Raw genomic sequence first — 55,559 nt, 5'->3', positions numbered from 1 at the left:
AGGCCCTCGCGGACGACACGGACAACCGGCGCAATGCGATCGAGACGTACTCGCAGCCGCTCGGGAACATCATCGTGGCCGGTGAGGCGATCACCGGCTCGACCCAGACCCTGAGCAACAGCGATCTCAAGTACAAGCGCACGTACACGAACGGCAAGCTGTACGCGGCGGTGACGGGCTACGCCTCGCAGAGCTATGCCCCGACCCAGCTGGAGGGCATCTACCAGGACCTGCTCAATGGCACCGACAGCCGGCTCAAGACGGTGATGGACACGGTCACCGGCGAGCGCGCCGAGCCGGGCAACGTGATCACGACGATCGACCCCGCGGTGCAGAAGGCCGCGTACAACGCGCTCGGTGACAAGAAGGGCGCGGCGGTCGCGATCGACCCGAAGACCGGCAAGATCCTGGCGGTCGTGTCGACCCCGTCGTACGACCCCTCCTCGCTCACCGACGCCAACACCGCCGGTACGGCCTGGAAGAAGCTGAACGCCGACAGCGACAAGCCGCTCACCAACCGGGCGCTGCGCCAGCCGCTGCCGCCGGGCTCGACGTTCAAGCTGGTGGTCGCGGCGGCCGCCCTGGAGGACGGCCTCTACGCGAACGTCAACGTCAAGACCGACAGCCCCAACCCGTACACCCTGCCCGGCACGACGACCCCGCTGAAGAACGAGAGCACCTCGGCGCCCTGCGAGGACGCCTCGATCCGCACGGCCCTGCGCTACTCCTGCAACAACGTCTTCGGCAAGATGGCCGTCGATCTCGGCCAGGACAAGGTCAGGGCGATGGCCGAGAAGTTCGGCTTCAACGACGGCAAGCAGGACGTGCCGGTGCGCGCCTACCCCAGTGTCTACCCCTCGGACATGGACAAGGCCCAGACCGGCCTCTCCGGCATCGGCCAGTTCGACGTCACGGCGACCCCGCTCCAGATGGCCATGGTGTCGGCCGCCATAGCCAACGGCGGCAAGCTGGTCTCGCCGCACATGGTCTCGCAGATCACCGACAGCGGCGGCGACGTGCTGAAGGACTACGACGACGAGGCGGGCAGCAAGCAGATCGTCAGCTCCTCGACCGCGGAGCAGCTCCAGTCCGCGATGCAGACGGTCGTCGAGGACGGCACGGGCACGAACGCCCGCATCGACGGCGTGACGGTGGGCGGCAAGACGGGCACGGCCCAGCACGGCGAGAACAACAGCAAGACGCCGTACGCCTGGTTCACGTCGTTCGGCAAGTCCGACAGCACCGGCAAGGAGGTCGCGGTGGCGGTCCTGGTCGAGCAGTCGGACGCGGCCCGGTCGGAGGTCAGCGGCAACGGGCTGGCGGCGCCGGTGGCCAAGGCCATGATGGAAGCGGCGTTGAAGAACTAGGGGGTTCTCTGCGCGATCGGCCGCGGGTTTCGTCGTGGCTGGTCGCGCCCGCGCGGCGGTAGCCGCGAATCGACTACCGCCCCGCGCCCCTTACGGGGCGCTCCACCCCCGCGTTACTTCACACCCAGCACCTGCTCCACCGGATCAATCGCGAAGTACACGAGGAACAGCGCCGACACGGCCCACAACAGCCAGTTGACCTCCTTCGCCTTCCCCAGCACCGCCTTGATCACGACGTACGCCAGGAACCCCGCCCCGATGCCGTCGGTGATGGAGTAGGTGAACGGCATCGCGGCGATCGTCAGGAACGCCGGGATGGCGATCTCGTACCTGTCCCAGTCGATGTGCTTGACGTGGGTCATCATCAGGAAGCCCACGGCGATCAGCGCGGGCGCCGCCGCCTGCAGCGGGACGATGGTCAGCAGGGGCGTGAGGAAGAGGGCGAGACCGAACAGTCCGCCGGTGATCAGGTTGGCGAACCCGGTGCGCGCCCCCTCCCCCACCCCCGCCGCCGACTCGATGTACGCCGTGTTGGAGGAGGCCGAGCCGAGGCCGCCGGCCACCGCCGCCGCGCCGTCGATGAACAGCACCCGCCCGATGCCCGGCACCTGTCCCTGCTCGTCGAGCAGCCCGGCCTCCGCGCTGATGCCGACGATCGTGCCCATGGCGTCGAAGAAGTCGGACAGGATCAGGGTGAAGACCAGCAGTACGGCCGTGAGGACACCGGCCTTGCCGAATCCGCCGAACAGGCTGAAGTGACCGATGAGCCCGAAGTCGGGCGTGCCCACGACCTTGTCGGGGATCTTCGGCGTGGTCAGGCCCCAGCTCTTGATGTCGGCCGCGGAGTTGATGACGATCGCCACCACGGTCATCGTGACGATGCTGATCAGGATCGCGCCCTTCACCTTCCGCGCGACCAGCGCGATGGTCAGGAGCACGCCGACACAGAAGACGAGCACGGGCCAGCCGGTGAGCCGTCCGACGGCACCCAGCTGTACCGGCACGGTGGTGTCCGCGGCGTCCGGGATCCGGCTGACGAAGCCTGCGTCGACGAAGCCGATGAACGCGATGAAAAGGCCGATTCCGACGCCGATCGCCTGCTTCAGCTGCTGCGGGATGGCGTTCATGATCGCCTCGCGCAGACCGGTCAGGACGAGCACACAGATCAGCAGGCCTTCCAGGACGACCAGGCCCATCGCGTCGGACCAGCTCATCAGCGGCGCCAGCTGGAAGGCCACGACGGCGTTGAGGCCGAGGCCGGCCGCGATGGCGAGCGGCAGGTTGCCGCCGACGCCCATGATGATCGTCATCACACAGGCCACCAGCGCGGTGGCGGTGACGAGCTGGCCGGTGTCGAGGGTGTGGCCGAACTTGTCCTTGGCGCTGCCGAGGATGATGGGGTTCAGGACAAGGATGTAGGCCATGGTGAAGAACGTGGCGAAGCCGCCGCGTATCTCCCGGCCGAAGGTGGAGCCCCGTTCGGAGATCCTGAAGAACCGGTCGACGCCGTTCCCGGCAGGTGGCGCGGCCCCCTGCGGCCGGGCCGCCTTCTGCGTCTCGGACATGGTCGAACTCCTCGTCCCCTGAGCGTGCGTGTGCGGATGCTGGCTGGATTGTTCCCGCGTCGCACCGGTTTCAGGTTTTTCCCGTGTTACGGAATCACCCTCGGTGTGGTTCGGTGGACCACACCGCGTCCGGCTCCTCGCACGGGGCGCACCGAACCCCCGCACCGCACACACGAAATGATCACTGCTACGCTCCCGATCTCGCCGGAACGTTCCTTCGGACATCCGCGATGTCATCGCATGTCCTCGCATGTCACTTGCATGACACAGAATCCCTGACAGAAGAGGTCACCCGTGGGCACAGTCGTCGACGACGCCGCCTCCGTGGAGTTCCACGCCTTCTTCGAACGCCACTACGCCGAACTCTCGCGTCTCGCCCATCTGCTGACCGGTGAGGCGGACGCCGCCGACGACCTGGCCGCGGACGCCCTGCTGGCGCTGTGGCACCGCTGGGACCGGGTACGGGCCGCCGACCACCCGGTGGCCTATGCCCGGGGTGTCGTCGCCAACCTGGCCCGCACCCGCATCCGCAGCGCCGTGCGCGAGCGGCGCCGGATCGCCCTGTTCCGGTCGCACCGCGAGGAGACCACCGAGCACCCGGACGTCGCCGGAGTGGTCGACGTGCAGGGGGCGCTGGCCCGCCTGCCGTTCCGCAAGCGGGCGTGTGTGGTGCTCCGGCACGCGTTCGACCTGTCGGAGAAGGACACCGCGCTCGCCCTGGGGATCTCGGTGGGTACGGTTAAGAGCCAGACCTCGAAGGGCATGGCGGAGCTGCAGCGGCTGCTCGGGAACTCCCAGGGTGTTCCGCAGCGGGTGCACGCGGCGATGGCGCCGCGGACCGGTGAGAGCGGAGGAAGGAACCGATGAGGCAGCAGGACGTGCACGACGAGCTGCGCGCCCGGCTGCACGAGGCGGCCGAGGCGCACGAACCCGACCGTGCCCGCATCCTGGCCCGGGTCGAGCGGGGCATGGCCGCACAGGGCCGCCCGAGTCATCGGGCCACCCTTCCGCCCGTGTTCGGCTGGGTCCGGGTGGTCAGCGCCACGGCCGCGGTCGCCGCGGTCCTCGGCATCGGCGGCTACGCGGTCGCCTCGGCCGTGAAGGACACGCCCACCGAGAGGACCGTCTCGGTCTCCCCGACGCCCTCCGCGTCCCCGGACGCCACCAGCAGGCCGCCGTCCCGCACGGCAGCCCCGCCGGCCCCGAGGGTGCCTTCGAAGGGCTCGTCCGCCAAGGCGAGTGCGACGCCCACGCCGACCCCGAAGACCTCCGCCACCCCGGCGGCACCCGTCGCCAAGGGCGAGGAGGACGGCCCGCTCTGGTCCGACGGCTTGGTGGACCCGCACAGCAACGACTTCTGGGCGCAGTCCGACGTGACCCTGAAGACCTCCCGGCAGCTGACGGCGCTCACCGTCCGGTTGAAGGTGGCCCAGACCGGCGGGGTGGCCGACACCGGGGCCTGGCGCTCGCTGCCGGAGACCGACTTCACGCAGACGGTGACCGAGCAGGACGGCTTCCTGGTCTACACGTGGACGCTCAAGCCGGGCAGCGAGGTCGCGGTCGGCGAGTGGGTGTTCGCGGGCCAGTACAACCACGAGCAGGGCGGCCGCGACGCGAAGAACGACAGCTACACGATCACCGGCACGGCGGCGGGCAGGCAGTACGCGGTGACGGGCGACTTCACCACCCACACGACAGCCGGCGGCGACTCATAGGAGAACAGTGCCTCCCCGCGCCCACAGGGGCGCGGGGGGACCCCCGGCCGAAGGCTGGGGGAGGAACTGCGCGACCGGCCACGACGAAACCCGCGGGGTCAGTTCATGGTCGCGCCGACGGTGGTGGACCCCGTGGTCAGGAAGGTGGTCGCCGGCAGGGAGCCGTCGGAGCCACGCGCCCCGTACGCGGTCGTCGCGTCGGTCGACCTGAACGCGGGCGTGCTCACGCCGCTGTCCCAGGTGTTCGCGGCGGACACGGCCCGGGACCCCAGCTTGTCCGCCCCGCCCTTGTCGCCCACCGCGAGGTTGCGTGCCAGCCGGGCCTTGCCGGTCTCGCCGTCGATCCTGACCTTCTCGCCGTTGTACGCCTTGAGCGTGATGCGCTGGGAACCGGTGCCGCTGACCGTCGACTTGAGGGTGGCGGTCCGGTAGTAGGTGCCCGCGCGCACCTCGATGACGGTACCGGCGACGGCGTTGGCCACGGCCGACTCCAGCTGGGCGGTGGTGGAGACGGTGACCGAGCTGGTGGCGGCCTGGGCACCGCCGTTCGACAGGCCGAGGTAGACACCCCCCGCCCCCGCGGCGACGGCCACCGCCGCGGCGATCGAGAGGGTACGCGTCCTGCGGTGACGTCCGGTGCTGAAGCGCACTGGCCGTTCCTTTCCGTGACATCCGTGACATCCGTGACGTCCGTGACGTCCGTGACGTCCGTGACGTCCGTGACGTGCTGAACGTGCTGGACGTGATCGACGAGGGAGCGAAACGGGCCGGAGGGGCCGCACCGGCCCGTTTCTGTCCCCCAGTCGCCACCGCGGCCGGAAAGGGTTGCCGCGAACCTCGGCTACGACACGAAGTACGTCGGGTTCGGCAGCTTGTATATGCGGTTCGCGTAGCCGCCGTCCAGGTCCGAGTACTGGTCGCCGAAGTTGGCGACGATGTCGTACCCGAGGTCGTCCTCGATGTGCTTGCGAGTGCCGGACTTGTACTGCACGGTCGTGCAGGTCCAGGTGCCCGGGGTGGCGCAGGCGCTCAGGTAGGACGGCGGGTTGGCCTTGTCCTTGAGGAACATGTGGGCGGCGTCGAGGTTGACGTCGGCGCCGATCTTCTTCAGGTTCTCGACGGCGGCGGTGCGCTGCGCCTCACTGAGCCCCGAGTTGTAGAAGACCTCGACGCCCTTGCTCTGCGCGTACTGGACGAGTTCGGCGCTGCCGAACACGCCCGGACGGTCGGCCTTGTTGACGTAGTCGGCCCATGTGGTCGAGTTGTAGGTGTAGTTGTAGCGCTTCTCGTAGTCGAGGCTGAGCAGCAGCGTGTCGTCGATGTCGAAGACGACCGCGGGCTTCTCGCCCTTGCGGTGCGCCTTGCGCGCGGCCCGGTCGATGTACCGCTGGGCGTCCGCGTCGATGCGCGCCAGGTCCTTGGCGTAGGGGCTGGTCGGCGAGGCCTGGTAGACGCCGTTGGCGTCGGCGGCGGTGCCGTAGTAGGTGTCGATGTCCTTCACCAGGAGCCCGATGTTGTACGGCTCGTGCGTGGAGTTCGCGGTCGACTGGCCGGCCGTGGCGGCACCGGCGCCGTAGAGGGCACCGCCGGCGAGCGCACAGGCCGAGGCGATCGCCGCGAGACGAAGTGACTTATGCATGACAGGAGTTCTACGCGCGTCACCGGGGTGGGCGCGAGACCCGTTGCCCGATCGATATCTCATCGGCGGGCAAAAAACGGGTCAAGCGCCCTGGACGGAGGCCTTCCGGTTGTCCCGGTCCGGCCGGTTGTCCCGGTCCGGCCGTCTGTCCCGGTCCGGTCACGGGTCAGTTCATGGTGGCTCCGATGGTCGTGCTCCCCGTCGTCAGGAAGGTGGTCGCCGGCAGCGACCCGTCCGACTGGCGGGCGTTGTACGTGGTGGTCGCGTCCGTCGACTTGAAGGCGGGGGTGCTGATGCCGCTGTCCCAGTTGTCGCCGGCGGACACCACCGAGGAGCCCTTGCTGACCAGCCCGCTGCCGTTGCCCACCGCGAGGTTCTTGCCGAGCCGGGCCGCGCTGGTGGCGAAGTAGTAGCCCCAGCCGCCGTTGGCGTAGGCGGTGGTGCGGTTGATGGCGATCGCGCCGGTGTTGGAGTTCTCGGTGAACCCGTTGCCTGCGTTGCCCCAGGCGGCCGAGTTGTTGACGACGTGCGCGACGGTGACGCCGTTGCCGCCCAGCTTGTAGCCGTTGCCGTTGCCCTCGAAGGCGGAGTCGCCCCAGCGGTTGACGCCGTTGCCGAAGGACCAGGTGTGCTCGATGGTGACCGGGGACGAGAACGACCAGAGGTCGATGCCGTCGTCCGAGTTGTTGTACAGACGCGCGCCGGTGACGAGGTTGCCGGTGCCGGAGCCGAACTTGATGGCGACGCCGTCGGCGTTCTGGCCGTGCGTGGCGGCGTCGTAGTTGCCGTACGAGTCGAGGTTCCTGACCGTGTTGTTCACGGTTCCGTCCCCGGTCAGGGTGAAACCGGAGTCGCCGCCGTCGATGGTCTTGATGTTGCTCCAGTTGGTGCCGGTGCAGGACTGGCAGACGACCGCGCTGTCCGGGGAGTTCTGGAACGTGATGCCGGAGACGTTCCAGTAGTCCGCGGTCAGCTTGAAGATCCACTGGCCGGAGGGCAGCGAGGAGCCGTCGATCTTGACCGTCTCCGAGCCGTACGCGGTGAGCGTGACCGGCGCGGAGGATGTGCCGTTGGCGGTGGACTGGAGGGTGGCCGTCGGGTAGTACGTGCCGCCGCGGACCTGGATGACCGTGCCGGCGGTGGCGTTCTTGATGGCGTGGGACAGGTCGGTGGAGTTGCTGACCACGACGGTCGCCGCGTGCGCCGGGGTGGCGATCACGGCGAGACCGAGGGACGCCGTGGTGACGGCGAGGGCGGTGAAGGTGCTGATACGACGCATGACGTGCGGGTCCTTTCGTCGATCAGAGCGATTCAGAGTGAGCGGACGGGTTTCCAGTCGCCGAGGTAGCCGGCGGGGGTGTGCGACGCGGCCTCGGCGGCGGTGAGCTGGGGCCGGTTCTCGGGGACGGTGATCACCGCGCCCGGCCCGGAGTTGCGGTACTCGCGGAACCGCATGGACTGCCAGGGGTAGGCGTCCCGCATGTTCGTGTAGGGCGCGACGGGATCGATCCCGGGGCCGATGAGACTGTCCCGCACGACCAGCGAGGGCCAGGCGGTGGTCTCGTACGTCGGCACCCAGGGCCGCGCCAGCTTGTACGCCCCGTCCTCCGCGCCGGAGGAGAACCGGCAGCGGACGGCGAGGAACCCGTGCGGGTCGGCACGGGCTGTCGAGGGGGCGAACACCATGCCCTTGGGGGTGAAGGCCACGTCCCGTTGCAGGGTGCGGAAGTGGCACCCCTCGTAGACGGCCGTGGCCCGCCCGAAGACGAAGTCGACGTCACCCTCGACATGGCAGCGCTCGAAGTACTGCCGGGCGAACACCCCCGGGGCCGTCGAGTCGGCGTACAGGGTGTCCTGGTGGCCGAGGAACCGGCAGTGGTGGAAGGCGCTGCGGTCGCCCTGCACCTTGAGGGCGACGGCCTGGGTGGCGCTGATGTCGGGGTGGTCGGCGCGCAGCCAGTCGTTGGCGAAGGTGATCCAGCGGGCGGTGAAGCCGTCGGCCTGCACGGTGGTGGTGGCGGAGCCGGTGGTGCCGTAGGTCCCGCCGCCGGGCTTGGGGGTGCCGGCCGCGTTGTCGTGAACGATGACGACGGCACGCGGGTTCTCGGCGGCGCCGATCCAGGTGGCCTCGGTGCGGGTGGTGTCGACGGCGACCGTCTCCCGGTAGACGCCCGGGGCGAGGACCAGCGTCCAGCCGCCACCGGTGGCGGCGGTCACGGCGGCCTGGACGGTGGTGAAGTCGCCTCGGCCCTGGGGGTCGACGTACAGGGTTTGCGGGCTGCGGCGGCGCTCCGGGGAGCCGTACCGCCCGAAGGGGCGGGCGGTGGCGTGCGCGGGAAGGGCGGTCAGGGCGAGCGCGGCGCCCGCCCCGGCGCCCGCGGCGAGGAAACCCCGTCTGGACCGGGGAAGGTGGGGCGAGGACATGCGGGTGCTCCTTGGCGAGGGAGAGGGGTGGCGGTACGTCCTTTGCGGGGAGGGTGGGGCGGTCGGGCCCCGGCCCGGTCACGCACGCGCGTCAGCGCAGCCGGCCGGCGCCCGCGCCGCAGTCGACGATGCGCGGCACGGCCTGCGCCGGGTCGATCCTCGTGCGCAGGGTCGGGGTCCAGGTGGCGCCTGCGGTGAGGGTCTCGGCCGGGATCTGCGCGTTGTGGACGGCGATCAGGTCCGTCGGTTCACCGTTGACGTAGTTGTCGTCGGCGGTGAGCGTCGACTCCTTCCACTTCTTCAGGATCGAGCCCGCCTTGACGCTGTCGGGCAGGGTGAACGCGTTGTGTTCGGCCACGAGTTGGGAATCGATCCCGATGCCGTAGCTGTAGCCGTAGCCGTCCTCGGCGACGAAGTGGTTGTTGTACGAGTCGACCTGCCCGAACCGCACCCGGGGCGCCCGCTCCACCAGGTTGCTGAACAGGTTGTGGTGGAAGGTGACCTTGAGGTGTCCCCGGTCGACGGCCGCGGTGGACGCGCTGTCGCTGTTGCCGATGAGGATCGTCTTGTCGTGGTCCGCGAAGACGTTCCAGGAGGCGGTGACGTGGTCGGCGCCCTTGACGATGTCCAGCTCGCCGTCGTGCTGTTCGTAGATCCGCCCGAAGTAATACGGAAGCGTGCTGTCCGGATGATCGCCGTCGGTGAACGTGTTGTGGTCCATCCACACATGGGTCGACCCGTAGACGACCGCGCTGTCGTACTCGGAGTTCCAGTTGCCGTCGGCGGTGTCGGTCGGGTCCCACTGCGGGAAGCAGTCGAGGGGGCTCTCGAAGCTCAGGTTGCGGACGATGACGTTGTCGACGGCCTTGATCTGCAGGCTGGCGCCCTTGAAACCGGCGTCCTGGCCGATGCCGACGATGGTGGTGTCGGCCGGGACGTACGCCTTGATGTAGGCGTCCTGGGCAGCGGCGGAGGCGCGGCGCAGCCCCTCCGGGCTGTCGTCGGGCTCGTTGTCCAGGTTGGTGGAGCGGCCCCAGGCCTCCGGTGAGTACGTGGCGAGGTAGGCGTCGAAGTCGTAGCCGGGCACGGCGAACGAGTCGCAGCTCGGTCCGTCCGCGTCGATCGTCCCCCTGACTCTGATGATCTTCGGCGCGCTGCCGCCGTCGGCGAGGGCGGCCTTGAACTGGTTCCAGGTGGTGACGGTGTAGACGTGGGCGGAGTCGGCGGCGGCCCCGCCGGTGGTGCCGGTGGTGGCCGCTCCCCAGCCGTCGTTCGCGGCCAGCACCTGCCGCTCGAGCGCGACCCCGCGCGGGGCCGCGGCCGAGGCGGTTCCGGTCACGGCCAGCACGAGAGCCGTGCAGCCCACGACCGCCATCATGACGCGTCCATGACATTTCTGTGTATGCACTGTACGGGTCTCCTCAGCTTGTGGGCGGCCAGGTGATCCAGGAGGTGGGGACGGACTGGTGCAGCCGGACGACGTCGTGCCGGGCCAGCACCCGGGTGCGCAGCAGCTCCTGCGCCACGAGCCGGGCCACGGCGATGGCCCCCGGCGGGTTGAAGTGCGTGTTGTCCTGCTCGGTGTCCGTCCAGTTGAAGTACGTCTTGGTCGCCTCGACCCCGAGCGACTGCCAGAGCGCGAGCGACAGCGCCTCGATGTCCAGCAGCGCGACCCGCTCCTGCGCGGCGAGCGCCCGCATGGCCGCCGGGTAGTCGCCGTGGGTCGGCACGGCGTTGCCGTCGGCGTCGAACCGCCGCCGCTCGACGGGCGTGGCGAGCACCGGCCGGGCACCGTGTGCGCGGGCGCCTACGATGTAGAGCCGCAAGTAGTCCTGGTAGGTGGTCCAGGGCTCGGTGTACCGGGTGGGGTCGTCGCTCTTCTCGTCGTTGTGCGCGAACTGGACGAGCAGCAGATCGCGCGGCCGGATACCGGCGAGGATGGCGTCGAGCCGCCTCTCGTCGACGAAGCTCCTGGAACTACGGCCGTTGACGGCGTGGTTGGAGACGCCGATCTCTTTCCGTAGGAAAAAGGGGAGCGCCATTCCCCACCCGGTCTCCGGCGTCGCGTCCGCGTATTTCTGGGCGGCGGTGGAGTCCCCGGCGATGTAGAGCGTGCGATGAATCCTCTCGGGAGAACGACCGACGAGAGGAACGGCGGCAAGCGCCGCGGATGTTGCCTGTCTGCGCGTAAGGGGCACGAGGGCCGCCTTTCAAACAGGGGATGAGATGTCCTGCCTGGGGGCGCGGGACCGTATTCGATGTGCGGCTGCCGTTGCGTGGGCACGACCAGCCACAACGAGCCGGCAGTCCCCCGCGACCGCAACCACCCGAGCTCTCAGTGGTTCTTCTTCCAGTCCGCCTGAGCCTTGTCAATCTGATCGGCCAGCGTGGCCAGGAACTCCTTCGCCGTCATCTTCCCGAGCAGCACCTTCTGGAAGTTCGGCTCGTTGTCGGCCTTGGAGACGGTGTTCCAGTCCGGCAGGTAGTAAGGAAGCTGCACGATCTTGGTCGACGCCCCGTTCAACGCCTCGGCAGCCAGCTTCGTCGGCTCCGACGCCTGGACCCAGGCATCCTGCGCCGCCTCGTTGTTCGCCGGCACCTGCCCCGCCGACTCGTTCCACTTGCTGTTGGCCCCGTGGGACGCGGCGAACTCGATGAACTTCCAGGCGGCGGCCTTGTTCTTGCCGGACTTGAAGAGACCGAGACCGTCGACGGGGTTGGAGACCTGCACCCGGGTCCCGTCGTCCAGCGTCGGATTCGGAATCCCCTTGAACTTCCCGCTCAGCGCTTTCTCGTGGTCGCCATAGGAACCGAGGTTGTGGCTCAGCATCCCGATCGTGCCGGAATCCCACTGCGCGACCATCTTGGTGAAGTCGTTGTTGACGTCCGCGGACGGGGTGTCCTTCTTGTACAGCCCGACGTACTTCTCCAGGGCGGCGACGTTCTCCGGATCGTTGACGGTGGTCTTGTCACCGTTCCAGAAGGTGGTGATCCCGCTCTGCCCGTACATGGCGTCCAGCGCCTGGGCGATGGATCCCTCGCCGCCCCGGATGGTGTACCCGAACCTGTTCTTCGCCTGGTCGGTGAGTTTGTCGGCGGCCTCGTAGAATTTCGCCCAGGTGGTCGGCGGGTCCAGCTCGGCCGCGCTGAACAGGTCGGTCCGGTACCAGAGCGTGCCGTTGTTCGCGGAGGTCGGCACGGAGTACGTCTTTCCGTCGCCGCCCGCCGACTTCACGCTCTCCAGGAACTTCTCGTTGAGCTTGCCGTTCAGCGAGCTCTTCGTGAGCCGGCTGTCCAGCGGTTCCAGCGCGCCCTGCGCGGCGACCTCCGCGAGCATCGCGGTGGTGACCCCGCCGACGTCGGGCAGCCCGCCGCCCTGGATGGCGGTGTCGTACTTGGACTGGACACTGGCGGCGGGCACCCCGACGTACTTGACCTTGATGTCGGGGTTCTGTTTCTCGAAGTCGGCGATGATCTCCTTCCAGACGTCGGTGCGGACACCGCCGTTGTTGTCCCAGAAGGTGATCGTGCCCTTCCCGGAGCCCTCGCCGCCCTTGTCGCCCGCGCTGCCGCTGCCGTCGTCGCCGCAGGCGGTGGCGGTCAGTGCGAGCACGGAGCCCAGGGCGACGGCGACGGCCGCGCGCCTGCTTCTGCGGATGCTGCTCTTCATCGATCGGCTCTCTTCTGTCGGTGTCAGCAGGGAGTGACGCGGAAGTGCGTGAAGGTGGCGGACCCGGCGGCGCCCGGTCCCTCGGGCGCGGCGGCGAAGAGCCCGAGCAGGGCGCCGCCCCAGCGCCAGGGCGTGGCGGCGAACACCGGTCCGGACGGCACGAAGCCCGCCCGACGTCGTACGAGAACCGGCAGCGTGCCCCCGCGCCGATCTCGATCCGCAGCCTGGCCCGGCCCTCGGGCGCCTGGCAGCCCCGGGACGCGTCCCGCTCCCGGTCCGCGGCGGCCTCCGCGAACCGGTGGACGAGCCGCACGCCCCCCGCCCGGCCCGTACTCCAGCCCGATCCAGCCGAAGGCGTCCCCGAGCACCGCGAGCCCCGCCCGCGCGCCCGTCTCCCGGCCGTCCAGCCGCAGTTCGACCTCGACCGCACACGGCGCCCCGGGCAGCCGCTGGGTCAGCACGTGCGGCAGCCGGCGCAGGTACGTCGGTCCGTCATCCGTCATGTGCGCACCTCGTTCGGCGGGGCCCAGGGGGCACCCAGTTCGGAGTAGAGGGAGAGGGTGTCGGCGCAGGCCGCGACCAGTTGGTCGATGCCGGTCACCACCCGGCGCCCGTCCTCGGGCAGGTGGTGCCAGGCGTCGGCGGGCAGCGCGACCGGGTCGTCGGCCAGTCGAATCGCTTCAACGACCTTCATGAACGCGCCGGTCGCGTCCGGCTCCACCAGCAGGGCGGCGCCGGTGGTGAGATGGTCGGCGAGGTTCTCCAGCAGGTCCGTGCTGCCGTACTCGATCTCCTCCGGGCCATGGCCCGCCCGCTGCACCAGCACCCGGTCCTGCTTGTACCAGTGGGTAATCCGGCCGCCGGTGCCGTGCACCAGGACGTACGGGTCCCCCGGCTCCTCGGCGCAGAGCGTGGCGGCGACCGTGACCGGGCCGCGCGGGGTGGTGACGCGGACGCAGGAGGTGTCGTCGGACTCGATGTCGTTGGCGCGCAGCAGCTCGGTCTCGATGCCGGTGACGTCCTCGGCGCGGTCGGTGCCGAGCAGGGCGAGGCCGGTGGCGACGGCGTGCGCGAGGGGGTTGGTGAGGACCCCGTCGACGACGTCGACGCCGTTCAGCCGCCGCCTGCCGGCCCAGGGCGCCCGCCGGTAGTAGGCCTCGGGGCGGGCCCAGGCACCCGCGCCGCCCACGCCCCGCACGTCGCCGATGGCGCCCTCCGCGATCAGCCGCCGGATGGCGGGGACGGCGTGCGAGCCCAGCGACTGGAAGCCGATCTGGCAGGCCACGCCCGCCTTGGCGACCCCGTCGGCCATCCGCCGGAACTCGGCGTACGACGGCGCCGGCGGCTTCTCGAGGAGCAGGTGCACGCCCCGCTCGGCGGCCGTCAGGGCCAGGTCCGTGTGGGTGGGGATGGGCGTGCAGATCACCGCGATCCGGGCGCCGGTCGCGTCGAGCAGGGCGCCGAAGTCGGCGGACTGGGCGGGCTGCCCGAGCCCCTCCGGCAGCTCGTCGGCGCCCAGCGGGGTCAGCTCGCAGATGCCGGCGAGCCGTACGATCCCCTTCTCCTGGAGCCGCCGGATGTTCTCCAGGTGCCAGCGGCCGTGGCCGCGCGCGCCCGCCAGGACGAGGTCGATGGTCATGGGGTCCTCCCTGCGTCGTCGATCTTTGCGTGCAGGGTAAGCGTTTTCCCGGGGCCGCCCGTGAGGTGTCTCATCCCTTCACCGCCCCCGCGCTGAAGCCGGTGATCAGCCACTTCTGGATGAAGGCGAAGACGATCACGACGGGTACGGCGGCGATGATCCCGCCCGCGGCCAGCGCGCCCAGGTCCACGCTGTCGGCGCTCATCAGGGTGTTGAGGCCGACCGGGATGGTCTGCTTGCTCTGGTCGGACAGGAACATCAGGGCGAACAGGAAGTGGTTCCAGGCGTGCACGAAGGCGAAGGAGCCGACCGCGACCAGCCCCGGCCGCAGCAGCGGCAGGACGACGATCCGGAAGGCGGTGAGCCGGTTGCAGCCGTCGACCCAGGCGGCCTCCTCCAGGGAGTACGGCACGTTCCTGATGAAGCCGCTGATCAGGATCATCGACAGCGGGAGCTGGAAGACGGTCTCGGCGATGACCACACTGCCGAGCGAGTTGATCATCTGGAGCCTGGCGAAGATCTGGAAGAGCGGGACCAGGAGCAGCGCGCCCGGCACGAACTGGGAGCAGAGCAGGGCCAGCATGAAGCCGCGCTTGAACCGGAAGTCGAAGCGGGCGAGGGCGTAGCCGCCGGCCAGCGCGACGACCGTGGTCAGCAGCAGGGTCGAGACGCCGACGTAGACGCTGTTGGCGAAGTAGGTGCCGAAGCTGCGCTCGGTCCACACCTTCTGGAAGTGGTCGAAGGTGACCGGCCAGGGCACGAGCGAGGTGGAGCCGGCCGGGCGGAGGGCGAAGAGCAGGATCCAGTAGAAGGGGATCAGGGTGAAGAGGAGGTAGATCCCGAGGGGGAGGTAGATCTGCCGGCGGGGGACCTCGTCCCAGGCGCGGCGCCGCTTGTGCGGCCGGGCGGGCCCGGTCACGGCGGGCCTGGTGGCGGGGGCGATCTCGGTGATCACTTCGCCTCGCCTCCGAACTTGCTCAGCCGCAGGTAGCAGATCGAGCAGAAGAGCAGGATCACGAAGGCCACCGTGGTCAGCGCGGAGGCGTAGCCGAAGTCGTGGGCGTCGACACTGGTGTTGGCGATGTAGAGGGGAAGGGTCGTGGTCTCCCCCGCCGGGCCGCCTCCGGTCAGGGTGTAGAGCAGGTCGACGTTGTTGAACTCCCACACCGCGCGCAGCAGCGTGGACAGGACGATGGCGTCCTTGAGGTGCGGCAGCGTGATGTGCCAGAACTGCTCGAGGCGGCTCGCCCCGTCGACCTCCGCCGCCTCGTACAGGTCCTTGGACACGGACTGGAGGTCGGCGAGGATGAGGATGGCGAAGAACGGCACACCCCGCCACAGGTCGGCGACCACGGCGGCCGGGAAGACGGTCGAGGGGTCGGAGAGCCAGCTGGTGCCGTACGACCCGATGCCCGCGTCGGCGAGGTAACGCGTGATGCCGGTCTGGGAGTTGTAGAGCAGCACCCAGATCGCTGAGGTCAGCACACCGGAGACGGCCCACGGCGAGAAGACCAGCGCGCGCCCCAACGCCCGCCCCACGAACGTCTGGTTGACGATCAGCGCCAGCGCCAGCCCGAACAGCAGCTGCAACCCGACTTCCACCACGACCCACTTGGCGCTGAAGGTCAGCGTGTCCCAGAACTGCGGGTCGTGCGCGAAGGCCTGCGTGAAGTTGCCGAGGCCCGCGAAGCCGTTCCGCCAGGGCTTGGTCGGGTTGTAGTTCTGCAGGCTGTAGTAGAAGACGCTGAGCACCGGGTAGGCGATGAAGCCCAGCATCAGCAGGGCCGCCGGGGCGATCAGCAGGTACGGCAGTCTGCGCGGCGTCGCGGGGGCACGGCGCCGCCGGGGTGGCGCGGGCGGTTTCGCCACGGCTGCGGCTTGGGCCATGACCTGTTCTCCGTTCGCGATGGACAGGGGTCGCCCGAAGGGCGTCCGGGAGGGGTGGTGGCCGGGGGACGGGTGGGCAGTCACGGTGTGTGTAGGAAGCGCTTGCTCGATGCATATGGTTGAAGCGCTTCGACGATCGTCGTGCGGGAGTCAGCCCGCGTACGGATCCGGGACTTCTCCCGGCCGGGCCAGGAACTCGAAGTCGCAGCCGGTGTCGGCCTGGGTGATCTGCTGGTCGTAGAGCGCGCCGTACCCGCGCTCGTACCGCACGGGCGGCGGTGTCCACGCGGCCCGGCGCCGTGCCAGCTCCGCCTCGTCCACGTCGAGTCGCAGGGTGCGCGCCTCGACGTCCAGGGTGATGGAGTCCCCGGTGCGGACCAGGGCGAGCGGCCCGCCGACGTACGACTCGGGTGCGACGTGCAGCACGCAGGCGCCGTAACTGGTGCCGCTCATCCGGGCGTCGGAGATCCGCACCATGTCCCGCACGCCCTGCTTGAGGAGGTGCTCGGGGATGGGCAGCATGCCGTACTCGGGCATGCCGGGACCGCCCTTGGGCCCGGCGTTGCGCAGCACGAGCACGGTCTCGGCGGTGATCCCGAGGGAGGGATCGTCGATGGTGCGCTGCATGGTCCGGTAGTCGTCGAAGACGACGGCGGGACCGGTGTGCCGGAGGAGGTGCGGTTCGGCGGCGATGTGCTTGATGACGGCGCCGTCCGGGCAGAGGTTGCCGCGCAGCACGGCGACCCCGCCTTCGGCGGCCACCGGGTTGTCGCGGGGCCGGATGACGTCGTCGTCGTGCACCCGCGCGCCGGCGAGCTGCTCGCGGTAGGTGTCGTACGACACCGTGGGCCGGTCCAGGTGGAGCAGGTCCGGGATGCGGGAGAGGAAGCCGGGGAGGCCGCCCGCGAAGTGGAAGTCCTCCATGAGGTACGTCCGGCCGCCGGGGCGGACGTTGGCGAGGACGGGCACGGTACGGGCGATGCGGTCGAAGTCGTCGAGGGTGAGCCGCACCCCCGCCCGGCCGGCCATGGCGATGAGGTGGATGACGGCGTTGGTGGAGCCGCCGAGCCCGAGGACGGTGGTGACGGCGTCCTCGAAGGCGTCGCGGGTGAGGAGGTGGGAGAGCCTCCGGTCCCGGTGGACGAGTTCGACGATCCGCATCCCCGCCCGGGCGGCCATCCGGTCGTGCCCGGAGTCGACGGCCGGGATGCTGGACGCGCCCGGGACGGTCACGCCGAGGGCCTCGGCGGCGGCGGTGAGGGTGGAGGCCGTCCCCATGGTCATGCAGTGACCGGGCGAACGGGCCAGCCCGCTCTCCAGCTCCGCCATCTCGCAGTCGCCGACGAGACCGGCGCGCCTGTCGTCCCAGTACTTCCACATGTCGGTGCCGGAGCCGAGGACCTCACCCCGCCAGTGGCCCGGGAGCATGGGTCCGGCCGGCACGAAGACGGTCGGCAGGTCCACCGAGGCCGCGCCCATGAGGAGGGCCGGGGTCGACTTGTCGCAGCCGCCCATCAGCACGGCCCCGTCGACCGGGTACGACCGCAGCAGTTCCTCGGTCTCCATGGCGAGGAGGTTGCGGTAGAGCATCGGGGTCGGCTTCTGGAAGGTCTCCGAGAGGGTGGCGACCGGGAACTCCAGCGGGAATCCGCCCGCCTGCCACACGCCCCGCTTGACCGCCTGCGCCCGGTCACGGAGGTGCACATGACAGGGGTTGATGTCCGACCAGGTGTTGAGGACGGCGATGACCGGCTTGCCGAGATGCTCCTCGGGGAGGTAGCCGAGCTGGCGGGTCCGGGCCCGGTGGCTGAAGGAGCGGAGCCCTTCGGTGCCGTACCACTGGTGGCTGCGGAGTTCCTCGGGCGGCTTGCGCGGGGTGTTCTCGCCGGGGCTCACAGGGACCATCCGGCGGCTATGGCGGCGACCTCGGCGCGCCCTTCCTCGGGCAGCTGCCTGCTCGGCGGGCGGACGTCGCGGCGGCACAGGCCGAGGGCGGCGAGGGCCTCCTTGACGACGGTGACGTTGTCGGCGGAGCCGTTCGCGGCACGGAGTTCCTCGAAGCGGCGGATCTGTTCCCAGACCTTCATGGCCGCCGGATAGTCACCGGCTCGAAGCGCTTCGATCATGTTCAGCGAAACGGCCGGGGCGACGTTCACGAGGCCGGAGGTGAAGCCGGTGGCGCCGGCCGAGAAGTAGGAGGGTGCGTAGGGCTCGGCGAGCCCGGCGACCCAGACGAAGCGGTCGAGCCCCGCGTCCCGGGCGAAGGCGGCGAACTTGGCGGCGTCCGGGACGGCGTACTTGACGCCGATCACGTTGGGGCAGGCGTCGGCGAGTTCGGCGAGGCGGGCGCCGGGGAGCTGGGCGTTGCGGACGTACGGGACGACGCCGAGTTCGGGGACGGAGGCCGCGATGGCCCGGTGGTAGTCGACCCAGCCGGCCTGCGAGACGTACGGATGGACGGGCTGATGGACCATCACCATCTGCGCGCCGTGCTCGCGGGCGTGCCGGGCGGAGGCGACGGCGGTGGGGATGTCGTGCCCGACCCCGACCAGGACGACCGCCCGGTCCCCGGCCTCGTCGAGGGTCAGCTCGGTGACCAGCTGCCGCTCCTGGGGGGTGAGGGCGTAGAACTCGCCGGTGTTGCCGTTGGGGGTGAGGGTGCGGATCCCGCCGTCGAGGAGCCGGCGGAGCAGGGCCCGGTGGGCGCCCTGGTCGACGCCGCCGTCCTCGGCGAAAGGGGTCACCGGGATGGCCACCACGTCGGCCAGGGCCGCCCGTCGGGTCTCGAACGCCACGCTGCTCATACCTGGCCTTCCTGGTTCGCTGCCTGGGGGAACGCCCGGTCGACGAAGGATGCGATGTGGGTGTGCAGGGTGCGGGCGGCGCCGTCGGCGTCGCCGGCCAGCGCCAGCCGCAGGATCTCGCGGTGCTCTCCCGCCTCCTGTTCCCAGGAGGGGGAGGCGGCCCAGGCGACGGCGGAGACGAGGGCGGCCTGGTCGCGGACCTCGTCGAGCATCCGGCCGAGGAGCGGGTTGCCGCACGGGAGGTAGAGGGCGCGGTGGAAGTCGCGGTTGGCCAGGGAGCGTTCGGCGGTGTCGCCGGCGTTGTCGGCGCGGGAGAGGGCGTCGCGGGCGGCGTCGAGGGGGGCGCCGCGTCGCACGGCCCGCCGAAGGGCCTCGGGCTCCAGGAGCAGCCGTACGTCGTAGACCTCGCGTGCCATGTCCGCGTCCACCATGCGCACCGTGACGCCCTTGTACTGGCTCATCACGACCAGCCCGGTCCCGGCGAGGGTCTTGAGCGCCTCCCGCACGGGGGTCTTGGACACCCCGAACTGCGCGGCGAGCTCGGTCTCCACCAGGGCCTGACCGGGCGTCAGCTGCCCGGTGAGGATGCGGTGTTTGATCGCGTCCAGCACGAACTGCGTGCGCGACGGAATCGGCATGGGCACAGAGGTCATGCGCGCCTCTCGGGGTCCCGTATCAGGTGGAGGACCTGATCTGACGTATCTGATCTCACGTATCGCGTCTCATATATGACGTATGAAGTACGACGCGGATGAAGGTAGGAGGACGGCTGTGTTTCGTCAATGCTTCTGACAAAGGTGGGGCGGGCCGGGACCGACCGCGCCGTGGCGGGCACGCCCGAGACGGCCACCGCCGCTTCAGAATCCCCGCGCCTCGCCCTCCCGCGCCACGCTGGTGGGCCGTCCCGACACCGCCCCCGCCCGGGCCGCCGCCACCTCCCGGGTCAGTGCCGGGCCCACGTGGGTGACGAGGAGTTCCCGTACGCCCGCCTCCCGGGCGATCCGCCCCGCGTCCTCCGGGGTCAGGTGGATCCGTTCGCCTTCGCGATGCCGGTCGAGGTCGGCCTCGCACAGGAAGACGTCCGCCCGGGTGGCCAACTCGGTCAGGGCGGCGCACGGGCCGCTGTCGCCGGAGTACGCCAGCACGCTCCCCTGGCACTCGGCGCGCAGTCCGTAGGCCTCCGTGTCGTGGGCCACCGCCCGGGTGGCGAGCCGCAGGTTCCAGTGCTGGACGGTGTGGCCGTCGTACAGCGGGCGGAAGTCGAACACCCCGGTCAGGAAGCGCGGGTCCGGCCGGCCGAAGAAGCCGGCCAGGCGCTGTGCGCACTCCTGTGGCGCGTAGACCGGGATCGGTGCCGCCGGGGTCAGGCCGCCGAAGGCGTACGCGTACGCGGCGGCCAGCAGATCCGCGCTGTGATCCGCGTGCAGGTGCGAGAGCCAGATCGCCGTGAGCCGCGCCGGATCCGTGTACCGCTGCAACTCCGCGAAGGTTCCCGTCCCCGCGTCCACCCACACCTCGGCGCCGCCGCCCCGCACCAGGTAACCGGAGCAGGGGCGGCCGGGTCGGGGGTAGGGGGAGGCGGTGCCGAGGACGGTGAGGCTCAAGGGCATGGCGAGGAGAGTACGGATCCGGGTCCCCGCCCGCTCAAGGATCGGGTCCTTTTACGCCTCGGCCACTCGCGGGTCGATCCGTTGCGGCCGGCCCCCTACGGCTTCCACCCCGGGTCCCGGCCGCTCAGCCCCACCGCCCGGTCCAGCAGCCGCGCGCCCTCCGGCACCGGCACGAGGGGGCCGAACGGGCCCCGGTCGCCGTCCGCCGCCATCCGCAGGAAGCCGTAGGCCGCCTCCAGGGCCGCGGGATCCGGGACGTATTCCTGGCCGGTGGCCCGGGCCAGGTCCCAGCCGTGGACGACCAGTTCGTCGGCGACGACCGCGCCCGCCACACCGCCCGGCAGGTCGATCCCGCCCGCGCGCGTCATGCCGTCCCACGCCGACGGGTCGCGCCAGGCCTCCGCCAGCGCGTCCAGCGCCTTGGGCAGCTCCTGCCGCCACTCCGGCCCGAGGACCGGCAGCGACGCGTCGGGGCGGTGGTCGGTCGCGGCCCCCAGATCCTTGCGGGCCGCGTCCCGGAAGGCCACGGACAGGCCCGCCACATGGCCCAGCAGGTGACGGACGGCGTAGTCCGGACACGGCGTCGCCACCGCGAGCTGCCCGTCCGTCACGCGCTCCGCGAGTTCCGCCACGATCCTCGTCTGCGGGCCGAGGTCGATCATGGTCGTACCAGTCATCCTGCTGCCTCCCGGTGCACCGGTTCGGTCGTCTGCTCCGTCTCCGTCAGGAGGTGGACCGCACGGCCTTCCGAAACTCATCGGTCCGCCACACCGACACCCCGCCCAGGAAGCACCACAGCGCGATCACCGGGTCGCAGATCGCACACCCGAACGACGAGTCGAGGAGGAACGGGATCAGCGGCGAGCCCTTGATGTCGTGGACGACGTCCCACGCCGTGTGCAGCAGCCAGCCGACGCCGACGAAGGTCCAGGAGTCCAGGCCGCGGTAGGCGACGTACGTGGCCACCGCGGTGAACGCGAACTCCCAGCCGCCCAGGCCGCCGCCGCTCAGGTACGCGGCGCCCGCTCCGGCCACCATCACCGCGTTGAGGCGGCGCCGGTGCGGTTCGCGGACGAGGGACATGAGAAGGACGTAGACGAGACCGATGAGGATCGGTGCGATGTAGCGCATGAGGCCGACGGTAGGGTCGCGGCCGCACCGGCCCCATGGGCATTGCCGACAGGTTCCGACGGATTTCCGCCGGGCGGGCCGCACGGCGCCCGCGCTCTGTCCACCGACGCCTCCGGCACTGTCCCGGCGTCGTCCCCCGTCGTTCCGCGTCGTTCCGCGTCGTTCCGCGTCGTTCCGCGTCGTTCTAAGGCACCTTCCCGATCCCCGCACCACCGCCTTAGACCCACGATGACCAGGCATGACGACCACCTCCTGGGCCGTGGCCCGCCTGCTGCGCGACCGGAACGCCGCCCTGTACCTCACGGGCGTCGTGGTGTCCGGCTTCGGCACCTCCGCGCTCTGGCTCGTGTCCGGCGTCTGGGTCAAGGACCTCACCGGCTCCGACGGCCTCGCCGCCCTCTGCACCGCCGCCCTCTGGGCCCCCACCCTCCTCGGGCCCGTCCTCGGCGGCCTCGCCGACCGCGTCCGCCGCAGACCCCTGGTGATCCGCACGAACCTCGCCCTCGCCCTTCTCCTGCTGCCGCTCCGGACGGTCGACTCCGCCGCCTCCGTCTGGCTGCTCCTCGCCGTCCTCGTCCTCTACGGCGCCGCGGGCGTCGTAGCGGAGGCGGCCGCCTCCGCGCTGGTCGTCAGCGCCGTCGACCCGGCTCTCCTCGGCGACTTCAACGGGCTGCGGATGACCGCCCGCGAGGGCATGAAGCTGGTCGCCCCGCTGACCGGAGCCGCGCTGTACACGGCGTACGGCGGGCCCGGCGTGGCGCTGCTGGACGCCTGCACCTTCGTGCTGGCGGCAGGGCTGTGCGCGCTGCTCCGGGTGCGGGAGGAGCGGCCCGGACGGGCGTCGCGCGGCAGCCGGCGGGGGCAGACCGCCGAGGGGGTCCGGATGCTCTGGGCCCATCCGGTCCTACGGCCGCTGGTGCGGGCCGGCGGCGCCACGATGTGCCTCGCCGCGCTCGGCAGCAGCATGAACTACGCCGTCGTGGCCGCCCTCGGTCACTCCCCCGCCTACACGGGCGTGCTGTACGCCGTCCAGGGCGTCGGCTCGGTCGGCGTCGGGCTGGTCTCGGGGCCCGCGCTGCGGCGGCTGGGCGAGCGGCGGTTCGCGGCGTGCGGGATCGCGTTGACGGGGGTGGCGGTGGCCGGCCGGGCGGTGCCCTGTGACATGGCACTGCTCGCGTGCGGCCTCGCCGGCGGTCTCGGCCTCCCCTGTGTGCTGATCGCCGCGTACACCGCCGTACAGCGCGAGATCCCGGCCGCCGCGCTGGGGCGGGCGACCGCGACGGCCGACACGCTGATGTTCACACCGAACGTGGCCGGACTGGCCGTCGGGGCCGCCCTCGTCGAACTCGTCGACCACCGGCTGCTGTTGCCGGTCTTCGGCGGCACGCTGCTCCTCACCGCCGGGTCACTGGTTCAGCGCAACGCCTCCCGGACCGCGGCCAGGTCCCCGTCGGACGCCAACCCGGCGTGATACAGCCGCAGTTCGGTCGCACCCAGCGCGCGGGCACGGTCCGCGTCCGCCGCGAGGGTCCCGGGGCTGCCGCCCATCCCGGAGACCACAGTGAAGTTGGCGGCCACGACCGTGTCCGCACGCGCGTGTCCGGCGAAGGGCGTCAGCAGGGCCGTACCGCCCGCGCAGGGGACCACGACGCCGTCCGCGACGGACAGGATCCAGGCCGGGTCCACGCCTACGTTGGCCCCGCAGTGGTACGTCACCGGGTCGGCGTGCAGCAGCACCTGGAAGCCCGCGGGGGCCGCCGCGCGCACCGCGGTCACGGCCGTCTCCTGGAGCGTGCGGGCCTGTCCGTCGCGCCACGCGCGCGTGGCCGCCGCCACCGCTGCGCCGAGCAGCTTCTCCACCGTCGGCCAGCCGGCGTCGTCTCCCGTGCCCCGCCACAGCGGCTCCAGGGCCTCCCGTACGGCGGCGGCCAGCTCGTCGGCGTCCAGGCCCTGTTCGCCGTACCCGGCCCGGCACGCGGGGCAGAAGCACAGCGCCATCAGGTACTGGCCGGCGTCTCCCAGACCGACCCCGGCCGTCTTGTCGTGGGCGTGCAGGTGCTGGAGGCCGTACCAGCCGAGGGACTCGAGTTCGGTGCCGGCCGCGCCGGGGCGTACGGCGGCCTCGGCGGCGAGGCCGGCCAGGTACGCGCGCGTGGCGGGCTGGGCGATGCAGGGCGCCCAGGGGTAGCGGTCGCCGTAGGCGTTGACGACGGAGGTGTCCGGATGCTCGGCGCCCAGGCGGGAGTTGTGGGCGAGGATCACCCAGGTGTGGACTTCGAGGCCGGCGCCGCGCAGCGCATCGGCCGCCTCGCCGTGGGCGTCGCCGGGGGCCCAGTCGCCGGCCGGGTAGGGGCGCAGCTCCCGGCCCGTCCAGTCGCCGGGCGGGTAGTAGACGGCCGCGTGTTCGGCGGTGACGATGCGGTGGCGGGGGTGGCGGGGGGTCAGCGCGCGGGTGGAGTGGTAGGCGGAGGCCAGGGTCACCTGGTCGACGCCGAGCGCGGCGATGCGGTCCGCGGCCTCGGGATCCCCGTTCACGTCCCAGGGGTAGACGAACGCCGACGCCTTCAGCCGGCCTTCCGCGGACGCGCGCGGTCGTCCTGCTCCGGGCGCGGTCACGCGTCCTCCTCCAGCAGCGCGTACCCGCGCTCGATCAGCTGGGCGAGCTGCTTCACATGGTCCTCGGCCGGCTCGTGCAGCGGGGGGCGGACCTCGCCGACGTCCAGGCCGCGCAGTCGTACGCCCGCCTTGACCAGCGAGACGGCGTATCCCCGGCCCTGGGCGCGGAGTTCGACGAACGGGCGGTAGAAGCCGTCCAGCAGCCGCTCGGCCGTCGCCCGGTCGCCCTCGCGCAGGGCGGCGTGGAAGGCGAGGGCGATCTCTGGGACGAAGCAGAAGACGGCGGAGGAGTAGAGGTCGATGCCGATGGCCCGGTAGGCGAGCTGGGTCTGTTCGGCGGTGGGCAGGCCGTTGAAGTAGAGGAAGTCGCCGGGGACCTCGGTGCGGACGGCGCTGACGATGCGCTGCATGAGGTCCAGGTCGCCGAGGCCGTCCTTGAAGCCGATGACGCCCTCGGTGCGGGCGAGTTCGACGACCGTGGGCGGCGTGAACACGGCGTTGTCGCGCTGGTAGACGATCATGGGGAGGCCGGTGGCCGCCGCCACCTCGCGGTAGTGCCGGAGCAGGCCCTCCTGGCCGGCGACCACCAGGTAGGGCGGCATGGCGAGGAGGCCGTCGGCGCCCGCGTCCGCGGCGAGACGCGCGTAGCGTACGGCGAGTGCGGTGCCGTAGCCGGCGCCGGCCACCACCGGTACCCGTCCTTCGGCCGCTTCCACTGCCGCGCCCACGCAGGCCTCGAACTCCTCCGGGAGCAGCGCGTGGAACTCCCCGGTGCCGCAGCAGGCGAAGACGGCGGCGGCTCCGGCCTCGACGCCCCGGCGGACGTGCTCGCGGTAGGCGTCGAGGTCGAGGGAGCCGTCGGGGCCGTAGGCGGTGACGGGGAAGAAGAGCGGCCCGCGCGGGTCACGGAGCCGGGCGGCGAGAGGGGCTGGCGTCACGGGCGCTCCCTGTCGAGGCGGTCGACGCAGATCGTGCTGCTGATGCATGTCTCTGATCGGCGTCCATATTCATGAACGTGACCACGTTACGAGGCCCCCTTGGGGCCGGTCAAGGCGACAAACGACCAACAGTCGAGCGGATTACCGCACTCCAAGGCACACTTGACTCGGCGTGCCACATCTCCCTAGCGTGTCCATGAATGTGAATGCCATACACGGACGCGACCGGCGCTGATCCAAGGAGACCGTGGATGCCCACTCCCCGCACGCTACTGCTCACCGGTGCCGCCGGCGGACTCGGCACCCTGATGCGGTCCCTGCTCCCGGAGTACGGCTACGAGCTGCGCCTGTTCGACGTGCGCCCGATCGAGGGCGAACCGGACGCGATCACCGCCGACCTCGGCGACAAGGACGCACTGCGGGCGGCCGTACGGGGCGTGGACGCGGTCCTGCACCTCGCGGGGATCTCCCTGGAGGCCCCCTTCGAAAAGATCCTCCGCGCGAACATCGAGGGCACCTACAACCTCTACGAGGCCGCCCGCGAGGCCGGCGTACCGCGGATCGTCTTCGCCTCCTCCAACCACGCCGTCGGCTTCACCGCGGCCCCGCGCGCCGGCGATCCGCTGATCCCGATCGACACCCCGCGCCGCCCGGACACCTTCTACGGCCTGTCCAAGGCGTTCGGCGAGGACCTCGCCCAGCTGTACTGGGACAAGCACGGCCTGGAGACGGTCTCCGTCCGCATCGGCTCCTGCTTCGCAGAGCCGGCCGACGTGCGGATGCTCTCCGTATGGATGAGCCCCGCCGACGGCGCCCGCCTCTTCCACGCGGCCCTGACCGCCGAGGAGGTCGGCCACACCGTCGTCTACGGATCGTCCGCCAACACCCGGCTGTGGTGGGACCTGAGCACCGCGCGGGCGCTCGGTTACGAGCCGCAGGACGACTCCGAGCAGTTCGCCGCGAAGCTGATCGCCGAGCACGGCGAACTGGACCCGGAGAAGCCGGCCCACACCCACCTCGGCGGCCGTTTCGTCGACGACCCGCCCGTGTGGCCGTACTGAGCGGCACACCGGGCGGCGGAAAACGATCGCCCACGGCGGCGGGCGGGCACCGAACGGGCCCGCCCGCCGCCGTGTTCGGGCATCCGGGCCGCCCGCTCCCACCCCTTCCCCGGCAGCCGCGCAGGTCCGAGGCGGGCACTCCGCCCGGCAAACGGGCACGCACGGGCAGTATCGGGCCCGCAACAGGCCTGGTCAGGCTCGCACACCCGCTGTAGAACTTGCTGCATGGCCCGAACGGGCAGCTCCGTGCGGTTCCACAAGGAAGTGGGTGACGGGATGAGCACGCAGACGGCGGAAGAACGGCAGCGCGAGATCGTGCGAGCCGCGCGCGCCACGGGCTCCGTCGACGTCACCGCGCTCGCCGACGCCCTGGGCGTGGCCAAGGAGACCATCCGGCGCGACCTGCGCGCCCTGGAGGACCACGGCCTGGTGCGCCGTACCCACGGGGGCGCGTATCCCGTCGAGAGCGCCGGTTTCGAGACCACGCTCGCCTTCCGGTCGACCAGCCATGTCCCGGAGAAGCGACGGATCGCGTCGGCCGCCGCCGAACTGCTGGGCGACGCCGAGACCGTCTTCGTCGACGAGGGCTTCACCCCCCAGCTCATCGCCGAGGCGCTGCCGACGGACCGGCCGCTGACCGTGGTCACGGCGTCGCTGCCGGTCGCGGGCGCGCTCGCCGAGACCGAGAACATGTCGGTCCTGCTGCTGGGCGGCCGGGTACGGGCCGGCACACTGGCGACCGTCGACCACTGGACGACGAAGATGCTCGCGGGTTTCGTTCTCGATCTCGCCTACATTGGAGCCAACGGCATCTCGCGCGAGCACGGGCTGACCACGCCCGATCCGGCCGTCGGCGAGGTCAAGGCGCAGGCCATCCGGGCCGCACGCCGGACGGTCTTCGCGGGCGTGCACACCAAGTTCGGCGCCGTCAGCTTCTGCCGCTTCGCCGAGGTCGGCGCCCTGGAGGCGATCGTGACGAGCACCCTGCTGCCCACGGCCGAAGCCCACCGCTACTCCCTGCTGGGCCCACAGGTCATCCGGGTCTGACAACGGTCTGACAACCCACCGACGCACCCTCCGAAGGCCTCCCCACACCCATAACTGCCCCATATATCCCGATTCCTCCAGGAGCGATCCATGCGAACCCCGAGCCGACGGAGGCCGCGAGTCACCCTCGCCATGGCCGCCGCAGGGACGCTGCTCGCCCCGCTGCTCTCCGGCTGCTGGGTCGGTGCGGGCGGGTCCGGTTCCGGTGGCGATTCGATCAACGTGCTGATGGTCAACAACCCCCAGATGACGGAACTCCAGAAGCTCGCCCCGCGCTTCACCGAGGAGACCGGCATCAAGGTCAACTTCACCGTCCTGCCCGAGAACGACGTCCGCGACAAGATCAGCCAGGACTTCGCCAACCAGGCCGGCCAGTACGACGTGGCCACCCTGTCCAACTACGAGATACCGATCTACGCCCGCAACGGCTGGCTGCACGAGATGGACTCGTACGTCGCGAAGGACCCGGGCTTCGACCAGCAGGACATCCTGCAGCCGATGCGCGAGTCCCTGACCGCCGACGACGGCAAGCTCTACGGCGAGCCCTTCTACGGCGAGTCGTCGTTCCTGATGTACCGCAAGGACGTGTTCGCGGCGAAGGGCCTGACGATGCCCGCGCACCCCACCTGGCAGCAGGTCGCCGACCTCGCCGCCAAGGTGGACGGGGCCCGGTCCGGCATGCGCGGCATCTGCCTGCGCGGCCTGCCCGGCTGGGGCGAGATGATGGCGCCGCTGACCACGGTCGTGAACACCTTCGGGGGCACCTGGTTCGACAAGGACTGGAAGGCCCAGCTGACCTCGCCCGGATTCGAGAAGGCGACGAAGTTCTATGTCGACCTGGTCCGCGAGCACGGTGAGTCCGGCGCCCCCCAGTCCGGCTTCGCCGAGTGCCTCAACAACATGACCCAGGGCAAGGTCGCCATGTGGTACGACGCCACCAGCGCGGCCGGCCTCCTGGAGGCGAACGGCTCCCCGGTCAGAGGCAAGCTCGGCTATGTCCCGGCGCCCGTGGAGCAGACCAAGTCCTCCGGCTGGCTCTACACCTGGGCCTGGGGCATCCAGAAGGCCTCCCGCAACCCCGACAAGGCCTGGAAGTTCGTCTCCTGGGCGTCCAGCAAGCAGTACGAGGACCTGGTCGGACAGACCAGCGGCTGGTCCAACGTCCCCGCGGGCAAGCGCGCGTCGACGTACACGAACCCCGACTACGTCAAGTCGGCCGCCGCGTTCCAGGAGATGACCAAGGAGGCCATCGAGAGCGCCCGCCCGAACGACCCCGGTGTCCAGCCGAGGCCCGCGCCCGGCATCCAGTTCGTCGACATCCCCGAGTTCACCGATCTCGGCACCAAGGTCTCCCAGGAGATCAGCTCGGCCGTCGCCGGACGGCAGTCCGTCGACTCGGCCCTCGAGAAGTCCCAGCAACTCGCCGAGAAGATCTCCAAGGAGTACGAGGGACGATGACCGCGACGACAGCCCCCTACGCAGCGACACCCGCACGCGCCACGCGGCCGCCCTCCGCCCGCCTGCGCGCCTGGGCCACCCGGGCGCCTCTCCTGCCCGCCCTGGTCTTCATGATCGTCGTGACCCAGCTGCCCTTCGTGGCCACGGTGGTCATCTCCTTCTTCGACTGGAACGCCCTCTACCCGAACGCCCGTCACTTCGCCGGCGTCGACAACTACCGCCAGGTCCTCACCGACGCCGACCTGCGCCACTCGGTCTGGACGACCGTGCTGCTGACGGTCACGGTGGTCCTGGTCAGCCTGGTCCTCGGCCTCGCGCTGGCGCTGCTCCTGAACAACAGGTTCCGCGGCCGGGGCATCGTCCGCACCCTGCTGATCGCCCCGTTCCTGGTGGTCCCGGTGGCCGCCGCCCTGCTCTGGAAGCACGTCCTCTACAACCCCGAGTACGGCCTGCTCAACGGCCTGTTGCACTACGTCGGCGGACCGCAGCCCGACTGGATCTCCAACACGCCGCTGCTGGCGGTCGAGGCCGCGCTGGTGTGGCAGTGGACGCCGTTCATGATGCTGATCCTGCTCGCCGGACTGCAGAGCCGTGACCCCGAGCAGATCGAGGCGGCGCGGGTCGACGGCGCGAACGAATGGCAGATCTTCCGCCACCTCACCCTCCCCCACCTGCGCCGCTACCTCGAACTCGGCGCCCTGCTGGGCTGCATCTACATCGTCCAGAACTTCGACGCGGTCTTCACGATCACGTCGGGCGGCCTGGGCACCGCCAACCTCCCCTACACCGTGTACCAGAGCTTCTACCAGGCCCACGAGAACGGCCTCGCCTCGGCCGCCGGCGTCCTGGTGGTCATCGGCTCGATCATCATCGCGACCTTCGCCCTGCGCGTGGTGTCGTCCCTGTTCCGCGAGGAGGTGTCCCGCGCATGAGCACCATCGCCCTTCGCCTACGGCAGCACCGGGGCCTCGGCATCGGCCTGGTGGCCTGGCTGGTCGGCATCGTCTTCTTCTTCCCCATCGCCTGGATGGCGCTGACGTCCTTCCACTCCGAGGCGGACGCGGCGACCAACCCGCCCTCCTTCGGCGCCGCCCTCACCCTGGACGGCTACCGTGAGTTCTTCGGCGCGGGCGGGGGCGCCAGTCCCTGGCCGGCGCTGATCAACTCGGCGGTCGCCTCGATCGTCTCGACCCTCTTCGTCCTCGTGCTGGCCTTCCCGGCGGCGTACGCGCTGTCGATCCGGCGGGTGAGGAAGTGGACGGACGTCCTGTTCTTCTTCCTGTCCACGAAGATGCTGCCGGTGGTGGCCGGGCTGCTGCCGATCTACCTGTTCGCGAAGAACACCGGGATGCTGGACAACATCTGGTTCCTGGTCATCCTCTACACCTCCATGAACCTGCCGATCGCGGTGTGGATGATGCAGTCGTTCCTCGCCGAGGTCCCGGTCGCGGTGATCGAGGCGGCGCAGATCGACGGCGCCCGCCTTCCGACCATCCTCGCGCGCGTGGTCGCCCCGATCGCCCTGCCGGGCATCGCCGCAACCTCGCTGATCTGCTTCATCTTCAGCTGGAACGAACTTCTCTTCGCCCGAGTCCTGACGGGCGTGGTCGCCGAGACCGCCCCCGTCTTCCTGACCGGCTTCATCACCAGCCAGGGCCTGTTCCTGGCCAAGGTGTGCGCCGCGTCGCTCGTCGTCTCCCTGCCGGTGCTCGCCGCGGGGTTCGCCGCCCAGGACAAGCTGGTCCAGGGCCTGTCGTTGGGAGCCGTGAAATGAAGGCCGCAGTCATCGAGTCCGTGGGCCGTGCCGTCGTCACGGAGGTCCCCGACCCGACACCCGGCCCCCGCGAGGTCGTGGTGGAAGTGGCCGCGTGCGGGCTGTGCGGGACCGATCTGCACATCCTCCAGGGCGAGTTCGCGCCCAAGCTGCCGATCGTGCCGGGGCACGAGTTCGCCGGCGAGGTGGTCGGCGTCGGCTCCCAGGTGACCGAGGTGGCGATCGGCGACCGGGTCGCGGTCGACCCGTCCCTGTACTGCCACGAGTGCCGCTACTGCCGGGACGGCCACAACAACCTCTGCGAACGCTGGGCCGCGATCGGCGTGACGGTGCCGGGCGGCGCCGCCCAGTACGCGGTGGCCCCGGTCGCCAACTGCGTGAAGCTCCCCGAGCACGTCCGCACCCAGGACGCGGCCCTGATCGAACCGCTGTCCTGCGCGGTACGCGGCTACGACGTCCTGCGGTCGAGGCTGGGCGCGCACGTGCTCATCTACGGCTCGGGGACCATGGGCCTGATGATGCTGGAGCTGGCCAAGCGGACCGGCGCGGCCGGCGTCGACGTGGTCGACCTGAACCCGGCCCGCCTGGAGACCGCCCGCGCGCTCGGCGTCTCGGCGACCGCCGCGAACGCGGACGAGCTGGACCGGCCGCGGGGCTGGGAGGTGGTGATCGACGCGACCGGCAACGCGGCGGCGATCCAGGACGGCCTGGAGCGGGTGGCGAAGGCGGGCACCTTCCTCCAGTTCGGCGTCGCCGACTACGCGACCCGGGTGACGATCGACCCCTACCGCATCTACAACCAGGAGATCACCATTACCGGCTCCATGGCCGTCCTGCACAGCTACGAGCGGGCGGCGGAGCTGTTCGCGAACGGGGTCCTGGATCCGGAGGTCTTCATCAGCGACCGGCTGCCGCTCGACAGCTACCCGCAGGCGCTGGAGCAGTTCGCGGCGGGCGTGGGACGGAAGATCGTGGTGGTTCCCTGAGCCGATCGGGGGGATTCCCGGGGGCGCCCGTCGGTAAGGGAACGGTAAAGCGGGGTCGTTCGTTCACGGGGCATGACAGCTATGACCCCTGGCTCGAACATCCCTCTCCCCGTCTCCCGGGTGGCGGTGGACGTCGCCGCCCCCGTGCGGCTCGACGTGTCGGGCCTGCTGCTCACGGGCGACGGCAAGGTGCGCTCCGACGACGACTTCATCTTCTACAACCAGCCCAGCGGCCCGGGTGTGACGTACCGCTCCGGCGGCGGTACGGCCCCGGACGCGATCACCGTCGACACGGCGGCCGTGCCGCCCGGCATCGAGAAGATCGTCGTCACCGCGAGCCCCGACGCCGCGGGCCAGACCTTCCAGGGCGTCGAGCCGACGGCGACGATCCGCAACGCGGACGACGGCTCGGTGCTGGCCACCTTCACGCCTCCGCAGCTGGGCACGGAGACGGCCCTGGTGGTCGTGGAGATCTATCTGCGGGGCGGCGCGTGGAAGGCCCGCGCGGTCGGCCAGGGGTATGCGAACGGGCTGGCCGGCATCGCCACCGACTTCGGCGTGACGGTGGAGGAACCGGCCCCGGCGCCCGCGGCCCAGCCGGCTCCCGTACCGGCCGCCGCGGCCCAGCCGGCCGCGCCCGCCGCTCCCCCGGCACCGCCGGCTCCGCCCGCCCCCGGCGCCGGGAAGATCAACCTCGACAAGGGCCGGGTCAGCCTCCAGAAGAACCAGACCGTGTCCCTGGTCAAGGGCGGCAGCCCACTGCTCTCCCAGGTCATGATGGGCCTGGGCTGGGAGCCGGCGTTCCGGGGCAAGGACATCGACCTGGACGCGTCGGTCATCGCGTACGGCCCGCAGCGCGACCATGTCGACAGCTGCTACTTCGGCAAGCTGTCCATCCTGGGCGGCGCGATCAAGCACTCGGGCGACAACCTGACCGGGGAGGGAGGGGGCGACGACGAGGTGATCGCGGTGGACCTCGGCCGGATCCCCCCGGAGGTCACCGGCCTGGTCTTCACCGTCAACTCCTTCTCCGGCCAGAAGTTCACGGAGGTCGCCAAGGCCTACTGCCGTCTGCTGGACGCCGCGACCGGCGAGGAGCTGGTCCGCTTCGACCTCACCAACGCCGAAGCGCAGACCGGCGTGATGATGGCGAAGCTGGTCCGGCAGTTCTCCGGCGAGTGGGACATGACGGCGATGGGCTCGTTCGTGAAGGCCCGCACGGTACGGAACATGGTGAAGCCGGGGGCGGAGGCGCTCTGACCCGAGTCCGGCGACGGGCGTGCGGCCGTGGGCGCTACGGCCGCAGCCCCTCCGTGAGCAGTGACAGATAGCGCCGGATCTCCTTGCCCTGCCCGTCGGCCAGTTCCGAGGCCGTGGCCAGCCCGTGCGCCAGGCGCAGCAGTTCGATCGGCTCGATGTCCGCGCGCAGCGTCCCCTCTTCCTTCGCCGCGTCCACCAGGCGGGTCGCCGCGCCGCGGACCGTGACGCCGCAGGCCGCGACCGTGGCGGAGCTGCCGTCCGTGACGGCCGAGCCCAGCAGGGTCTTCAGGCCCCGCACCTGGATGGTGGCGAGGCACAGTTCGTTCAGCCACTCGGTCAGTGCCGAGCTCGGTGGAAGCTCCGCGGCGAACTCGTCGGCCTTCGCGGCCAGTCCCTCCAGCCGGTCCACGAACGCGGCCTCCAGCAGCGCCTGCCGGGTCGGGAAGTGGCGGTAGAGCGTGCCGGAGCCGACGCCCGCCCGTTTGGCGATGTCGTCCAGCGACGCGTTCTCCCCATGCTCGGCGAAGGCCTCGACGGCGACCGCCAGCAAACGCTCGTAGTTGCGGCGAGCATCCGCGCGCATGGGCCTGACCTGCGTCATCCAGTTACTCCTTGCGAACCGGGGACTCTCTCCGTATCTTATCGAACACTAAACGGAGACAGTCCCCGCTTACTGCCGTGCGCACCACGGGCGGTCCGGCCGCCCGTACTTCGCCATGCCCGCGCCGGGGACGCACAGACCGGGAGAACCTCATGTCCGCCCCGTCCAGCCCGTCCAGTCCGTCCGCCCCGTCCACCACACCCGACGTCCCGCCGGACTCCGCGCACCCCGCCAGGCTCGGCTCCGCCCTCCTCGTCATCGTCACCGCCTACATGATGGTCGGCGTCGACTCCACCGTCGTCAACGTCGCGCTGCCCGACATCCAGCGGGGCCTTGGGTTCAGCCGCACCGGCCTGTCCTGGGTGCTCAACGCCTACACCCTCGCCTTCGGCGGTCTGCTGCTGCTCGGCGGGCGGGTCGGCGACATCGTCGGCCGCCGTCGTACGCTCGGCGCCGGAGCGCTGCTGTTCGCGCTCTCCTCGCTGCTCGGCGGGGTCGCCGCGGAGGGCGGCTGGCTGCTCGCGGCACGTGCGCTGCAGGGCGTCGGCGCGGCGCTGATCGCGCCCAGCACCCTGGCCCTGATCACCACCAACTTCCCTCCGGGCCCGCGCCGCCATCACGCCCTGAGCGTCTACTCCTCCGTGGCCGGCATCGGCGGCTCCGTCGGCCTGGTCCTGGGCGGCATGCTCACCTCGTGGGCCTCCTGGCGCTGGGCCCTGCTCATCAACGTGCCCATCGGCATCGCCCTGTTCCTGGCCCTGCCCCGGTTCGTCGCCGAGACCCCGCGGCACGCGGGCCGCTTCGACCTGGCGGGCGCGCTGACCGGGACGGCCGGGATGACCTCTGTGGTGTACGCGTTCATCCGGGTCTCCGAGGACGGCTGGACCGACAGCCGGTCCCTGCTCGGCTTCAGCTGCGCCGTCGCGCTGCTCTTCGGCTTCGCGCTGATCGAGTCCCGGGCCGGCCAGCCGATCATGCCGTTGCGGCTGTTCGCCGACCGGGACCGGGCGGGCGGCTATCTGACCGTCATGCTGCTGCCCGCGGGCATGTTCGGCGCCTTCTACTTCCTCACCCTCATCTGCCAGCAGGTCCTGGAGTACGGCCCGTTGCGCGCCGGGTTCGCGTTCCTGCCCATGACCCTGGCCATGTTCACGATGGTGCGGCTGCTGCCGAAGCTGCTGGCCCGCTTCGGGGCCAAGCCGGTGCTGCTGACCGGCATCACCCTGCTCGTCGCCGCCGGCGGCTGGCTGTGGCGGCTGCGGCCCGGCGACGGCTACGCCACCGGGCTGCTCGGTCCGCTGCTGTTGCTCGGCGTGGGTGTCGGCCTGAGCTTCATGCCGCTCAACGCGACGATCCTCGCCCGTATCGGGCCGCGGGAGGCGGGCGCCGCGTCCGGCCTGCTGCAGACCTTGCAGTGGCTGGGCGGCACCCTCGGACTCGCCGTCCTGGTCACGGTGTACGGCACGGCGACCCGGCACACCACCGGCACCCCGGCCGAGATCCTCACCCACGGCGCGGCACGCGCCTTCGGCATCGGGTCGCTGGTCGCGGTGGCCGCGCTGCTGGTGGCGGGGTTCGTGATCACGAGCCCGCGGCGGCGACACCCCTAGACCCACATCTTCGTCGCCCGCGCGGTCAGGTCCCGCCCGGGTGGCGCGGCCGGGATCGGTGACGGCCGGCAGGTGCCGGACGCAGCAGGTGCCGCCGCCACCGCCGCAGATCCGGCTACGACGGTACGGGCGCCTGGGCGATCCTTCTCCGCCTACGCGAGCCGAGCCGAGCCGACGCGGGGGCCCGAGTTCCGCTGCCCGGACGCCCAGAGCCGCCACCCGCTCGCCGTGCGGGGACCCGCGCGCCCCCTAGCTGCCAGGGCCGTCGGCGTGGTCCGCGACGACCGGAGGATCCGCGTCGACCGCACGGGCCGCGAGGCGTTCGAGCGAGGCAGCTGTCCGTTCCGCGGCGGTCGTGTCACCGACCGAGCTGAACAGCCGGTGCGCCTCACTGAGTTGGGCGTGGGCCTGGGCCTGGTCACCACAGTGCTCCAGGGCGGTGGCGAGGCCGGTGAGCGCACGGGCTTTGAAGCGGTCCGCGCCGCCATGGGTGGCCGGGGCGATGACGGTCCGATACACCTCCACCGCATCGGACCAGCGCCGAAGGGCCAGCAGGTCACGGGCTATCTCATGCCGCAGGATCGCCTGCGCGAACTCCTGGAAGCCGGGCACGTCCCCCGCGTCCGTCCCGAGCAGGCCCCGATGGACGGCCAACGCCTCCTCCGCGCGGCCGGATTCCCGCAGGGCGCTGCCCAGCAGCCGGCGGGACACCGCCAGCCCGGCCTGGTCACCGGCCGCCCCGAAGAGCCGTACGGCGTCCTCGGCCGCTCGTGCCGCCTCCGCGGGCCGGCCCAGGTACATGCCGGCACCGGCGATGTAGACCCATGCCCAGGCCTGCTGGCCGGTGTCACCGGCCTGGGTCGCCGACTCCAGCGCACGGCGCGCGTGTTCCTCGGCCTGCTCGTACGGTCCGCCGCGCACCGAATACGTCCAGGCGAGGCAGTTGAGCTGGTGGGCCTCGGCCGCCCGGTCGCCGAGCGCGGCGGCGGCGCGGACGCCGTAGGTGAACACCGTGCGCCACTCGGGCCAGGCGTCCCAGCGGTCGGAGAACCAGTACAACGTCCGCGCCGCGTGCAGGATCTCCGGGTACCGCTCAGCTTCGAACATGAGCTGCAACGCGCCCACCCAGTGGGCACGTTCGGTGCTCAGCCACTCCTCCGCCTCCTCGGCTGACCCGGGTGCGAAGGCCGGGGTGGCTCCCGGCCACGGCTCGGGCGCGCCGGGTGCCTCGAACCAGCGGCCCGCCGCCGAGGCCGACCGCAGCAGCCAGTCCGCCATGCCCAGGGCGGCTGCTTCGGCCGACAACGGCGGCTCCTCGGCCTGGAGTCTCTCGCGCGCGAAGAGTCGTACGAGATCGTGCAGTGCGTAGCGGCCCGGCGTGGTCTCCTCCAGCAGACCCCGCTCGACCAGCAGGTCGAGGGCGTCCTGGACCGCGATCAGGTCGTCGTCGCCGGTGAGTACGGCAGCGAGGCGGGGGCCGGTGTGATGGCCGGGGAGCAGGGCGAGCCGACGTAGCAGCAGCCTGCGGGGAGCGGTGAGCTGGCGGTAGGACAGGGCGAGCGCGCCGCGTACGGCCAGGTCGCCCGCGACCAGGGTGCCCAGCCGCCGTTCCTCGTCCGCGAGTTGCTCCGCCAGCCGGGCGGGGGTCCAGGCGGGGCGGCTGGAGAGGCGGTTGCCGACGATCCGCAGGGCCAGCGGGAGATGCCCGCACAGTTCCGCCAGCCGGCCGATCGCCTCCGACTGGCCGTCGGTGCGCGGCGTGCCGAGGATCCGTTCCAGCAGTGTCACCGACTCCCTGCCGCTGAGAGCACCGAGCCGGATGCGCCGTACGCCCTCCAGTCCCGTCAGCGGGCGTCGGCTGGTGACGAGTACGAAACCGCCCTCCGCGTCCGGCAGCAGCGGCCTGGCCTGCGCCTCGTCGGCCGCGTCGTCCAGGACGACCAGCACCCGCCGGGTGCTGAGCGTGGCCCGGTAGACGGCCTCGCGCGCCACCGGGTCCACCGGAATCCGGTCGGGCGGATGCCCGAGCCCCGTCAGCAGCAGGACCAGTGCCTCGGCGGCGGACAGCGGTGTGTCGCTCATGCCGTGCAGTCGCACACTGACAGAGCCATCCGGAAAGAGCTCTCCCAGCCGCCGTGCGGCCTGCGCGGCGAGGGTCGTCTTGCCCTGTCCGCCCGGCCCGAAGAGGACCACCGCGCGGGCACCGGCGCCGCGGGCGAGCGCCTCCAGATCGGTCAGTTCCTGCTCCCGTCCGGTGAAGTCCGGGACTGTGCGCAGGAGATACGGCGGCGCGGCCGGACCGCCCCGTTCCCGGCCGGCGTCGGCCAGCCGCTGCAACCGCTGCGACTGCTCGCCGTCCAGCTTCAGGGCGGCGGCAAGCGCGTCGACGGTGCGGCGCTGTGGCCCACGGCTGCGGCCGCGTTCCATGTCGCCCAGCGCCCGGACGCTGACGCCGGACGCCTGCGACAACTCCTCCAGGGTCAGCCGCGCCGCCCGGCGCAGGGAACGCAGCATCGCGCCGAAGGCGGTGGCGCCATGGGACATATCGGATGGGGAAAGTCTGGTCATCACGACAATTAGAACAAGCGCGCTCTACTTCCGCCTGCACTTCTGCCTGGCAGCGGTCCCGCACAACTGGTGTGCTGGACGCTCCGAACCCGAGAAAGGCGGAACCGCAATGCCTTACATCACCGTTGGCGAAGAGAACAGCGCACCGATCGAGCTCTACTACGAGGACCACGGAACCGGACAGCCCATCGTGCTGATCCACGGGTACCCGCTCGACGGCCACTCCTGGGAGAAGCAGCTTCCGGTCCTGCTGGGGGCCGGCCACCGCGTCGTCACCTACGACCGCCGGGGCTTCGGCCGCTCCTCCCAGCCGACCACCGGCTACGACTACGACACCTTCGCCGCCGACCTCGACAAGGTGCTCACCACGCTCGATCTCACGGACGCGGTCCTGGTCGGCTTCTCGATGGGGACCGGCGAAGTGGGCCGCTACCTGGGCAGGTACGGCTCCGGCCGGGTCGCCAAGGCGGTCTTCCTGGCCTCGCTCGAGCCCTTTCTGCTCAAGACCGACGACAACCCGACGGGTGTGGACCAGGCGGTCTTCGACGGCATCCTGGACGCGGTCAGCAAGGACCGGTACGCCTACTTCACCGCGTTCTACCAGGACTTCTACAACCTCGACGAGACGCTGGGCAGCCGGATCAGCGAGGAGGCCGTCCGCAACAGCTGGAACGTGGCGGCCGGCGCCTCCGCCCACGCGTCCGTGGCCTGCGTGCCGACGTGGATCACCGACTTCCGCGCCGACGTGGCGAAGGTCGACGTCCCGGCGCTGATCCTGCACGGCACCGGGGATCGCATCCTGCCGATCGATGCGACCGGGCGTCCGTTCCACGCGCTGCTGCCGTCGGCCGAGTACGTGGAGATCGAGGGCGCCCCGCACGGCCTGTTGTGGACGCACGCCGAAGAGGTGAACGCCGCGCTGCTGTCGTTCCTCGCCAAGTAGGTTCTCGCTCGCCCGCTACCGGAACAGCCCTGGAGGCGATCTCCTAGAAGAGCGCACTGTACGCGTTCAGCGCCGGCTGCCCGCCCAGGTGGGCGTAGAGCACGGTGGAGTCGTCGCCGATCTCGCGGCGTTCGACCAGGTCGATCATCCCCGCCATCGACTTGCCCTCGTACACCGGGTCCGTCACCATGCCCTCCGTGCGGGCGGCCAGGCGCATCGCCTCCAGGGTGGCGTCGTCCGGGATGCCGTAGACCCCTGCGTGGTAGCGCTCGTCCAACTCGACGTCCTCGACGGTGAGTTCTCGCTTCAGCCCGATCAGTTGTCCGGTCCGGTGGGCGATGCGCGCCACCTGTTCGTGGGTCTCGGCGGGCTTGGCCGAGGCGTCGATGCCGATGACCCGGCGTGCCCGGCCGCCCGCCTCTTCCAGCGCGGCGAACCCCGCGACCATGCCGCCCTGCGTCGACCCGGTCACCGAGCAGACGATCACCGTGTCGAAGAAGACCCCCAACTGCTGCTCCTGCTCCGCGACCTCGTACGCCCAGCCCGCGAAGCCGAGGCCGCCGAGCGGGTGGTCGGAGGCGCCCGCCGGGATGGCGTACGGCTTGCCGCCTGACTCCTCGACCTCGCGCAGCGCCAGTTCCCAGCTCTCCTTGAAGCCGATGCCGAACCCGGCGCGGACGAGGCGCACGTCGGCGCCGGCCAGCCTGCTGATGAGGATGTTGCCGACCTTGTCGTACACGGAGTCCGGCCACTCCACCCAGCTCTCCTGCACCAGCACGCACTTGAGCCCTGCGCGGGCGGCCACGGCGGCGACCTGGCGGGTGTGGTTGGACTGCACCCCGCCGATGGAGACGAGGGTGTCACAGCCCTTGGCGAGCGCGTCCGCGACCAGGTACTCCAGCTTGCGCGTCTTGTTCCCGCCGTACGCGATCCCGGAGTTGCAGTCCTCCCGCTTCGCCCACAGCGCGGCACCGCCGAGGCGGGCGGTGAGGCGCTCCAGGGGGTGCACGGGCGAGGGGCCGAAGAGGAGGGGGTAACGGGTGTAGGAGGAGAGGGACATGGGAGCTCCTGGGATCAGTCGGGGTCGGCCAGTTCTGCGAGGCTGCGCCAGATGTGCGCCGTGATGCGGACCGCCGCCTCCGTGTCACCGGCGGCACAGGCCTCGATCAGCCGCCCGTGCAGTCCGGCCGAGCGGCAGGAGCCACCCTCGCCGAAGCGGTGGCGCTCCAGACGGCGGATGAGCGGGGTGTAACGGGCGACGGTGGCGGCGGCCGCCCGGTTGCCGGCCACCCGGACCAGTACGTCGTGCAGTTCGTCGTCGGCGCGCAGGGCCCCGTCCACGTCACCGGCCCGCACGGCGGTGGCGAAGCGGACGTTGGACACACGCATCAGATCCAGGTCGGTGTCCCGCAGCCGGGGTACGGCGGCCCGGGTGACCAGTTCGTGCATGGCGCCGACCACGGCCGCCGCGTCCCGTACGTCGGCGGCCACGACCGGAGTGACACGGGTGTAGCTCTGCGGCTTGCTCTCCAGGAGCCCCTCGTCGACGAGCCGCGCGAACGCTTCCCGCACGGGCGCCCGGGACAGCCCGAGCCGCTCCGCGAGCTCCGCGTCGCGCACCACCGCGCCCGGTTCGATCTCACCGGCGACGATGGCGTCCCGGATCGCGACGTAGGCGCGGTCGCGGAGCAGGGTACGGGTGACGGGTCGCAGGGCCTCCATGAACTGAAATGTTAGATATCAATGAGGGGCGAGGGCAAGGGGCGGCGGGCAGGGGTGTGACCCGCACCCCCCGTGAAGGTGCGGGTCACGTTCGGAAGGCGGCTCTCAGGCCGCCGGCTCCCACGGCCAGGCGGCGTCCCGGGCCGCCTCCAGCAACGGCACCATCCGGAAAGCCGCGTCCGAGAGGCCGCCGAAGGTGTGGCGGTTGCCCGTGCCGGACGGGCCGTGGCCCACCCGGTAGCCGGCCAGGTTCCAGGTGTAGACCGGGATGTGCGCCGGGACCTGCTGGGTCGGGTCGCCGTGCCGGTTGAACGCGTACTGCTCGTCGGTGACGATCAGTACCCGGTCCTGCCCCCGGTAGTGGGCGCGGATCGCCGAGGTGGTGTCGGTGCCGCCCAGGTCGCCGAAGCGGTCCAGGATCTTCAGCACCGACTCGCCCTTGCCGAACGTCAGCCGCCTGCTCGTCGTACCGAACTCGACGAGGTCCGCGGCCGCCGCCCGCAGCGCGAGCGCCGTGCCGAAGATCGCCGCGGCGTCGGCCCGGTTGAGCTCCGACCGCTCGGACAGCCGCGAGTAGAACATCGAGCCCGAACGGTCGACGAGCACCAGTGTCCGCCCCGGCAGCGCGGGCACATGGGCCAGCGAGTGGCCGAGCGCCTGCTCCAGCGGGTACGACCAGCGCAGCGACGGCGCGTGCTGGTACGCGGCGAGGTACCGGAACGGGAACTGCCGGGACCGCGCCACCTCCGCCGGATCACTGATCCGGGCCGCGACGGTGGCCGCGACCGCGTCGGAGACACCGGCCTCGTCGAAGTTCCTCAGGTTCCGGACGAGCGCCATGGCCCCCATGGACGGGATGACCGCCTCCCACGCCGCCTTGTCCATCGGACCCTGGAGCCAGCCGGCCAGCGCCTCCCAGGTGAGGCCGGCCGCCGCGAGCCGCTCGGCGCCACCGGGCTCGGTGACGACCGCACGCCGCCGTGCGACGGGCAGCGCCATCAGCTCACGGTGGGCGCCGAGCACCGGGCTCGAGGCGGGCGGCACGGCGGCGTCGGGGTTGTGCCGCCGGTCCAGCGCGTACCGGAACAGCTCGCCCTGCCACGGCTTGTCCGGGTCCGGCGCCGCGTGCACCAGGTTGAGGATGTCGCCGAAGCGGTAGCCCTTGGCCACGGTGTCGTACTTGAGCAGCGACCTGCCGTTGTACAGCCGTCTCACGGCGTCGGCGATCCCCCGCTTGACGGGCTTGGGAACGGCGCGGCCGTACGTCGCCGTCCAGTAGGCGAGCAGTTCGCCTGGCTCGTCGGGCCGCTGGAGCACGGAGGCGACGACCTGACGGTTCGAGGGGCCGTCGGTGGCCCCCGCGGTCAGGCGTGCGTGCACGTACTCCGCGGCGCCCACGATCGAGGCGGTCCGCATGTTGCCCTCGCCGCGCAGCCAGCCGAGCAGACCGGCGGTCCAGGCCGGGTCGGTGACGGCGAGCTCACGCAGGAGCGTGGCGAAGCGGTCGTCGCGGTCCGCGCCGGACTCGTAGAAGGTCTGCTGCGAGACGAAGTTGGCGACGGCGAGCAGGAAGAGCTCGGACCGCGGGTCCCGCTCCCGGCCGCGGCCGCCCTCGTAGGTACGGAGGATCCGCCCCGTCGAGGTGACCCGCGAAGTGGGCTGCGCCCGGGCCGCCTTGGTGTTGAATCGCGCCATGGTGAATTCCCCCGAATTCATTGGATTTTCGGAGGAGGCGCAGCAGAAGGAGGGCGTCCGAGTTCAGGGATCGGCGACGGACCATAAACTGGCGCGTCTGCCATTTCGCCACACCGGCCCTGGGCCGATGACGGGAATCGAACCCGCACCCCCTTTCGGGGACCAGAACCTGAAGTAACCGCTGCCTGCGCACCGGACGCCCACCATGAGCTGCGCCTCCCGAGATCAAGAACACGCACCGGGAGGTGCATGAAGTTTTCGGTGTCCAGAGATCGAAGTCGGCGGAACCGACGTAGGTGCTCTAACCCCTGAGCTACACCGGCGCGTTGTACCGGTGGCGGGACTCGAACCCGCGGCCGCCCCATTATGAGTGGAAGTAGGTCCTGCCTTCGCACCTGGACGTGCACAACCATAGGAGGCGGTCCGCGGGCCGAGCGAGTGAATTAACTATCCGCGCCGCTGGCGCTTCCAGGGCCCGGTGATGGCGAGCATGATGCCCGGCGTCTGGATGTTGGCGTACAGGGTCCGGCCGTCCGGTGAGAAGGTGACGCCGGTGAACTCGCTGTATTCGGGCTCCTCTTCGGTGCCGATGTTCAGCTCGTTGCGGGCGATCGGGTAGGTGCGGCCGCTGTCGGTGGCGCCGAACAGGTGCTGGAGGCCCTCGCCGTCCTCCGCGATGACCAGGCCGCCGTACGGGGAGACGGTGATGTTGTCGGGGCCGTCGAAGTTGCCCTCGACGGACGGGTCGGGGTTGACGCCGATGCGGACCTTGAGCGTGAGGGTGCGGCGCTTGGGGTCGTAGAACCACACCGAGCCGTCGTGCTGGACGGGGCTCTCCGCGCGGGCGTACGAGGAGACGATGTACACGCCGCCGTCGCCCCACCACATGCCCTCCAGCTTGCGGGCGCGGGTGACCTGGCCGGTGGTGAACTGCTTGCGGACGGAGGTGGTCCTGGCGTCGCGGTCCGGGACGTCGATCCAGTCGACGCCGTAGACCGTGCCGATCTTCGTGGCCCGTGAGAGGTCGTCGACGAACTGGCCGCCGGAGTCGAAGCACTTGAAGGCCTGGAGCGTGCCGGCGTCGTCGGCGAGGGTGCGCAGCTTGCCGCGGCCGTGGTGGAAGTGCTCGGGCGGGGTCCAGCGGTAGAGCAGGCCGTTCGGGTTGGACGCGTCCTCCGTCAGGTACAGGTGGCCGCGCTTGGGGTCGACGACGACGGCCTCGTGGGCGTAGCGGCCGAGCGCCTTGACGGGCTTGGGGTTCCGGTTGGCCCGGCGGTCCTCGGGGTCGACCTCGAAGACGTAGCCGTGGTCCTTGGTGAAGCCGTTGGTGCCGGCCTTGTCCTCGGTCTCCTCGCAGGTCAGCCAGGTGTCCCAAGGGGTGTTGCCGCCCGCGCAGTTGGTGGCGGTGCCGGCGATGCCGACCCATTCGGCGACGTGCCCGCCGGGGCGGACCTCGACGACGGTGCAGCCACCGGCGGCGGCCGGGTCGTAGACGAGGCCCTCGGTGAGCGGAACCGGGTACGGCCAGTTGGCGCGGGGGCCGGCCAGCTCGTGGTTGTTGACGAGAAGGGTGGCACCGCGCGGGCCGTCGAAGGTGGAGGTGCCGTCGTGGTTGGAGGGGGTGAACTCGCCCGACTCCAGCCGGGTCTTGCCGCTGTACGTGATGACGCGGTACGTGAAGCCGGCGGGGAGCGCGAGGATGCCGTCGGGGTCGGGCAGCAGCGGTCCGTAGCCGACGCCGCCGTGCCCGTGCGCCGCGTCGGCGACCTCGGTGTCGGTGGCGGCCAGGGCGTTCGGGGCGGTGGCGAGCGCGCCGACGCTGCCCGCCAGCGCGACACCGGCACCGGTGATCGCGGATTTCCTTGTGAAGTCCCTGCGGGTGAGCGACATGGTGTCTCCTGTGACGGTCGGGTGCCGTGGAGGGTGGCGGGCCTCAACTCGGCGCACACGCTCCCGCCCGTCCTTGAACTCCGGCTGAACACAGGGCGACATCACGGCCGTCTGTTCCATGAATCCGCAATCCTCGCCCCACGTCACCCAAAAGCCCGCCCCAAGAGAACCCCACAGAGGGCAACGATTCCCGCCGGCCACGGAAGGGACTCCTCCATCGCGGACCACCCGCCCCCGAGGCCTGAACTCCCCCGACACACACTCCTTCGCCGCCGCTTCATGCCCGCCGCGACAGCGCTTTCATTCTTTCCCGCCGCAACGGCGCCCAGCCCGAACGGCGGCAGCCGACGTGCCCAACCTCCCGCACACCCGCACCGCACCGCACCGCACCGCACCGCACCGCACCGCACCGCACCGCACCGGCATGCACTACAACAGCGCGCGCCGCAGCGGCGCTCAGCCCGAATCGCGGTGCCCGGCGGTGCCAACCTCCGCGCGCCCCGCCCCGTCGGCCCTCTACCCCCCGTGCTGCGACCGCGCCTTGAACGCCGCCTTGCGGGCCTCCTTGGCCACCTTCTTGTCGGGGTGGAGGCGGCCCATCGCCTCGAGGACGTCGGCCGTGTCCGGGTGCCCCACCCGCCACGCCTCGGCGAAGAACCCGCTGTGCTGCTGGGCCAGGCCCTCCACCAGCGCCTGGAGTTCCTCGGAGTTCCCTTCGGCAGCCAGCTGCGCGGCCACCGTGTCGATGGTCAGCCAGAAGATCATGTCCTGGGAGGGCGCCGGCACGGCGGCGGCACCGCGTTCCGCCAGCCACACCCTCGCCAGGCCGCCCAGCTCGGGATCGTCGAGGACCTCGCGGAGAGCGGGCTCGGCCTCGGCGCCGAGCAGCGACAGCGCCTGCTGGCAGCGCAGCCGCCGCAGCGGGGCGCCCGCGTCCGCACCGCGCGCGGCGGACAGCAGCTCCCGGGCCGCGGCAAGGGACTCACGGCGGGCCAGCCACTGCTCGGTCTCGGCCTGCGCGGCCCCCTGCGGAAACGCCGCCGTGCCGTCGAGCAGCGCGTCCGCGCCCTTGTCGGCCAGCTCTCCGACCGCCGGCGCCTCGAAGCCGGCCTCCAGCAGGCGCGCCCGCAGGCCGTACGCGCCGAGCGGGGTGAGCCGCACCATGCCGTACCGGGAGACGTCGGCCTCGTCGACCGGCCCCGCCGCCGGCTCCTCCTCCGCGTCGGCCATCAGCGTCTCGTCGACCGGCTGGTACTCGACGAGCCCGACCGGCTCCAGGAGCCGGAACTGGTCGTCGAGCCGCATCATCGCGTCGGAGACCTGTTCGAGGACGTCGTTGGTCGGCTCCCCCATGTCGCTGGGCACGATCATCGACGCGGCGAGCGCGGGCAGCGGCACCGGCGCCTCGCCGGGACCGCCCTCGCTCACGGTCAGCAGGTACAGGTTGCCGAGGACGCCGTCGAGGAACTCCGCCTCCGCCTCCGGGTCCCAGCCGAGTGACGAGAAATCGACCTCGCCGCCCTCGCCGAGCGCGTCGACAATTCCGTCCAGGTCGGGCACGCTCGCGTCCGCGATGACGGTCTCCAGCGCCGCCTGCCACACCGCGAGCACGTCGTGCGGCGAGCCCCCGGTGAGCAGCGCCAGCTCCTCCCCCGCCGCCACGGTCCCGGCCTCCTCGTCGGCGATCTCGACGAGTCCGGCGTCCACGGCGACCCGCCAGGCCTCACCGGCGTAGGCGACGGCGTCCTCCCCGGTGAGTCCGAGCACCTCGGCGGCGGCCGGGAGCTGCTCCTCGACCAGTTCGCCACCTGCGTCCACCCGGGTGTCGGGGCCGGCCCAGCGGGCGAGCCGGGCGGCCCGGGTGAGCAGCGGCGTGGACAGTGCGGCGTGCGCCAGCTCCGCTTCGGAACGCAACCGCACCGGGGGCAGGGGGGCGCTGTCAGACATCGGCTGGTTCTCCTCGGACGCCTCAACGGTCGTACGGCGACATGGACACCGTATCGACGGCCGTACGAGCACCTGGACGCCGTACGGCTCAGCCGCTCAGCCTAGACGGATTTCCACCCATGCCGCCCGGTTCATCTCCCCGCCGGGCCCCGTACATGGCCGAAACCTTGACAACTGCCTTGATCAGGCAGGAGATTGACGCGCGTAGAAAACGGGGGGACAACTGTTCACTCGGCATCTACGCGTGTCATATCCGCGTCACATGGCATACATGAACGTGTCATGAACGCTCCATAAACCGCCCTTGTCCCGGCGCTTCCGTATGTCCCCGGAGGGATTCCCTTGCCGAGCAGGTCTTCCGCGCGTCTCGCCGCGCTCACCGTCGCCGCCGTCTGCAGCGCGGCGTCCACCGTCGCCCTCACCTCGCCCGCCCAGGCCGACGGGCTGCGCATCCACGACGTCCAGGGCACCACGCGCATATCTCCGTACGCCGGCCAGAAGGTGACGGACGTTCCCGGCATCGTCACGGGCACGCGCACCTACGGCTCCTCCAGAGGTTTCTGGATCCAGGATCCGACGCCGGACGACAACCCGGCCACCAGCGAGGGCGTCTTCGTCTTCACCAGCTCCACCCCGAAGGTCGCGGTCGGCGACTCCGTCAAGGTCACCGGCACGGTCTCCGAGTACGTCCCGGGCGGCGCGTCCACCGGCAACCAGTCGCTGACCGAGATCACCAAGCCGACGATCACCACGCTCTCCACCGGCAACGCGGTCCCGGCGCCGGTCGTGATCGACAAGAAGTCGGTGCCGAGCGCGTACACCCCGACGGGTGACACGGCCGCGGGCGGCTCGATCAACGGCCTGACCCTGCAGCCCAAGAAGTACGCCCTGGACTACTACGAGTCCCTGGAGGGCATGAACGTCCAGGTCAAGGACGCCCGCGTGGTCACCGCCACCGACCCCTACGCCGAGCTGTGGGTCACGGTGAAGCCGCACGAGAACCGCACCAACCGCGGCGGCTCCCTGTACCGCTCCTACCGCGACCAGAACACCGGCCGCCTGCAGATCCAGTCCCTCGGCTCGACCGCCGCCTTCCCGGCGGCGAACGTCGGCGACACCCTGGCCGGTGCCACGACCGGCCCGATGGACTACAACCAGTACGGCGGCTACACCCTCGTCGCGAGCACGCTGGGCACCCTGAAGAGCGGTGGCCTGCAGCGCGAGACGACGAAGAAGCAGTCGCACGGCGAGCTGGCGGTGGCGACCTACAACGTCGAGAACCTCGACCCCTCCGACGGTACCTTCGCCGCGCACGCGTCCGCGATCGTGCACAACCTCCAGTCGCCCGACATCGTGTCCCTGGAGGAGATCCAGGACAACAACGGCGCGACGGACGACGGCACGGTCGCCGCCGACGTGACGGTGAACAAGCTCATCGACGCGATCGTCGCGGCCGGCGGCCCGAAGTACCAGTGGCGTTCCATCAACCCGGTCAACGACCAGGACGGCGGCGAGCCCGGCGGCAACATCCGCCAGGTCTTCCTGTTCAACCCGGAGCGGGTGTCCTTCGTCGACCGCGCGGGCGGCGACTCCACCACCGCCGTTGGCGTCACCAAGGTGCACGGCAAGGCCCAGCTGACGGCCTCCCCGGGCCGCATCGACCCGGCGAACTCCGCCTGGACGACCAGCCGCAAGCCGCTCGCCGGCGAGTTCGTCTTCCAGGGCAGGACGGTCTTCGTGATCGCCAACCACCTGAACTCCAAGGGCGGCGACCAGGGGCTGACCTCGCAGTACCAGCCGGTGGTGCGCAGCTCGGAGACCCAGCGCCACGCGCAGGCGACGCTGGTCAACGCGTTCGTCCGGAACATCCTCGACGTCCAGAAGGACGCCGAGGTCATCGCGCTCGGCGACATGAACGACTTCGACTTCTCCGGCACCACCAAGATCCTGGAGAGCCACGGCGCACTCTGGTCGGCGATCCAGTCGCTGCCGACGAAGGAGCGCCACACCTACGACTACCAGGGCAACGAGCAGGTCCTGGACCAGATCCTGATCAGCAAGCAGATCCGCGGCAAGGGCGACTTCGAGTACGACAGCGTGCACATCAACTCGGAGTTCCACGACCAGATCAGCGACCACGACCCGCAGGTGCTGCGCTTCCGCCCGTAAGCGGTCGGCCTTGGCTCAGGACTGGCCGAACACCCCGTTCAGCCAGTCCTGCCAGGCGGTCTCGTTGGCGTCGGCGTCGGCGTCCGGCGCGAAGTCGTGGACGCTGATGCCGACCGGGGCGCCCCAGTGGTTGCGCCCGAAGAACCGGATCAGGGCGTCCTCGGTGCGCAGTCCGACGAAGTACGGGTCGCGGTAGTCCAGCACCGCGTCCAGGACCCGCCCGCCGGGCCCGTGGACACTCGCCTTCGCGCCCGCCGCAAGGTCGTCCGGCAGGCCGAGGGCACGGCCCACGGCGGTGAAGGCGTCCGGCGCCTGGGACGCCTCCGGCCCGTTCAGCTGGGCGAAGCTCACCGGGCGGGGCGCGAAGTGGGTGAGGTACTCGCGCAGGGTGTGCAGGTAGAAGTCGGTGTGCCGGCTCGCGCCGTCGTACTGGTTGTCCCAGTCGTCGGTGAAGATCCCGCTGTGCACGTAGCGCACCCAGGCGCGGCGGCCGCCGTCGCGCTCCTCGATGACGTGCTCCAGCTGGTTGGCGCTCTGCGTCGGGAAGCCGACGTCCTCGCTACGGGTGACCAGGTGGTGCGGCGGGTCGTAGGCGGTGACGGTGGATCCGAAGGCCGCCGTGCCGCCCACCCGGGGCTCGGGCGGCTGCATCGGCCACAGATAGCCGCCGGTGCCGTGGGTGATCGCCTCCCACACCTGCGCGGGCGTGGCGTCGACCTCGAACTCACGGGCGATCTCGAATTCCTTGGACATGATGGGGCTCCTGCCGCCTACTGTTCCAGCTCGGGGGTGGGCCGGTCCTTGACCGTGGGATGGACGGCGACCACGATCCGGTGGTCCCGGCCGCCCTCCGCGTCGGGTGCGTCGTACTTGCGGATGAGCGCGCTGACGCCCGCCGTCAGCTCCTGCACGAACGCCGCGCGGTCGGCGGCGGAGGCGAAGCGGACCTCACCGTCCAGCGCGTAGGTCGCCAGCCGCTTGCGGGCCTTGGCGGCCCCGGTGATCAGCATGCCGACATCGCGCACCAGGCGCGCGCCGAGCGCGAGCAGCCAGCGCGCGGAGAGCTGGTCGCGGAAGCGGTCCGGGTCCGGCTGCACGGCGGGCAGGGCGGCCGGCGAGATGACGTACGACGCGGCGGTCGCGCGCATCAGCCGCTCGGTGACGTTGCCCTTGCGCCGCTCGCCGGCCAGCTCGACCAGGCCGTGCCGCTCCAGCGTCTTCAGGTGGTAGTTCACCTTCTGCCGGGGCAGCCCGACCTTGCCGGCCAGCATCGCGGCCGACGCGGGCGCGTCGGCCAGTTCGGCGAGCAGCCTGGCCCGTATGGGGTCCAGCGACACGGCCGCTGCCTCGGGGTCCTCGATCACGGTGACGTCCAGCATGGCTCCACCGTCTCACCGAAAACTTTTTTTGTCCACACAGGTGGAGTTTTCGGTGGGACGGTGGAGCGGGGGCCCTTCGGCGGCTCTCGACCTTCGGTGGATCTCGGCCCTCGGCGGCTCTCGACCCGTCGTGGATCCCGGCGGGTCTCAGGCGCGGCGCCCGCGGCGCAGCACGCCCACCGCCACGGCGGCGGCGACGGCGCCCGCGATCAGCACCGGCCTCGGGTGCCGTACGACGGTCCGCGCGACCATGCGCGCGGGCTGCGGGACCCGGCCCTCGACGGCGTGCCCGGCCTCGGCGGCCTTCTCCGACGCCAGCAGCCCGGCCTGCCCCGCCCGTTCCTGCACGGCGTGGCCGGTCCGCAGCGCCCGCTCCTGGAACGCGTGCCGCGCCTTGGCCATCTGCTCCTGTGCCGTGTGGCCGCCCTTCACCGCCCGGCCCTGGGCCTGGTGGCCGGCCCTGGTCGCGCCCTCGCGCAGGTGCACGGTCAGCGCCCCGGCCTTGTCCTTGAGGTCGGCGGCACGGGCCTGGGTACGGCCCTTGAGGTCGGCCTTCGCCGCCAGCGCACCGGCGGTGTCGGTCAGTCGGGCCCCCGTTCCGCGTGCGGTCCTCTTCGTCATCGGTGCTGCCCCTCCTGGTCTCGTCGGCGTCCGCTCTGCTTGCGGACCCTACGAGTACCCAGGACGGCCGCCCTCAGCCCTGCTCGCCCCGTTCGCCGAGCCGGGCCAGCCGGCTCTGGAACCAGTCGAGGCGGGCCTGCAACAGGGCCGCCTCCGCGATCAGTTCGGGCACCCCGAAGCCCTCCTCCGCCACCACCTGGCCGCCGACGCCCCCCGCACCGCCGGCGATCACCCGCAGGCCCTGCCCCGCCAGCCGGGCGAACCCGGCGAGCGAGACGGACGCACGCGCGCGTACGCAGCCCGCGCAGGCGGCCGCAAGGGCGCGCCAACCGGGCCTGCCCCAGTCCGAGTCGGCGAGTGCGACGGCCGGCGCACCGCAGGCGCACGGCCCGACGGTCGCGGTCCGCACCCGCTGCCGGGCGTAGCGGAAACCACGCTCGAAACGGATGTAGGCGCCGAGGACGGAGACTTCGAGCAGTACGGCCGCCCGGTGCTCGGCGGTGCACAGCAGGGCCTCGGCGGCCTCGCGTTCGTGCACGCAGTGGAAGCCGCAGTCGCACAGCCGCGCGGGCGGGCGATGCCGTCGGCCGTAGACGCAGGACGCGTCGTCCAGCACTCCGTACGGCAGCGCGCCGCCCAGCGACACACCGGTGAATCCGGCCCGTGCGCCGTCCTGGGACAGCATCGGGTGGGCGATCTTGTAGCCGGTCGGCGGCTCCGTCGGCCGTTCCGCCGGGAGCCACAGCCTCATCGGGCGGCCGGAGCCTCTTCGGGCGCGGACGCGGACGCGGCGCGGAGTTCGTTGATCTCTTCGGGGTGTCCGGGGAGTTCGGGTACTTCGTCGTGGACGAGCGGCCGCTCCTCAGCGACCCCGGTGGCCAGTGCCTTGCCCAGCTTCATGGCGCCTCCCATGACCCATGACCTGCCGTCGGTGACCGTCCGGCCCATAGTGACCCATGAGGGGCCGAGTTGGACACAGGGCCTCGGGACGCCGAGAGGACATCACCTGGACGCCGACCAACCGACGACTTAGCGTTGCTAAGACGTATCACGTAGAAAAATTAAGTGGAGCTAAGCTTTCGCGGTGCCGAGACTACCCCCATGACGAACCCACCCGGCGCCACCCGCTCGCCCCGCCCCTTCGGCCGCACCCTCTGCGCGATGGTCACCCCCTTCTCCGGAGGGGGCGCGCTCGACCTCGACGGCGCACGGCGGCTGGCCGCGCACCTGGTGGCGGAGGGCTGCGACGGTCTGGTGCTGAACGGCACCACCGGTGAGTCGCCGACCACGACGGACGAGGAGAAGGCGGAGCTGATCGCGGCCGTCCGGGAGGCGGTGGGCGCGGGGGTGCCGCTCGTGGCGGGCGTGGGCACCGCGGACACCCTGCACACCGTCGAGCTGGCGCTGGCGGCGGAGAAGGCGGGCGCGGACGGGCTGCTGGTGGTGTCGCCGTACTACAGCAGGCCGCCGCAGGACGCGCTGGAGGCGCACTTCCTGGAGGTCGCCGAGGCGAGCGGGCTGCCGGTGATGCTGTACGACATCCCGGGCCGCACCGGCACCCGGATCGAGCCGGAGACGCTGGTCCGGCTCGCCGCGCACCCCCGGATCGTGGCCGTGAAGGACTGCTCGTACGACTTCCTCGGCATCCAGAAGGTGCTGGCGCGCACGGACCTGGCGTACTACGCGGGCTGCGACGAGCACGTCCTCGCCCTGTACGCGGTGGGCGCGGCCGGCTGTGTGAGCACGGTCGCGAACGTCGTGCCGGCCGGGATCGCCGCGATCCTCGACGCGTTCGACGCGGGCGACACGGCCCGGGCGACCGAACTCCAGCTGCGGGCGACGCCGTTGATCGAGGCGGTGATGGCCGCGGGGCTGCCGGGCACGGTCACGGCGAAGGCGCTGCTCGCCGGGATCGGCCTGCCGGCGGGCCCGGTACGGGCACCGCTGCGGCCCGCCGGCCGGGAGGCGGCCGACGGGCTGCGGGCGGTGTACGAGGAGTTCGTGGCCTGCTGATCAGCGGCGGGCGAAGACAGGCTGCCACGCCTTCAGCTCGTCGTACAGCTGCTCCTCGACACCGCTCAGCGGCACGATCCTGTCGCTGCCGATCGTCACCAGCACGAGCCGCCCCCGGTACGGCTCGTCCAGCCCGGTCACCCGCTCCCACGCGATGAGCCGCCTGTCGTCGGCCCAGGCGAGCAGCTGGGCGCCGCGGACCTTGGTGATCTCCTTGCCGGTGCGGGGATCGCGGATCGAGGAGTACGACTTTCCGGGGGCGACCTCCTTCGTCAGACCGAGCGCGGCGAGCCGTCCGTTCGGGGACAGCCGTGCGCCGACGTCCGCCCGCAGGTACTTCTCATCCGCCGGGGCGGCGATCCTGTTGCCGTCGAGGTCGTAGTACTGCTCCATACCGTCCCGCCCGCCGATGACCTGCGCGTACACCTGGTCGCCGGTACGGCTGTAGGAGAAGTCGCCGCGCGAGAGGTCGTTGCGGTCGGACGCGACCCCGGTCCAGGTGCCCTTGCCGGAGACCACGTCGACGTCGTAGAAGCCGGTCCGGCTCGACGCGGCGAACGCGGGCCCCCAGTCCCAGCCGCCCTTTTCGTTCTGGACCTCGGCCCGTACGTCGGGGTTCTCGTCGTAGGTCGTCGCCAGGAGCCGGGTCCCGTCGTAGGAGAACGCGAGTGCGGCCACCCCGTGCTGGACCGGGATCCACCGCTCGACCTTCCGTGTCGCGAGGTCGAGCAGGCCGATCCGGCGGACGGGCAGGTTCTGCTCCAGCACGGCCGCCGTCCGCAGACCCGGCGCGACGGCGACGAAGGCCCACCGCGAGTCCTTCACGTACCTGCCGGTCCCCGGGTCGAGCAGCCAGTACGTGCGTACGCCGATGCCACGGTCGTCCGTCTGCGGCACGGTCCGCCAGGTGTAGTACGCGGCGAGCGCCGTCTGCCCCGCCGCGATCAACTCTCGCGGCGGCGACTGGTCCGGATGGCCGGTGATCCCGTTCTGCTGCACGACCCCGGACGGCCGCACATCGTCCTTCCCGGAGTCCAGCAGCGGCACCGCCACCGCGACGGCGACCACGGCGGCCGTCGCGGCGGCCATGGCGGCGAGCCTGCGGGTACGGCGGCGCCGGCGGACGGCCAGTACCCGGTCGGCGAGTCCCGGCCCCGCCGACGGCTGTTCGGCCGCCTGTTCGCGCAGCGCGTCTCGTACGAGTTCCTCGACGTTCACGGCCGCACCTCCACGGGCGAGTAGTCACGGGACGGCGGCTGCGGACGGCCGGGGTCCGGGTCGAGGGCGGCCAGTTCGGGCGCGAGGGTGCGCAGCCGGGCCAGGGAACGGTGGGTGGTGGAGCGGACGGTGCCGACGGAGCAGCCCAGCAGCCGTGCCACGTCGGCCTCCGGCAGGTCCTCGAAGTAGCGCAGGACCAGTACGGTGCGCTGGCGGGCGGTGAGCCGGGACAGGGCCGCGCGCAGGACGAGCCGCAACTCGGCGGCGGAGGTCGGGTCGGGGGCCGCGCGGTGCTCCGGTGGTTCGGGGACGCTCAGTTCGCGCCGGCGCCACTTCAGCCGCCAGCGGCTGATCTGCTGCCGGTAGAGGATCTGCCGTACGTAGGCCTCGGGCTCGTCGATGCGCTCCCAGCGGCCGGCCGCCTTGATCAGGGCGTTCTGCAGCAGGTCCTCGGCCGCGTGCCGGTCACCGCCGGTCAGCAGCACGGCCGTCCTCAGCAGCGCAGAGGACCGGCCGTCCACGAACTCCCGGAAGCTCTCCTGCAGTTCCGCATCCATCGTCACCTTCTCTTCCCCCGGGCCCACCTCGTGTCCGGGCCCCGTGTCCCTGCTGACGCTTGCGGAGCGGCGCCACTATGCCTGTCCGGCGCGAAAATATTGAACGGTGCTCGACGCGCGCGCTGCCGTACGTTGGCCCTGTGCGCCCACCCCTGCTGTTCCTGGACGTCGACGGCCCCCTCAACCCGTACGCGGCACAGCCCGAGCGACGCCCCGAGGGCTATACGACGATCCGGGCGACCGTCCGCCCGGGGCGCCCGCTGCGGGTGTGGCTGAACCCGTCCCACGGCCCGGCGCTGCTCGCCCTCGGCTACGAGCTGTGCTGGGCGACCACCTGGATGGCCGAGGCCAACCACTGGATCGGCCCGGTCGTCGGCCTGCCCGAGCTGCCGTACGTCGACTTCGGCCGGGGCCTGCTGGCCGAGCGGCCGGACGGGGTCCACTGGAAGACCGAGGCGATCGTGGCGTACGCCGCGGGGCGGCCGTTCGCCTGGGTGGACGACGAGCAGAGCCCGGCGGACACGCTGTACGTCCGCGCCCACCATCCCGGCCCCGCCCTGCTGCACCACGTGAACCCCCGGGCGGGCCTGCGGGACACCGACTTCACCGCACTGAGGGAATTCCGGGCGTCCCTGCCGTACGACGAGTGAGCGAGGACCTGAACCGACGGCGTCCCGGCACTACTTCTCGGCCTGCCGGGTGATGGCCGCCTCGGTACGGTCCCCCGAGGTCGACGGTTGCACCGGTGTCGGAGAGGAGCCGGACCCCGAGAGGGTCCCTGACCAGGGTGGTTCCGCGCCTGACGTCGCGCGACAGGGCCAGGAACGGAGAGGTCCCAGCCGGTCAGAACAACGGCTCGGCCACTCCTGGTACTCCGGCCGCAATTCGTGATCTTGCCGGAGTCACGCGATCTGCGGCTGAGTACGTCAGCGGGTCGGAGCGGCGCCTTCGAATGAGGTCAGGCCGGCATCGATGAGCCTGGCTGCGCGACGGACGTCGGCGGTCACCGCGTCGTGAATCTGTGTCGCCGTGCGGGCGCCGTCCAGATGCTTCCCAAGGCTCTGGAACTGGATGGACCACAGTCCGAGCAGGGCAGTTGCTGCGATCTGCGGTTCCGGATCGTCCGGGCTGCTGCGGATGCGCCGGGCCAGCGCCTCGGCCGCGACGGCGACGAGCCGGTCGGTCATGTCCCGGTGGTAGGCCCTCAGTGAGGGGGTGGACCTGGTCAGCGCACCGAAGCGCCTGATCATGGCGGCGGCCTGGTCCGGGTCGTCCTGCGCGGCGATCCAGGAGGTCATGGCTCGCAACTCGGCGGAGAGGATCCGCAGCGCCGCCTCGACCGCGGAGTGCTCCGTGTCGGCCAGGCCCGCGCGCAGGGCGGCCATGGTGCTCTCGCCCTGGTCCAGGATGAGCGATTCCTTGGTGGGGAAGTAGTTGAAGACCGTCTTCTCCGAGACTCCGCATGCCTGGGCGATCTCCGATACGCGGACGGCGTCGAACCCGCGCTCCAGGAACATCTCGGTCGCGGTATCGGACAGGCGTTGCCGCAACAGGCGCTTCTTCTGCTCCCGCAGCCCCTCGGCCTCGGGCTCCGCGGTCTGCGGACGCCATGCCGTCCAGTCCACCGTGCTCATGGCGACAGAGTAGTACAGCAGCAGAATATTTACTGCTACTGTAAATATTCAGCGACTGTACATTGTGCTCGCACGATCGCTTCGGGAGCCTCATGAGCGCCATCCACATCGTCCGCGACTACCCGCACTCCCCCACGAAGGTCTGGCACGCGGTCACCGACCCCCGGCTGATACCGCTGTGGACGGCCACCGGGGCCGGGGCACGCCCAGCGGGATTCACCACCACCGTCGGTGCCCGGTTCCAGTTCATCGCCAAGCCCAAGCCCGGCTGGAGCGGCATCGTCGACTGCGTCGTACTGGAGGTGGACAAGCCCCGGCTGCTGCGCTACTCGTGGACCGACCACGGCGGCAGCGAGACCACCGAGGTCGCCTACCGCATCGAACCTCATGGCACAGGAACG

General features: G+C 71.2%; 51 protein-coding genes and 1 pseudogene (2 of these 52 only partly in view). 17 read left to right on the top strand and 35 right to left on the bottom strand.

The window, feature by feature from the left end; all coding sequences use genetic code 11:
* A protein-coding gene (locus ACFY0P_RS18885; RefSeq protein ID WP_388913831.1) for a peptidoglycan D,D-transpeptidase FtsI family protein crosses the window boundary here: on the top strand, positions 1 to 1,367 show its 3' portion. It extends 94 nt beyond the left edge of the window; the window shows 1,367 of its 1,461 coding nt (coding positions 95–1,461); its start codon lies off the left edge, out of view; the stop codon is at positions 1,365 to 1,367.
* A 113-nt stretch (positions 1,368 to 1,480) separates the two neighbouring features.
* Here ACFY0P_RS18885 and ACFY0P_RS18880 read toward each other — a convergent pair whose 3' ends face one another.
* The gene (locus ACFY0P_RS18880) at positions 1,481 to 2,932 is read right to left on the bottom strand and encodes an NCS2 family permease (protein WP_388913827.1); all 1,452 of its coding nucleotides are present in this window, start codon (positions 2,930 to 2,932) and stop codon (positions 1,481 to 1,483) included.
* Between the two features lie 294 nt (positions 2,933 to 3,226).
* On the opposite strand from ACFY0P_RS18880, the gene ACFY0P_RS18875 reads away from it, so the two are divergent.
* A complete protein-coding gene (locus ACFY0P_RS18875) occupies positions 3,227 to 3,799 on the top strand; it encodes a SigE family RNA polymerase sigma factor (protein ID WP_388913824.1) in 573 nt (190 codons plus the stop codon).
* Positions 3,796 to 4,647 (top strand): hypothetical protein, encoded by an 852-nt coding sequence (locus ACFY0P_RS18870; protein ID WP_388913821.1) that lies wholly within the window; start codon positions 3,796 to 3,798, stop codon positions 4,645 to 4,647. Before ACFY0P_RS18875 ends, ACFY0P_RS18870 begins: the two co-directional genes overlap by 4 nt.
* A 98-nt stretch (positions 4,648 to 4,745) precedes the next feature.
* On the opposite strand, the gene ACFY0P_RS18865 is transcribed toward ACFY0P_RS18870, so the two are convergent.
* From ACFY0P_RS18865 to ACFY0P_RS18785, 17 genes and pseudogenes are all read right to left on the bottom strand, one after another.
* A complete protein-coding gene (locus tag ACFY0P_RS18865; RefSeq protein ID WP_388913818.1) occupies positions 4,746 to 5,297 on the bottom strand; it encodes a hypothetical protein in 552 nt (183 codons plus the stop codon).
* 191 nt (positions 5,298 to 5,488) lie between these two features.
* Positions 5,489 to 6,286 carry an HAD family acid phosphatase gene (locus ACFY0P_RS18860; protein WP_388913815.1) on the bottom strand — a complete coding sequence of 266 codons (798 nt, stop codon included), beginning with the start codon at positions 6,284 to 6,286 and terminating at the stop codon, positions 5,489 to 5,491.
* Positions 6,287 to 6,452: 166 nt separating this feature from the next.
* On the bottom strand, positions 6,453 to 7,565 hold the full coding sequence (locus ACFY0P_RS18855) for a chondroitinase-B domain-containing protein (RefSeq protein ID WP_388913812.1): 1,113 nt from the start codon (positions 7,563 to 7,565) through the stop codon (positions 6,453 to 6,455).
* A gap of 32 nt (positions 7,566 to 7,597) precedes the next feature.
* Positions 7,598 to 8,710 (bottom strand): pectinesterase family protein, encoded by a 1,113-nt coding sequence (locus ACFY0P_RS18850; RefSeq protein WP_388913809.1) that lies wholly within the window; start codon positions 8,708 to 8,710, stop codon positions 7,598 to 7,600.
* Between the two features lie 91 nt (positions 8,711 to 8,801).
* Entirely contained in the window at positions 8,802 to 10,088 is a 1,287-nt protein-coding gene (locus ACFY0P_RS18845; protein ID WP_388913806.1) for a polysaccharide lyase family 1 protein, read from the bottom strand.
* Between the two features lie 43 nt (positions 10,089 to 10,131).
* The gene (locus ACFY0P_RS18840; RefSeq protein ID WP_388913803.1) at positions 10,132 to 10,908 is read right to left on the bottom strand and encodes a rhamnogalacturonan acetylesterase; all 777 of its coding nucleotides are present in this window, start codon (positions 10,906 to 10,908) and stop codon (positions 10,132 to 10,134) included.
* A 137-nt stretch (positions 10,909 to 11,045) separates the two neighbouring features.
* Positions 11,046 to 12,380, bottom strand: a complete 1,335-nt coding sequence (locus tag ACFY0P_RS18835; protein ID WP_388913800.1) for an ABC transporter substrate-binding protein — start codon at positions 12,378 to 12,380, stop codon at positions 11,046 to 11,048.
* A gap of 23 nt (positions 12,381 to 12,403) precedes the next feature.
* Positions 12,404 to 12,859 (bottom strand): annotated as a pseudogene (locus ACFY0P_RS18830) (glycoside hydrolase); the annotation flags it as partial.
* Between the two features lie 20 nt (positions 12,860 to 12,879).
* Positions 12,880 to 14,019 carry a Gfo/Idh/MocA family protein gene (locus ACFY0P_RS18825; RefSeq protein WP_388913797.1) on the bottom strand — a complete coding sequence of 380 codons (1,140 nt, stop codon included), beginning with the start codon at positions 14,017 to 14,019 and terminating at the stop codon, positions 12,880 to 12,882.
* Between the two features lie 70 nt (positions 14,020 to 14,089).
* Positions 14,090 to 14,974, bottom strand: a complete 885-nt coding sequence (locus ACFY0P_RS18820; protein ID WP_388913794.1) for a carbohydrate ABC transporter permease — start codon at positions 14,972 to 14,974, stop codon at positions 14,090 to 14,092.
* The gene (locus ACFY0P_RS18815) at positions 14,971 to 15,906 is read right to left on the bottom strand and encodes a carbohydrate ABC transporter permease (RefSeq protein ID WP_388913791.1); all 936 of its coding nucleotides are present in this window, start codon (positions 15,904 to 15,906) and stop codon (positions 14,971 to 14,973) included. The genes ACFY0P_RS18820 and ACFY0P_RS18815 overlap by 4 nt, the downstream gene beginning before the upstream one ends.
* A 150-nt stretch (positions 15,907 to 16,056) precedes the next feature.
* Complete coding sequence (gene araD / locus ACFY0P_RS18810) at positions 16,057 to 17,811, bottom strand: L-arabinonate dehydratase (RefSeq protein ID WP_388913788.1); 1,755 nt, start codon at positions 17,809 to 17,811, stop codon at positions 16,057 to 16,059.
* A complete protein-coding gene (locus tag ACFY0P_RS18805) occupies positions 17,799 to 18,710 on the bottom strand; it encodes a dihydrodipicolinate synthase family protein (RefSeq protein ID WP_388913785.1) in 912 nt (303 codons plus the stop codon). Before ACFY0P_RS18805 ends, araD begins: the two co-directional genes overlap by 13 nt.
* Entirely contained in the window at positions 18,707 to 19,363 is a 657-nt protein-coding gene (locus ACFY0P_RS18800; RefSeq protein ID WP_388913782.1) for a GntR family transcriptional regulator, read from the bottom strand. The genes ACFY0P_RS18805 and ACFY0P_RS18800 overlap by 4 nt, the downstream gene beginning before the upstream one ends.
* Positions 19,364 to 19,567: 204 nt before the next feature.
* The gene (locus ACFY0P_RS18795; protein WP_388913779.1) at positions 19,568 to 20,320 is read right to left on the bottom strand and encodes an MBL fold metallo-hydrolase; all 753 of its coding nucleotides are present in this window, start codon (positions 20,318 to 20,320) and stop codon (positions 19,568 to 19,570) included.
* 95 nt (positions 20,321 to 20,415) lie between these two features.
* On the bottom strand, positions 20,416 to 20,997 hold the full coding sequence (locus ACFY0P_RS18790) for a TIGR03086 family metal-binding protein (RefSeq protein ID WP_388913776.1): 582 nt from the start codon (positions 20,995 to 20,997) through the stop codon (positions 20,416 to 20,418).
* A 46-nt stretch (positions 20,998 to 21,043) separates the two neighbouring features.
* Positions 21,044 to 21,451 carry a DUF6010 family protein gene (locus ACFY0P_RS18785; RefSeq protein WP_388913773.1) on the bottom strand — a complete coding sequence of 136 codons (408 nt, stop codon included), beginning with the start codon at positions 21,449 to 21,451 and terminating at the stop codon, positions 21,044 to 21,046.
* Positions 21,452 to 21,689: 238 nt separating this feature from the next.
* Between ACFY0P_RS18785 and ACFY0P_RS18780 the strand changes: the two genes are divergently transcribed.
* Complete coding sequence (locus ACFY0P_RS18780) at positions 21,690 to 22,922, top strand: MFS transporter (protein WP_388913770.1); 1,233 nt, start codon at positions 21,690 to 21,692, stop codon at positions 22,920 to 22,922.
* Here the strand turns inward: ACFY0P_RS18780 and ACFY0P_RS18775 are convergent.
* Complete coding sequence (locus tag ACFY0P_RS18775; protein ID WP_388914167.1) at positions 22,865 to 24,019, bottom strand: hypothetical protein; 1,155 nt, start codon at positions 24,017 to 24,019, stop codon at positions 22,865 to 22,867. The two genes, ACFY0P_RS18780 and ACFY0P_RS18775, sit on opposite strands and share 58 nt — an antisense overlap.
* Positions 24,020 to 24,063: 44 nt before the next feature.
* On the bottom strand, positions 24,064 to 25,005 hold the full coding sequence (locus ACFY0P_RS18770; protein WP_388913767.1) for a 5-dehydro-4-deoxyglucarate dehydratase: 942 nt from the start codon (positions 25,003 to 25,005) through the stop codon (positions 24,064 to 24,066).
* Between the two features lie 251 nt (positions 25,006 to 25,256).
* Here ACFY0P_RS18770 and ACFY0P_RS18765 point away from each other — a divergent pair, with 251 nt between their 5' ends.
* From ACFY0P_RS18765 to ACFY0P_RS18735, 7 genes are all read left to right on the top strand, one after another.
* Entirely contained in the window at positions 25,257 to 26,066 is an 810-nt protein-coding gene (locus tag ACFY0P_RS18765; RefSeq protein ID WP_388913764.1) for an NAD-dependent epimerase/dehydratase family protein, read from the top strand.
* 276 nt (positions 26,067 to 26,342) lie between these two features.
* Positions 26,343 to 27,113 carry a DeoR/GlpR family DNA-binding transcription regulator gene (locus tag ACFY0P_RS18760; RefSeq protein ID WP_388913762.1) on the top strand — a complete coding sequence of 257 codons (771 nt, stop codon included), beginning with the start codon at positions 26,343 to 26,345 and terminating at the stop codon, positions 27,111 to 27,113.
* A 90-nt stretch (positions 27,114 to 27,203) separates the two neighbouring features.
* Positions 27,204 to 28,571: an ABC transporter substrate-binding protein gene (locus ACFY0P_RS18755; protein ID WP_388913760.1), complete on the top strand. Its 1,368-nt coding sequence runs from the start codon at positions 27,204 to 27,206 to the stop codon at positions 28,569 to 28,571.
* Positions 28,568 to 29,503 (top strand): carbohydrate ABC transporter permease, encoded by a 936-nt coding sequence (locus ACFY0P_RS18750; protein ID WP_388913758.1) that lies wholly within the window; start codon positions 28,568 to 28,570, stop codon positions 29,501 to 29,503. The genes ACFY0P_RS18755 and ACFY0P_RS18750 overlap by 4 nt, the downstream gene beginning before the upstream one ends.
* Positions 29,500 to 30,345, top strand: a complete 846-nt coding sequence (locus ACFY0P_RS18745; protein WP_388913755.1) for a carbohydrate ABC transporter permease — start codon at positions 29,500 to 29,502, stop codon at positions 30,343 to 30,345. The genes ACFY0P_RS18750 and ACFY0P_RS18745 overlap by 4 nt, the downstream gene beginning before the upstream one ends.
* Positions 30,342 to 31,331 (top strand): zinc-dependent alcohol dehydrogenase family protein, encoded by a 990-nt coding sequence (locus ACFY0P_RS18740; protein WP_388913753.1) that lies wholly within the window; start codon positions 30,342 to 30,344, stop codon positions 31,329 to 31,331. Before ACFY0P_RS18745 ends, ACFY0P_RS18740 begins: the two co-directional genes overlap by 4 nt.
* Before the next feature lie 81 nt (positions 31,332 to 31,412).
* Positions 31,413 to 32,591, top strand: coding sequence for a TerD family protein (locus ACFY0P_RS18735; RefSeq protein ID WP_388914164.1), 1,179 nt, complete (start codon positions 31,413 to 31,415; stop codon positions 32,589 to 32,591).
* A gap of 34 nt (positions 32,592 to 32,625) precedes the next feature.
* Here ACFY0P_RS18735 and ACFY0P_RS18730 read toward each other — a convergent pair whose 3' ends face one another.
* Positions 32,626 to 33,192 carry a TetR/AcrR family transcriptional regulator gene (locus tag ACFY0P_RS18730; RefSeq protein WP_388913750.1) on the bottom strand — a complete coding sequence of 189 codons (567 nt, stop codon included), beginning with the start codon at positions 33,190 to 33,192 and terminating at the stop codon, positions 32,626 to 32,628.
* A gap of 152 nt (positions 33,193 to 33,344) precedes the next feature.
* Here ACFY0P_RS18730 and ACFY0P_RS18725 point away from each other — a divergent pair, with 152 nt between their 5' ends.
* The gene (locus tag ACFY0P_RS18725) at positions 33,345 to 34,802 is read left to right on the top strand and encodes an MFS transporter (protein WP_388913747.1); all 1,458 of its coding nucleotides are present in this window, start codon (positions 33,345 to 33,347) and stop codon (positions 34,800 to 34,802) included.
* A gap of 249 nt (positions 34,803 to 35,051) precedes the next feature.
* Here ACFY0P_RS18725 and ACFY0P_RS18720 read toward each other — a convergent pair whose 3' ends face one another.
* The gene (locus ACFY0P_RS18720; RefSeq protein ID WP_388913744.1) at positions 35,052 to 37,346 is read right to left on the bottom strand and encodes a helix-turn-helix domain-containing protein; all 2,295 of its coding nucleotides are present in this window, start codon (positions 37,344 to 37,346) and stop codon (positions 35,052 to 35,054) included.
* A gap of 133 nt (positions 37,347 to 37,479) precedes the next feature.
* Here ACFY0P_RS18720 and ACFY0P_RS18715 point away from each other — a divergent pair, with 133 nt between their 5' ends.
* Positions 37,480 to 38,313, top strand: a complete 834-nt coding sequence (locus ACFY0P_RS18715; RefSeq protein ID WP_351485812.1) for an alpha/beta hydrolase — start codon at positions 37,480 to 37,482, stop codon at positions 38,311 to 38,313.
* 43 nt (positions 38,314 to 38,356) lie between these two features.
* Here the strand turns inward: ACFY0P_RS18715 and ACFY0P_RS18710 are convergent, their stop codons facing one another.
* From ACFY0P_RS18710 to ACFY0P_RS18690, 5 genes are all read right to left on the bottom strand, one after another.
* Positions 38,357 to 39,373 carry a 1-aminocyclopropane-1-carboxylate deaminase gene (locus tag ACFY0P_RS18710; protein WP_388913742.1) on the bottom strand — a complete coding sequence of 339 codons (1,017 nt, stop codon included), beginning with the start codon at positions 39,371 to 39,373 and terminating at the stop codon, positions 38,357 to 38,359.
* A gap of 14 nt (positions 39,374 to 39,387) precedes the next feature.
* Positions 39,388 to 40,035, bottom strand: a complete 648-nt coding sequence (locus tag ACFY0P_RS18705; protein ID WP_388913739.1) for a GntR family transcriptional regulator — start codon at positions 40,033 to 40,035, stop codon at positions 39,388 to 39,390.
* A 105-nt stretch (positions 40,036 to 40,140) separates the two neighbouring features.
* On the bottom strand, positions 40,141 to 41,730 hold the full coding sequence (locus ACFY0P_RS18700) for a TROVE domain-containing protein (protein ID WP_388913736.1): 1,590 nt from the start codon (positions 41,728 to 41,730) through the stop codon (positions 40,141 to 40,143).
* 447 nt (positions 41,731 to 42,177) lie between these two features.
* The gene (locus tag ACFY0P_RS18695) at positions 42,178 to 43,620 is read right to left on the bottom strand and encodes an alkaline phosphatase PhoX (protein ID WP_388913733.1); all 1,443 of its coding nucleotides are present in this window, start codon (positions 43,618 to 43,620) and stop codon (positions 42,178 to 42,180) included.
* 516 nt (positions 43,621 to 44,136) lie between these two features.
* On the bottom strand, positions 44,137 to 45,567 hold the full coding sequence (locus ACFY0P_RS18690) for a hypothetical protein (protein WP_388913730.1): 1,431 nt from the start codon (positions 45,565 to 45,567) through the stop codon (positions 44,137 to 44,139).
* Between the two features lie 342 nt (positions 45,568 to 45,909).
* Here ACFY0P_RS18690 and ACFY0P_RS18685 point away from each other — a divergent pair, with 342 nt between their 5' ends.
* The gene (locus ACFY0P_RS18685; protein WP_388913727.1) at positions 45,910 to 47,736 is read left to right on the top strand and encodes an endonuclease/exonuclease/phosphatase family protein; all 1,827 of its coding nucleotides are present in this window, start codon (positions 45,910 to 45,912) and stop codon (positions 47,734 to 47,736) included.
* A gap of 15 nt (positions 47,737 to 47,751) precedes the next feature.
* Here ACFY0P_RS18685 and ACFY0P_RS18680 read toward each other — a convergent pair whose 3' ends face one another.
* The 5 genes from ACFY0P_RS18680 to ACFY0P_RS18660 form a co-directional block, all read right to left on the bottom strand.
* Positions 47,752 to 48,489: an SRPBCC domain-containing protein gene (locus ACFY0P_RS18680; RefSeq protein ID WP_388913724.1), complete on the bottom strand. Its 738-nt coding sequence runs from the start codon at positions 48,487 to 48,489 to the stop codon at positions 47,752 to 47,754.
* A 17-nt stretch (positions 48,490 to 48,506) separates the two neighbouring features.
* Positions 48,507 to 49,115: an ArsR/SmtB family transcription factor gene (locus ACFY0P_RS18675; RefSeq protein WP_388913721.1), complete on the bottom strand. Its 609-nt coding sequence runs from the start codon at positions 49,113 to 49,115 to the stop codon at positions 48,507 to 48,509.
* Positions 49,116 to 49,262: 147 nt separating this feature from the next.
* Complete coding sequence (locus tag ACFY0P_RS18670) at positions 49,263 to 49,736, bottom strand: DUF3618 domain-containing protein (protein ID WP_388913718.1); 474 nt, start codon at positions 49,734 to 49,736, stop codon at positions 49,263 to 49,265.
* Between the two features lie 73 nt (positions 49,737 to 49,809).
* A complete protein-coding gene (locus ACFY0P_RS18665; protein ID WP_388913715.1) occupies positions 49,810 to 50,487 on the bottom strand; it encodes a hypothetical protein in 678 nt (225 codons plus the stop codon).
* Positions 50,484 to 50,636 (bottom strand): hypothetical protein, encoded by a 153-nt coding sequence (locus ACFY0P_RS18660; protein WP_388913712.1) that lies wholly within the window; start codon positions 50,634 to 50,636, stop codon positions 50,484 to 50,486. The genes ACFY0P_RS18665 and ACFY0P_RS18660 overlap by 4 nt, the downstream gene beginning before the upstream one ends.
* Before the next feature lie 201 nt (positions 50,637 to 50,837).
* Here ACFY0P_RS18660 and dapA point away from each other — a divergent pair, with 201 nt between their 5' ends.
* Positions 50,838 to 51,749: a 4-hydroxy-tetrahydrodipicolinate synthase gene (dapA, locus tag ACFY0P_RS18655; protein WP_388913709.1), complete on the top strand. Its 912-nt coding sequence runs from the start codon at positions 50,838 to 50,840 to the stop codon at positions 51,747 to 51,749.
* Here dapA and ACFY0P_RS18650 read toward each other — a convergent pair whose 3' ends face one another.
* On the bottom strand, positions 51,750 to 52,967 hold the full coding sequence (locus ACFY0P_RS18650; RefSeq protein WP_388913706.1) for a WD40 repeat domain-containing protein: 1,218 nt from the start codon (positions 52,965 to 52,967) through the stop codon (positions 51,750 to 51,752).
* Positions 52,964 to 53,524 carry a SigE family RNA polymerase sigma factor gene (locus tag ACFY0P_RS18645; protein WP_388913703.1) on the bottom strand — a complete coding sequence of 187 codons (561 nt, stop codon included), beginning with the start codon at positions 53,522 to 53,524 and terminating at the stop codon, positions 52,964 to 52,966. Before ACFY0P_RS18645 ends, ACFY0P_RS18650 begins: the two co-directional genes overlap by 4 nt.
* A gap of 140 nt (positions 53,525 to 53,664) precedes the next feature.
* Between ACFY0P_RS18645 and ACFY0P_RS18640 the strand changes: the two genes are divergently transcribed.
* Positions 53,665 to 54,174 (top strand): hypothetical protein, encoded by a 510-nt coding sequence (locus tag ACFY0P_RS18640; RefSeq protein WP_388913700.1) that lies wholly within the window; start codon positions 53,665 to 53,667, stop codon positions 54,172 to 54,174.
* Between the two features lie 276 nt (positions 54,175 to 54,450).
* Here the strand turns inward: ACFY0P_RS18640 and ACFY0P_RS18635 are convergent, their stop codons facing one another.
* Complete coding sequence (locus ACFY0P_RS18635) at positions 54,451 to 55,158, bottom strand: TetR family transcriptional regulator (protein ID WP_388913697.1); 708 nt, start codon at positions 55,156 to 55,158, stop codon at positions 54,451 to 54,453.
* 92 nt (positions 55,159 to 55,250) lie between these two features.
* On the opposite strand from ACFY0P_RS18635, the gene ACFY0P_RS18630 reads away from it, so the two are divergent.
* Positions 55,251 to 55,559 carry the 5' portion of an SRPBCC domain-containing protein gene (locus ACFY0P_RS18630; RefSeq protein ID WP_388913694.1) on the top strand. 171 nt of this gene lie beyond the right edge of the window, so only the first 309 of its 480 coding nucleotides appear in the window; the start codon lies at positions 55,251 to 55,253; its stop codon lies off the right edge, out of view.

Origin of the sequence: Streptomyces sp. NPDC001714 (genome assembly GCF_042892755.1) — a bacterium.
GTDB lineage: Bacteria > Actinomycetota > Actinomycetes > Streptomycetales > Streptomycetaceae > Streptomyces.
This window is presented reverse-complemented; position numbering and strand designations above follow the sequence as displayed.

Excerpts from the sequence above, each read along its gene's own strand:
- ACFY0P_RS18880 (WP_388913827.1), bottom strand. The coding sequence starts at position 2,932 with ATGTCCGAGACGCAGAAGGCGGCCCGGCCGCAGGGGGCCGCGCCACCT.
- ACFY0P_RS18870 (WP_388913821.1), top strand. The coding sequence starts at position 3,796 with ATGAGGCAGCAGGACGTGCACGACGAGCTGCGCGCCCGGCTGCACGAG.
- ACFY0P_RS18860 (WP_388913815.1), bottom strand. The coding sequence starts at position 6,286 with ATGCATAAGTCACTTCGTCTCGCGGCGATCGCCTCGGCCTGTGCGCTC.
- ACFY0P_RS18855 (WP_388913812.1), bottom strand. The coding sequence starts at position 7,565 with ATGCGTCGTATCAGCACCTTCACCGCCCTCGCCGTCACCACGGCGTCC.
- ACFY0P_RS18850 (WP_388913809.1), bottom strand. The coding sequence starts at position 8,710 with ATGTCCTCGCCCCACCTTCCCCGGTCCAGACGGGGTTTCCTCGCCGCG.
- ACFY0P_RS18845 (WP_388913806.1), bottom strand. The coding sequence starts at position 10,088 with ATGATGGCGGTCGTGGGCTGCACGGCTCTCGTGCTGGCCGTGACCGGA.
- ACFY0P_RS18835 (WP_388913800.1), bottom strand. The coding sequence starts at position 12,380 with ATGAAGAGCAGCATCCGCAGAAGCAGGCGCGCGGCCGTCGCCGTCGCC.
- ACFY0P_RS18825 (WP_388913797.1), bottom strand. The coding sequence starts at position 14,019 with ATGACCATCGACCTCGTCCTGGCGGGCGCGCGCGGCCACGGCCGCTGG.
- ACFY0P_RS18815 (WP_388913791.1), bottom strand. The coding sequence starts at position 15,906 with ATGGCCCAAGCCGCAGCCGTGGCGAAACCGCCCGCGCCACCCCGGCGG.
- araD (WP_388913788.1), bottom strand. The coding sequence starts at position 17,811 with ATGGTCCCTGTGAGCCCCGGCGAGAACACCCCGCGCAAGCCGCCCGAG.
- ACFY0P_RS18805 (WP_388913785.1), bottom strand. The coding sequence starts at position 18,710 with ATGAGCAGCGTGGCGTTCGAGACCCGACGGGCGGCCCTGGCCGACGTG.
- ACFY0P_RS18800 (WP_388913782.1), bottom strand. The coding sequence starts at position 19,363 with ATGACCTCTGTGCCCATGCCGATTCCGTCGCGCACGCAGTTCGTGCTG.
- ACFY0P_RS18795 (WP_388913779.1), bottom strand. The coding sequence starts at position 20,320 with ATGCCCTTGAGCCTCACCGTCCTCGGCACCGCCTCCCCCTACCCCCGA.
- ACFY0P_RS18790 (WP_388913776.1), bottom strand. The coding sequence starts at position 20,997 with ATGACTGGTACGACCATGATCGACCTCGGCCCGCAGACGAGGATCGTG.
- ACFY0P_RS18785 (WP_388913773.1), bottom strand. The coding sequence starts at position 21,451 with ATGCGCTACATCGCACCGATCCTCATCGGTCTCGTCTACGTCCTTCTC.
- ACFY0P_RS18780 (WP_388913770.1), top strand. The coding sequence starts at position 21,690 with ATGACGACCACCTCCTGGGCCGTGGCCCGCCTGCTGCGCGACCGGAAC.
- ACFY0P_RS18765 (WP_388913764.1), top strand. The coding sequence starts at position 25,257 with ATGCCCACTCCCCGCACGCTACTGCTCACCGGTGCCGCCGGCGGACTC.
- ACFY0P_RS18760 (WP_388913762.1), top strand. The coding sequence starts at position 26,343 with ATGAGCACGCAGACGGCGGAAGAACGGCAGCGCGAGATCGTGCGAGCC.
- ACFY0P_RS18755 (WP_388913760.1), top strand. The coding sequence starts at position 27,204 with ATGCGAACCCCGAGCCGACGGAGGCCGCGAGTCACCCTCGCCATGGCC.
- ACFY0P_RS18750 (WP_388913758.1), top strand. The coding sequence starts at position 28,568 with ATGACCGCGACGACAGCCCCCTACGCAGCGACACCCGCACGCGCCACG.
- ACFY0P_RS18745 (WP_388913755.1), top strand. The coding sequence starts at position 29,500 with ATGAGCACCATCGCCCTTCGCCTACGGCAGCACCGGGGCCTCGGCATC.
- ACFY0P_RS18740 (WP_388913753.1), top strand. The coding sequence starts at position 30,342 with ATGAAGGCCGCAGTCATCGAGTCCGTGGGCCGTGCCGTCGTCACGGAG.
- ACFY0P_RS18735 (WP_388914164.1), top strand. The coding sequence starts at position 31,413 with ATGACCCCTGGCTCGAACATCCCTCTCCCCGTCTCCCGGGTGGCGGTG.
- ACFY0P_RS18730 (WP_388913750.1), bottom strand. The coding sequence starts at position 33,192 with ATGACGCAGGTCAGGCCCATGCGCGCGGATGCTCGCCGCAACTACGAG.
- ACFY0P_RS18725 (WP_388913747.1), top strand. The coding sequence starts at position 33,345 with ATGTCCGCCCCGTCCAGCCCGTCCAGTCCGTCCGCCCCGTCCACCACA.
- ACFY0P_RS18720 (WP_388913744.1), bottom strand. The coding sequence starts at position 37,346 with ATGTCCCATGGCGCCACCGCCTTCGGCGCGATGCTGCGTTCCCTGCGC.
- ACFY0P_RS18715 (WP_351485812.1), top strand. The coding sequence starts at position 37,480 with ATGCCTTACATCACCGTTGGCGAAGAGAACAGCGCACCGATCGAGCTC.
- ACFY0P_RS18710 (WP_388913742.1), bottom strand. The coding sequence starts at position 39,373 with ATGTCCCTCTCCTCCTACACCCGTTACCCCCTCCTCTTCGGCCCCTCG.
- ACFY0P_RS18705 (WP_388913739.1), bottom strand. The coding sequence starts at position 40,035 with ATGGAGGCCCTGCGACCCGTCACCCGTACCCTGCTCCGCGACCGCGCC.
- ACFY0P_RS18700 (WP_388913736.1), bottom strand. The coding sequence starts at position 41,730 with ATGGCGCGATTCAACACCAAGGCGGCCCGGGCGCAGCCCACTTCGCGG.
- ACFY0P_RS18695 (WP_388913733.1), bottom strand. The coding sequence starts at position 43,620 with ATGTCGCTCACCCGCAGGGACTTCACAAGGAAATCCGCGATCACCGGT.
- ACFY0P_RS18690 (WP_388913730.1), bottom strand. The coding sequence starts at position 45,567 with ATGTCTGACAGCGCCCCCCTGCCCCCGGTGCGGTTGCGTTCCGAAGCG.
- ACFY0P_RS18680 (WP_388913724.1), bottom strand. The coding sequence starts at position 48,489 with ATGTCCAAGGAATTCGAGATCGCCCGTGAGTTCGAGGTCGACGCCACG.
- ACFY0P_RS18675 (WP_388913721.1), bottom strand. The coding sequence starts at position 49,115 with ATGCTGGACGTCACCGTGATCGAGGACCCCGAGGCAGCGGCCGTGTCG.
- ACFY0P_RS18670 (WP_388913718.1), bottom strand. The coding sequence starts at position 49,736 with ATGACGAAGAGGACCGCACGCGGAACGGGGGCCCGACTGACCGACACC.
- ACFY0P_RS18665 (WP_388913715.1), bottom strand. The coding sequence starts at position 50,487 with ATGAGGCTGTGGCTCCCGGCGGAACGGCCGACGGAGCCGCCGACCGGC.
- ACFY0P_RS18660 (WP_388913712.1), bottom strand. The coding sequence starts at position 50,636 with ATGAAGCTGGGCAAGGCACTGGCCACCGGGGTCGCTGAGGAGCGGCCG.
- dapA (WP_388913709.1), top strand. The coding sequence starts at position 50,838 with ATGACGAACCCACCCGGCGCCACCCGCTCGCCCCGCCCCTTCGGCCGC.
- ACFY0P_RS18645 (WP_388913703.1), bottom strand. The coding sequence starts at position 53,524 with ATGGATGCGGAACTGCAGGAGAGCTTCCGGGAGTTCGTGGACGGCCGG.
- ACFY0P_RS18635 (WP_388913697.1), bottom strand. The coding sequence starts at position 55,158 with ATGAGCACGGTGGACTGGACGGCATGGCGTCCGCAGACCGCGGAGCCC.